Source organism: Rhizobium sp. NRK18 (genome assembly GCF_024385575.1).
Taxonomy (GTDB): domain Bacteria; phylum Pseudomonadota; class Alphaproteobacteria; order Rhizobiales; family Rhizobiaceae; genus JANFMV01.
Genome location: NZ_JANFMV010000001.1, coordinates 3,904,278 through 3,961,186, shown reverse-complemented (window position 1 = coordinate 3,961,186; position 56,909 = coordinate 3,904,278). Strand labels below are relative to the sequence as shown.

Here is a 56,909-nt window from a genome sequence, read left to right as displayed (position 1 = left end):
CCGCGGATGGATCCGTCGGTCTCACCTATGTGGTGTCGGCATGCGAAATGATCGGCGCCGCGATCGCGGCCAAGGGTGCATTCCATTCGGTCGTGATCCGGTCGACCATCGTTCCCGGCACCATGGACACCGTCTGCGTCCCCGCGCTCGAAGCGGCCTCGGGCCTGAAGGCGGGATCCGACTTCGGTGTCGGCTACTATCCGGAATTCCTGCGGGAAAGCACGGCGATTGCCGACAATTACGACCCTGGCCTGATCGTCTTCGGCACGCTCGACAAGAAGACGGACGAAATTCTCCACGAGATCAACGCCAAGCTGCCCTGCGAGTGCCATTCCGTCAGCCTCGCGACGGCGGAAATGATCAAGTACACCAGCAATTCCTGGCGTGCCGTGAAGGTCACCTTCGCAAACGAGATCGGTAACATCGCCAAGGCGTCCGGCGTCGACGGCCAGCTGGTCATGAAGATCCTCTGCTCGGACCTGAAGGTGAACATTTCGCCTTACTTCATGCGTCCCGGTTTCGCGTTCGGTGGCTCCTGCCTGCCGAAGGATGTTCGCGCCCTGCGCCATCTCGCGTCTGAAAAGCATGTCAGCTCGCACCTCCTCGATGCCGTGCTGGAGGCCAACCAGGCGCAGATCGCGCGTGCCGAAACGATGGTATCCGAGCTTGGTGGCCAGACGATCGGCATGGTCGGCATCAGCTTCAAGACCGGCACCGACGATCTGCGCGAAAGCCCGCTCGCCAAGCTTGCCGGACGGCTGATTGACAAGGGTTACGACCTGAAGATCTACGATCCCTTCGTGCAGACGGCCTTCAGCGAAGGCATGAGCGGCGCCGGCCGCGGCAATGACGCGGTTAACGACCTCTCGAGCCGCCTGGTTGCCGATGTCGGCGATCTCATCAAGGGCGCCGATATCATCCTCGTCGGCAATCACTACGAGGAGGCGATGCCGCTCCTCATGGAACACTCGCTGAACGTGCCGATGGTGGATCTTCTGCGCATCCGCCCCGAGATGCGCTCGCACGGCACCTATCAGGGCATCTGCTGGTAAGGGGCGCGACAATGACACTGCCCGGCCACATCCTCTATCTGCTGGCGATCGCAGCCCTTGCGCTTTGCGTCCCGAATTCGCCGTTCGACAATTATTCGGGCGCGCTGATCACCGTCGGAACGATCGGCCTGTGGCGATATGGCTGGGCAGCCACCAACATCGTTCGCGCGATGTACTACCAGAAGGTCGCCTATCCCCGCCGACGGGCGGCGGCAGAGGCGGAATATCAGCGGCGCGGCAAGCGCAACCACGCCTTCTTCCTCGTTACCACCTACAAGATTCCCGCCGAAATCTCCGCCCGCGTCTACCGCAGCGTCTTCGAGGCCGCGTATCGGGCGAAAGGCGGAGCATCAGTCATCGCCTCCATCGTCGATGAATCGGACCGCCGGCTGATCCGCCAGGTCATGACCTCGGTCATGGCAGAACAGGGTGCGGGCGCACCGGCCGTGCATCTGCAGATCGACAAGATCCCCGGCACCGGCAAGCGCGATGCGCTGGCCACGTCGCTGCGCTCCATCGCCGCCCTCAATCCCGGCCGCGACGACGTGATCCTCCTCGTCGATGGCGACAGTTGCGTTCCCGTCGACGTCGTCGATCGCTCCATCCCTTTCTTCACCGATCCGGCGGTCGGTGCCGTGACGACGGATGAAAGAAGCGAAACCCAGGGCAGCCGGCTTTTCCGTGACTGGTTCGAGCTTCGCTTCGCCCAGCGTCACGTCATGATGTCGTCAATGTCGCTCAGCGAGCGGGTGCTGACGCTGACCGGCCGCATGTCCGTCTTCCGCGCCAGCCTCGCCACCGAGACCGGCTTCATCGACATGGTCCGCAACGACTACATCGACCACTGGCGCCTCGGCAGGGTGCAGTTCCTGACCGGCGACGACAAGTCGACATGGTTCTGGCTTCTGAAGCGCGGCTACAAGATGCTCTACCTGCCTGACCTTCTGACGACGGCGATCGAAACCCAGCCGAAGCCGGGCTTCTTCCAGTCCGCCGGCGTGCTGATGATCCGCTGGTTCGGCAACATGCTACGCACCAACGGTCGCGCGCTGAGGCTCGGCCCGTCGCGCATCGGTTCCTTCACCTGGTGGTCGATCCTTGACCAGGCCGTGTCGATCTGGACGACGCTTGCCGGTCCCGCCAGCGTCCTGCTCGCCGCCGTTTTCGTCAGCGCCTGGATCCTCCCGGTCTATCTCTCGTGGGTCATGCTGACGCGATATGTCGCCTGCACCATCATCATGGGTGCCCGCGGCCGCAGCTTCCCGATCAGCTACCCCTTCCTTCTCTACTTCAGCCAGATCGGCGGCGCCTTCATCAAGAGCTTCGTTCTCTTCCGCCTCGATCGGCAGAAATGGACCCGTCAGACGACCGAAGGACGCGGCGCCGCGCAGGGCATCGCCCAGCGTTGGCGGGCGGCAGGCTCCACTCACATGCATGCGCTGGCCGTTGGCTGGCTGGTCCTCGGCATCGCCTATATCGGCGGCCTCATCTGACACGAAAGGATAGTCGACAATGGATATTGAAAATACTGCTCCCAAAGGTATTTCCGTGCAGTCCGACGTTGAACCGGGCTTCAGCCCGATGCCGCTCGACAATGGCAGCGAACACCCGTCCGTACGCATTCCTTTCCGCGCCATCATCGACGGGCGGCAATATACGGGCTCCAGCATTTCGCTGGTGAACGCGCATGTCGCCGGCCTGTCCGGACCTGAACTGGATGGCCAGAAGCGCCTCGCCGTCCTGCGTTTCGATTTCAGCGGCTACGCGATCACCTTGCCTGTCGAGGCCCGCATCGCCAGGGCCCAGAGCGAAACCGGCGAAATGCGCCTCGATTTCACCCACCCTACCGGCGATCATCTTCCGGCGCTACGTTACCTCCTGAACTCCTACATCGCCGGCGACATCATGTCGGTCGACCGGATTATCGGCCTGCGCGACAAGGCATCCGGTCAGGAAGCCAGGAAGGGTGCGGCGGCGTCTGGTATCGGTGGCGGCGCGCGCCGGTTCGCCCGCTTCCTCGCCACATCCGTCCTCACCCTGGCGCTGGCCGGGATTGTCGCCAATCTCGCCTACACCCGCATCTTCTCGCACGAGGTGCCGCAGCTCGGCATGGTCGCTGGCAACGGCGAAGTCCTGCGCGCCGTGGCGAGCGGCCAGATTTCCTACCTCAACACGGCGGCCGCCAAGGGCGACGTCGTCTACTCGCTGCGGTCGAATTCCGGCGACACGCTGAATGTCACCATGCCCTGCGACTGCAAGGTCCTGCCGGGCAAGATCGCGGAGGGCGCCACCGTTCTCGCCGGCGATCCGGTGGTTGAAGCCGTCAGCGGCAACGTCGAGCCGGTGGTGGAGGCGACCATGTCTCCGGATCTGGCCAAGATGCTGATCAACGGTTCGCTCGCCGAACTGCACTTCTCGGATGGTCGCGTGTTCTACGCCAAGCCGGCCGATGCCCCGGACGCCTTCCGCCCCACAGGTCGCGAGCATGAAGTTGACGTCCGCCTCGTGCCGGATGCACCGATTGCCGATGAAGCGCTCGGAACGCCCGTCTCGATCCGCGTCGTAAATGCCACCGCCATGAAACTGAAGAACAGGGTCACCCGGCTCATCAACCAGATCCCCGGCCAGGTCTGATTTCCCGGGCGGTGGATCTCCATCGCCGGATCGGACCCGAAGCCAAATGAACAGGAGAAGACGATGCAGACCATTCACCCATTGATCCTTTGCGGCGGTGTCGGCACACGGCTATGGCCGCTGTCACGGACCGAGCACCCCAAGCAGTTCCAGCGGATCGAGGGCACCACCGGCCGCACATTCTTCCACGCCACGATCGAACGCCAGCGTCAGCCCGGCTTCAGCGATCCGATCGTCGCCGTCAGCAGCGCCCATGTCGGCACGGTTCTCCAGCAGCTGCACGAGCTGAATTGCCCGGCGAAGATCATCGCCGAACCCCTGTCACGCAACACCGGTCCCGCGGTTCTGGCAACCGCCCTGACACTGGCCGAAACCCAGCCGGACGCGCTGATGTGCGTCCTGCCGTCCGACCACATTGTCCGCGGTGATCTGGCCGCATGCGTTCTGGCCATGCGGCCCGCTGCCCAGAGCGGCCGCATCGTTCTCTTCGGTGTGCAGCCGGAATATCCGGAAACCGGATACGGCTACATCGTCGATGGCGGCCTCCTTGAGGATGTGCCCGGCGCCCGCAGCGTTGCGAGCTTCGTCGAGAAGCCGCCCTTCGATGTGGCGAGCCGGCTGATTGCGTCGCGAAATGCGTTGTGGTCCTCGGGCATCAGCCTGTTTCGCGCCGATGTGCTGATCTCGGAGTTCCAGCGCCTCGATCCGGCGACTCTCGCCGCCGTTCGCGCCTCGCTGGCATTGGCCGAAGAGACGGACCACGCCATCTTCCTCGACGCGGACTCCTTCTCCGCGGCCACCAACCAGCCGACGGAATCGATCATCTTCGAGCAGTCGCCGCTGACCGTCGTTGCCCCGCTCGCCGTGCGCTGGAACGATGTCGGCGCCTGGAGCGCACTGCACCAGATTGCCGACAAGAACGAGGACGGCAATGTCATCAGCGGCGATGTGGTGTGCATCGATTCCCGCAATTCCTACATCCGCGCGTCTGACAAGCTGATCGCCGTCGTCGGCATGGACAATGTCGTCGTCGTCGATACCGACGACGCGTTGCTGGTCACGTCCCATGACAAGGCTCAGCAGGTCAAACAGGTGGTCAAGCAGCTGGAGGCGATCAAGCGGCGCGAACTCATGCAGCACGCCCGCAACCAGATGACTTGGGGCGAGGTGCGCCGCATTCAGGAAGGCCCCGGTTACGAGCTTCGCCTGATGACGCTGCGTCCCGGCACCGCCATCACCTTCTCCGAGGATCCGGAATCCCACCGCATGCTGACGATCGCCGAAGGCCGCGGCGTCTTCAAGGGCGATGCCGGCACCAAGCCGCTCTCGACAGGGGAGACGCTGGAAATTCCGATGGGCGCCAGCGGCGTCATCTATTGCAGCCCGGAAGAGCCGATGCAGATTGTCGAAGTCTGCTGCAGTGTCGCGGTCGAAGCGGTCGCGGCGCAGGCTGCTTCGCTGCAGATGGCCGGCGAGTAAGGGGAGCCCGGTATGATTGCCCGCCCCACTGTTCTCGCGCTGATCGGCGCCTTGCTCGCCACGGCCTCCCATGCCGCCGGTCCCGACGACCGCCGCCACATGGAGGATCTGTCGCGGCAGGTCGCCAATATCGCGGCAGTCGCGCAGCTCGGCGAGCTGCCGGCGGCCGAGGTGGGCAACATGGCCAAGGGACCCTACGCCATGACGCCGGCCATGCTCGGCGTCCTGCAGGGCAGGAAGGCCGCACCGATCCTCAAGCTCGGCGAAGCGGTCGGCGCTGGAGAGGTCGACAGCGTCAAGGTCGATTTCGTCCTCGCCCAGCTCCGCATGCAGATGGGTGCGAACTATCACCTGCAGCTGCGCCAGGCTCTTCCTTCCCGCGAGGCGCCGACGCTCTTCGTGCGGGGCGGACGCATGACCCTGAAGGAACTGGTGGCAGCCGGGGCAAAGGTCGATCCAAGCGCCCTGGTCGCGCAAGACGGCAAGGTTGTCGCCCACTGGCCGATCATCGTCTGGTCTGATGCCGAACTCGTGCTCGAGCCGGGCGACAATCTGCGATTGGACGATGCCAATGGCGTCTTCCTGTTCAATGCCGGCCTGCTGCGCGCCGACGGCGCAACCGTCGCCGGTCTTGGCAACGGCAATGCCCGGCAGGAAAAATTCCGCCCGTTCATCACAACGGCGCTTACCGGCGGCATGCAGGTCAGCGGCACGCATTTCTCCAACCTCGGCTTTGACGGCTACTCGGCCATGGAAGGCGTTTCGCTGATCGGCGGCGCAATCTTCCCGTCGAAGATCCGCTCCTATGTCGTCGGCAGCGTCTTCGACAATGCCGGAACGCTGACCTTCCGCAACGCCAGGGACCTTGTCTTGCAGGGCAACACCTTCCGGGCGATGACCGGACCGGCGGTCGAGCTCAATCACGTCGAACGCGCCAGGATCGCGAGCAATCTGATCTCCGGAACCCGCACGTCGCATGGTATCAGCCTCAAGGGCGGCACCTCGGAAGCGACAATTGGCAGCAATATCGTCATCGACAATGCCGGCAGCGGCATCTTTGCAGCAAACGGTACGCGATTACTTACCATTGAGGGCAATCTGCTCGCCGCAAACCGGGGCGGCGGTATCGGACTGGTGCGTTCCGTCTGCGCCGATCTTGAAGGCAACACCGTCTTTCGCAATGGCCAGTCCGGCGTCAAGCTGAGGCAGACCTCCTCCGTGACCATCTCCGGCAACGATCTCGTCGGCAATGACGGCATGGCGGTCTCTGTCGTCCAGCAACCGATGTCCGGCGACCTGTCGATCAGCAGCAATGTCTTCGACGGCAACAAGTCCGGCCTGTTCGGCGCCGCCGTGCGCTCCGTCGCGCTCACCGGCAACGACTTCAGCGCCCAGATGCCGATCCTCTTCGACGGTGAACTGGCGCGCTTCGTTCCCGCTCTCCTGAAGTCCGATGCCGGCTTGCAAGGCGCGGACATGACACTGACCGGCAATCCGCTGCCGAGCCAGATGGATGTGTCGGGCATTTCACCCTACGGCCTGGAAACCTGCGATCTGGGAGACAGAAGCTAATGGTCTTTTCATCCGAAACATTCCTGTTCCTGTTCCTGCCGCTGTTCCTGGTCGTCTATTACCTGACGCCGGACCGCTTCAAGTCCTGGACAATCCTCATCGGCTCTTATGCCTTCTACGCCTGGTGGCGGGCGGATTTCCTCGTCCTGTTCATCGCCGTCACCGCCTGGGCCTATGCCTGCGGCCTGATGATCGAGAAATGGGAAGGGCAGGTGCGGCAGAAGATCCCGTTGATCCTCGGTGTGGTCGGCTGCCTGTCTGTTCTCGGCATCTTCAAGTATCTCAACTTCTTCATCGACAGCTTCGCCGAACTGCTCGGCACGACGCCGGACGACCTTGGCGTTCACTGGCGGCTGATCCTGCCGATCGGCATTTCCTTCTACATCTTCCAGGCCGTCGGCTATGTCATCGACGTCTACCGCAAGGATACGCCCGCGACCCGCAATTTCGTCGACTTCGCGGCGTTCATTGCGCTGTTCCCGCAGCTGATCGCCGGCCCGATCCTGCGCTTCCGCGACCTTGCCGACCAGTTCGAGTCCCGCACGCATAGCCTGGCGATGTTCTGCTCCGGCATGTACGTCTTCACGATCGGCCTATCGAAGAAGGTGCTTCTCGCCGATGCGATCGCGCCGATCGCCGATCATGCCTTCGGCGTGCCGGGCGTCACCATGACGGAGGCCTGGCTGGGTGCGGCCGCCTACACGCTGCAGCTCTATTTCGACTTCTCCGGCTATTCGGACATGGCGATCGGCCTTGGCCTGATGATGGGCTTCAAGTTCATGAAGAACTTCGACACGCCCTATGTCAGCACCTCGATCACCGAGTTCTGGCAGCGCTGGCACATCAGCCTCTCCACCTGGCTGCGCGATTATCTCTACATTCCGCTCGGCGGCAACCGCAAAGGCAAGCTGCGCACCTATGTCAACCTGATCGTGGTCATGCTGCTTGGCGGTCTCTGGCACGGCGCCAACTGGACCTTCGTGATCTGGGGCGGATGGCACGGGTCATGGCTCGCGGCCGAGCGCGCCACCGGCTGGAGCAAGGTCGCCAGGAACTACGCCTTCGCCCTGCCGCTGACCCTGCTGATCGTGATGATCGGATGGGTGATGTTCCGGGCGACCGGCGTCGGCGATGCGATCACCATGTATCAGGGCATGCTCGGCCTTAACGGCTTCATGCCGCGGCTCGACTTCCTCGCCAATATCAGCGCCGAACACATCGTGTTCCTGGGGGTGGCCTTCATGGTGGCGGCGACCGAGCGACACTTCAAGGAGCCGGCCTTCGACAAGCTCACCGTCAGCGGTGACGGAACCGCCGTGCTCGACACGTCGCTCGCCTATTCGCTGACGATGACGGCGCTGATGGTGCTGTCGATCGCCAAGCTCTCCGAGCAGAGCTTCTCACCCTTCCTCTACTTCCAGTTCTGACGCGAGGCGACCATGGTCAAGATTTCCAAAACCTATGTGAACGCCCTGCTTCCGGCAGTCTTCTTCGGCTACGCGATCTATGCCAACGCCGATCTTCTGATGACGCCGCCGAAGGAGGAAGACTCCAAGCCGCTGTCGGTTTCCTATTTTGTCGACGGCGACGCCACCAAGGACATGGATCACCTCTACAAGACCTCGCTTCCCCATCGGGAGGTCGCGATCGGCGTCGTCGGCGCGGCCCGCTATGCGCTTCTCGGTGCCGGCCGCGACGGCGTCGTCGTCGGCAAGGACGGCTGGCTCTTCACAGAAGAGGAATTCCGGCCGATCTCGGAGGCCGACATCGAGGATGCGGTAGCCCGTATCGCCGAGGTCCGTGATGAGCTGCGGGCGGCGGGAAGTGAGCTGGTCGTCGTGCCGATCCCGGCAAAGGCGGACGTCTATGCCGAACATCTCGGCACGATCATGTCCGGCGATGCCATCCGCAACGCCTATGGGACATTCAACACATCCCTGAAGGCCGCGGGAATCACGACCGTCGACAGCCGGCAGGCACTGATCGCCGACAAGGAAAAGGCAGGCGTCTTCCTGCAGAGCGACACCCACTGGACGCCCGATGGGGCGCAGGTCGTGGCCGGAGCGATCGGGCAAGCCGTCAACGGTGCCGGCCTCGACTTCGCGAAGGAAGAGGTCAAGGGCAAGACCGAGAAACCGGTCGAGTTCTGGGGCGACCTCACCAAGTTCATCACCTCGCCGGACTATGCGGCGACGGCCGGCCTGAAGCAGGAAAAGGTGCCGCTCTTCCGCGCCGAGTTGCAGAAGGAAGATGCGGCGACGGACATCTTCGGCAGCGATGACGCGGGCGTTCCGGTCGTTCTGGTCGGCACCAGCTACAGCGCCAACGAAAACTGGAGCTTCCAGGACTTCCTCGAAATGTCGATGTCAACCGACGTCCTCAACCTGGCGAAGGAGGGCATGGGGCCGGGCGTGCCGATGCTCGACTTCCTGAAGAGCGACACGTTCAAGTCGACGCCGCCGCAGCTGGTCATCTGGGAGTTCCCGGTTCGCTATCTCAGCCAGGACATTCTCTGGAAGCGCGCGGATGAGCCGGCGTCGGCAAGCGTTGCCCCGGATCCCACCAAGGGAGGCAAGAATGCCTGAGCGCAAACCGACACGCTGCGGCGCTCTCGTGCTCGCAACGCTCTTCGCCGCCACGATGCTGGCGGACGGTCCGGCGCAGGCCCGCTCCGCAGGCGGGCCGAAGAAGCCGTGGGCGAAGTACACGCTGCAGGACATGATGGATCCGAACTTCGACAAGGACAGCGTCAACAAGCCGAAGTCCAAGACCCGCCCGAAGACGCACACGGTAAAGACCGGCCCCGGCCGGCCGGCCCTGTCTCCGCGGCTTGAGGCCGTGCGCAAGAGAGTGATCGCCCGCAAGTCGGTACCCTATTCCGATCTCCAGGCGCTTGCGGATGCCGGCGACAGCCTCGGCGCCTACAGCCTCGGCAAGTCGATCATGGCGAGGGGAAAGCCGGAACTCCTCAGCCATGCGCTGCACTATTTCGCCTTCGCCGCGATGTACGACCGAGACTATGCGGTCTCGCCCATGGTGCAGATTCTGGCCCAGAAGAACGCGACCATGGAGCCGGCGCATCTCCGGCAGGCCGAAAAGGCGCTGCTGCGCCAGGCAACGGATGGAAACGACAAGGCGCTGGAATCGCTCGTCCGCTTCTACCGGCTCGGCGAGCCTTTTGGCTCCAAGCCGAAAGAGGCGACCGAGCTTCTCGAGGCGAGGGCCGGCAAGTCCGATGCCGCCGCCGCTTACCAGCTTGCCGTCCTGCTTTTGTCCGGCGACGGCAGCCAGGACCCGGAATCACGGCAGGAGGCGGTCAGATATCTCAACATTGCCCAGGAGGGCGGCAATATCGGCATCCGCGCCGCCGCCTTCAATCTGATCCAGACCTTGTCCGACGAAAAGCCCAACGACGATCAAGACAACAAGGTGTAGCCATGACCAGTTTCAAGAGACAGTCCATCCTTGCAGCGGCGGCTTCGGCTTTCGCACTCCTTGCCGCGAGCCATGCGTTCGCCGGAGAAGGCAATGACCGCTCGGCCTTCGGCTGCAGCAATCTCGAAGACATTTCCGAGTTGCAGATGATCGAAGGCAAGGACGGCATGTTCTACCGCATCCTCGCCGACATGCGTCTGCAGCATGCCTTCACGCCGGAAGTGATCGACCGGATGGCGGAGATGGCCAAGGCGCTGGAGGCGAAGGGGACGACGCTGATCTACGTGCCGGTGCCGACCAAGTCGCAGGTGCTGCCGCAATATGCGCCGCAGCGGGCCGAGCTCTACGGCTTCGACCCGTCGATCGCCAGGGCCGTCTACGACGACGTCGTCGAGCGGTTGAATAAGAAGGGCGTGAGGACGATCGATATCGCCAGCCCGATGCGCGACAATCCGGAAAACCAGTTCGGCGAGCTCGCCTTCTTCAAATCCGACTTCCACTGGACGGCGCAGGGCGCAAATGCCGCCGCCGAGGCCGTCGGCGAGAAGATCAAGTCGCTGCCGGAATATGGCGATGTCACGCCGGTCAAGTTCAAGCGCGAGGATGGCCCGGTCTCCAGCGAATTCTCCAGCATGCGCAAGCTCCTGCAGCAGCATTGCATCAGCAGCGTGCCGCAAGTGAAAGCGCATACTTACGTTGTTTCCCGCGATGATGATGCGCCGGCCGACGGCGATGCCGGCAGTGGCCTCGACATTTTCGGCAATGAAGATACCGGCGGCATCGCGCTGATCGGTACCAGCTATTCGGACAAGACGATCAGCAATTTCGCCGGCCTGCTGCAGTACTGGAGCGGCCTTCCGGTCGAAAACTACTCGATCTCGGGCGGTAACCAGTTCGGTTCTATCCTGTCCTACATCACCTCGCGCGAGTTTCAGGAGCAGCGGCCGCGCTTCCTGATCTGGGAGAACCCGATCTACAACAATCTCGGCCAGTACGGCGACGGCCCCTGGTACGAAATCATCGCCGCCTCGCGCGGCGAATGCGACCAGGAAATCAAGCTGAGGCCCGGCGAGGCGAACAGCTTCCACGCCGATCTTTCGAACGTGTCCTTCGCCCCGGGCGATGTGCTGCTGGCCGACGCCGGCGACGGGGGCAACCGCAAGGCGACCTTCGCCTTCACCGGATCGGACGGCGAAGTCCGCACCCGTTCGATCAGCCGTGACGATCGCCTGCGCGCGACCGGACGCTATTTCGCCTCGACGGCCGGCATGCCGAAAGGCGCGCTGAACGGCCTCGATCTCACCTTTGACACCAATGCTGGGTCCGACACGACCCTTCATATCTGCAAGACCAACCTTGGAGAGCAATCATGAAGACCATTCTTGCACTCGGCGCTTCCGCCATTTTCTCGATCACCGCGCTCGTCGGCGCCGCATCCGCCCAGGATGCCGGCCTCTACGCCAAGCCGATCGATCCGAACTCCGCCTTTGTGCGGGTCATCTCGCCGGGATCGTCCATCGCGTCCGTCAAGGGCAGTTCGTTCTCCGGCTTGACCGACGGCGTATCGCCCTACGTAGCCGTCGATCCCGGTGACATCAATGTCTCCTCCAGCCTGACCAATGCCAAGGTCGAGGCAGGCGCCGGCAAGTTCTACACCGCCATCCTCACCCAGGACGGCACCAAGACGGTGGTGGACGACATGTCCAAGAACCCGGCCAAGGCCAGCCTGACGCTCTACAACCTGTCGGATGCTGCGGATGCATCCGTCTTCGTCCCGCAGGCCAAGTCCGAGGCGATCTCGAAGGTCGAAATGGGTGGATCCAAGTCCGTCGCACTGCGGGCTCCCCTCAAGCTCGATCTCGTCGTGAAGGCGTCCGGCAAGGATGTCGCCGACCTGAAGACGGTCGAATTCAAGCGCGGATCCGGCATCACCGTGATCGTCACCGGCTCCGGCGACAAGCTGTCCGCCGTGGCGGTCCCGAGCACCATTGCCCGCTGACATCAACAGGAGTTCCGGAGGTTACCATGATCAAAACGCACGTTCGAAAGCTTTCGCTGATTGCAGGCGTCATGTCGTTGGCCGCCGGAACCCCGGCGCTGTCGGACCCGATCACCGTTCGCTTCATGCCGCCGGAGGTCAAAGGCCTGCCGCACAATGTCTGCGCCCCGCGTCTGCGTGACGACCAGATCGTTGCGCAGTGGCAGGCCTGGGACCAGAAGTCCCTGCCGAAGAAGGATTCCTATGCGATCCAGCGTGACATGGGCAGGCTGCGCGATCTCGACGCGGCCAAATACCAGAAGATCGTCACCCGTATCATAGCCCTGCTGCCGACGGTCGATCCCGGCTACACGGATACGGACCAGAAGTTCGACACCGTGCGGCTGATGCTGGCGCTCGGCGAGGCCGACAAGGTCCGTAGCCAGCGGCTGATCGCCACCCTTCTCACCCGCTCCGACTTCTCGCCGGGTTCCCTCAACACGCTTGCCGACTTCGTCTTGGCAGGACGAGGCATCGAGGCCGACCGCGCTGCCGGACTGAAACTGAAGGTGGAAGCCGCCTATGGCGGCAATGCCGACGCCATGCTCGATCTCGCAACGCTTGCCCGCAATGGCGAGAAGGTCGAGGACTGGGACATCGAACCGGAAATCGCCGTCAACATGGCCTTCGGCTCGCTCGTCGGCGTCCTGAACGCCGGCATATGCGACCGCGTCGGCCGCATCGCCCGCGAGTTTTCCAAGGGTGAACTGGTCACGAAGGACATCGCCGCCAGCGCGGCGTGGTACAAGTTTGCCGCCGATCTCGGCGACAGCTATTCCGCCTGGAAAGTGGCGGAGTTCAATCTCGAAAGCGACGAGATCGACAAGGACAATTCCGTCCTCATCAAATACATGAAACAGGCTGCCGAAGGCGGCAACATGTCGGCCATGCTGGAAATGGGCCGCACCTATGCCGAAGGCTCGTTGATCGAGAAGGACAGGGCCCAGGCATTCAAGTTCTACGACATGGCCATTGCCGCCGGAAACCAGGCGGCGCTCGTTCGCGAAGCCCAGCTTCTCGAAGAGACAAAGGATCGCTCGCCGGCCGACCGGGAAGCCTATGAGAAGGCGCTTCGCAAACTGGTCAAGCGCGATCAGCCGCCGCCATGGGCCTTCACCCGGCTCGCCCGGCTGATCGTCGCCAGGACGGGTATCTGGGAAGAGCCGCCGGAGGTGCGTGAGCTTCTGGAAAAGGCCGTCAAGCTCGGCGACGCCGATGCCAAGCTCGACCTCGCCGATCTCATCCTGCGCCAGTCGCCGGATGCGGGCGGTGTTTCGCGGGCTTCAACGCTTCTGACCGACGCCGTCGAGGGCGACGGCAAGATCGACGCGATCGCCGACCTGCACCGGCTCTATCTCTGCGTCTCGCCGAAGGGACCGGACATCAAGACCGCCTCCTATTGGAGCGGGGTCGAGGATGCGGCCGGCAACAAAACGCTAGAGATCGATCCCGACAAGGTCGATGAGATCTCGAAGAAGAACGATCCGCTGCTGGTGGCGTCCATGCAGACGCAGGCGCTCTACCGGCGTCCGAATGCGCTGGCCGTCTACCAGCGCTATCTCCACGATACCGGCCGCACGCAGGAGGTTCTCGCCTTCTGGAAGAAGTACGGTTCCAATCAGGTTGGCGTCGATGCGGCGGTGGCGCTGCTCGACTTCAAGCAGCAGCTCCTGAAGGGCAATATCCCCGAGGCTCGAAAGACCATCGATGCCGCGTCGGGCGCCGGCAACAAGGATGCCGGTCTGAACTTCGCCCGCTTCCTGATCGAAAACTACATCACCGATCGCAAAAGCCTGGAGCAGGCGCAGGCAATCCTCCAGCCGCTCGCGCAGGCCGGTATCGGCCGCGCCGTCGAGCTTCTGGAGCAGGTGGAGCAGGCACTTGCCGGAGGGCAGACCGATACCGTATCAAAGTACCAGCAGGCCATGGCACGCTATGGCGACATGTCCGCCCAGCTCATTCTCGCTGGCGCGGCGGACGACGCGCAGACGCGCGACATGTACTACCGGCGTGCGGTCGGATCCCAGGGGTGCGACTACGACGACACGATGGCGCTCGCCGAATTCGCCGTCCGCAACAACAAGGCCGACGACGCCGGCCGTTGGCTGACGATTGCCCGCTACCTCGCCGGCGACGATTCCTGGCGCAAGGTCAAGATCGGCGATGCCTACCAGGCGATGAACACGCCGCAGGCCGTGCAGACCGCCCTCGAACTCTATCAGGAAGCCCGCAAGCAGAAGGAAACCTCGGCCTATTACCGGCTGGTCAAATATTACGGCAACGATCAGACCGCCGCCTATGCGCCGCAGACCGCCGGCAATCTCTTCGTCGAACTGTTGAAGGTCTCGCCGCTGAAGGAAATTCCGGGTGAACTGGCAACGCTCGACAAGCTGAAGCCCGCCATCCGCAATGCGGTGACCGCTCAGATCGACATCAAGGACCTCTACACCCGTTCGGCGGAGGCAGGCCAACCGGTCGCCATGCGCGAACTGGCCAAGCTCATTCAGAACGGCCCGGTGAAGTCTGCCGCGGCTGCGACCGAGGCGGTCGACTGGCTCGACCGATCGGCCAAGGGCGGAGATGCGGAGGCGATGTATTTGCTGTCGCAGTCCTACGCCTTCGGCACGGGCGTCGAGCCTTCCTTGGAAAAAGCACGTTTCTGGCTCAAGAAGGCCTCGGATGCGGGGTATGAGCAGGCCGGAAAGACCCTTTCCCTCATGACGATTCAACCGGAAGGATGACGTTTTGACCCACTATCTCACCCGTATGCTCTCAGTCGCCGGCTTTTGTGCCGCATCCGCCGTCCTCCTGGCGCAACCGGCAGCTGGCGCAAGCGGGTCGGGGGACTGTTTTGCCGTTCCCCGACCCGTAGTCTCCCTGAGTTTCGGCAGCCGCTACGAAGCGAATTCCAAGACCCGCTCCGATATCGACGAGTCCTCGAACGCCAAGGTCGATGCGGCGCTGAAGCCGGTGGATCAGTTCATTCAGGACCTGACCCGCTATGCCAACAAGGTGCGCCAGGATCCGCAGAAGAACCACGACCTTGCCGTATGCGTCGTCAAGGCCATCGATACATGGGCCAAGGCCGATGCCCTGAGCGACATGGAGACCGACAATGCCAAACTGGCGGTGCCGTCTCGTATCGGCGGGATCGCGATCGCCTATTCACAGGTCGTATCCGAAGCCACCCATTATCCTAACGAGCGACGCAGGATTGCACGTTGGCTGCGGGTGCGCGCCTACGAGACGATGGCCTTCTTCGATTATCGCGCACCGCCCAAGGCCAGCCGCAACAATCTCAGGGCATGGGCGGGCCTTGCGGTCGGCCAGATCGGCGTCATGCAGAAAAACACCAAGCTCGTCGGCTGGGCGCTCGAAACCAACCGCGCAATGCTGGCGGACGCCTCGACCAACGGCACGTTGCCGCTCGAGATGGGGCGCGGAAAATACGCGCTGCACTACCAGATTCATGCGCTTGGCCCGTTGACGACATCAATGGCGCTGATGTGTGAAGCCGGCTACGGCAATCGCGGCGCCGATATGGCGAAACTGGCGAAGATTGTAAAGTTCACGATGAAGGCGGTCGACAACCCTTCTATCGTCCAGCCGATCGCCGGCAAGGCGCAGAAGTTCTCCAAGGGGATCAAGGCCAACGACCATTCGCTGGCTTGGGTCGAGCCCTATATCGCCATGACCAATGACCGGTCGCTGTCGAAGGCGGTTGACGGCTACAGGCCGTTCTCCAACTCCAAGCTCGGCGGCAACATGACCGAGGCCTACGCCAACCGCTCGATCAGCTGCAGCACCGGTGGCGGCTGATCCGCCCGGGCTTGATGATCAGGACTGAAGATCGGAAATTTTCGACGACGGTGTGAGGAGGATCATGGGCTTGTCGGCCTGTGCATCCTTCTGCACTTCGTCGATCTGCCAGTCGAGGACTTCTGTCTTCACGAGCTCGCGGATGGCGTCCAGGTTGGGTGTACGGCCATGGCTGCCGGCAAGCGCCTCGCCCAGGCGATGGACGAGCGACGCCGTACGCTGGGTTGCGGAAAAACCAGAAATTTCGCGATCAGTGGCCATGGCAATCTTCCAACGAGAGGCAATTGCGACGATATTAGGGCAGGGGGCCTACCAAACGTTTAAGTCCCTCTGCAGCTTTCGGCTCAATTACCACTGATTGATCGGCCAATCGAGCGCCATACCGCCTCAGATGGCCCGAAAACCGGCAAATTCGCAAGATTTCGGGATATCTCAACGCGAAATTTTATTCCGAAATCCGCTGCAAGTCTCTTCCCGTCGGGCGGTGATCCGCCGATAGCGCTCCGCCCGACGTCATCTTCGGCCCTTCACACCGACGAGATCTTCAGGAGACGGGCGATTTCGCCGATGATTCCGCGGCGGAACAGGAGTACGGCGGCGATGAAGGTCACGCCGATCACCACCTGAACCCACGAGCCGATGCCAGCCAGTTCGTGCTGCAGCGTGACGATGGTGACGGCACCGATCACCGGCCCGAAGATGGTTCCCATGCCGCCGAGCAGTGTCATCAGGATCACTTCGCCCGACATCTGCCAGTGGGCGTCGGTCAGCGAGGCGAACTGGAAGACGACGGCCTTGGTGGCGCCGGCAAGGCCAGCCAGCGAGGCGGAAATGATGAAGGCGATCAGCTTGAAGCGGTCGACGTCGTAGCCGAGCGAGAGTGCTCGCGGCTCGTTCTCGCGGATCGCCTGCAGCACCTGCCCGAAGGGCGAATGAATGGTGCGGTAGATGATCAGGAATCCGACAATAAAGATCGCGGCGACGAAGTAGTACATCTGCAGCGGCTGGCCGAGATCGACGATGCCGAACAGCGTGCCGCGCGGAATGCCCTGAAGGCCGTTTTCACCACCGGTAAACGGCAGTTGCAGGGCGAAGAAATAGACGATCTGCGCCAGCGCCAGCGTGATCATGGCGAAATAGATGCCCTGCCGGCGGATCGCCAGCGCGCCGATCACATAGCCAAGGACAGCCGCGAAGAGGGCGCCCGTGAGGATGCCGAAGAGCGGCGGGAAGCCCCAGACCTTGATCACATGGCCGGCGATATAGGCCGCGCCGCCGAAGAAGGCGGCATGGCCGAAGGAGAGAAGCCCGGTAAAGCCGATCAGCAGGTTGAACGCGCAGGCAAACAGCGCAAAGCACAGGAGCTGCATGACGAAGACCGGGTAGAGGAAGAGCGGTGCGATCAGCACGGCGGCGATCAACAGCACCCAGAGGATCCCGCGTGCCAGCCGCGCCCGCGGTGAGTTTTCCTGCAGCCCCTGCTCGTCGAGCGTGGCGGTTTCGGCGACGGCCTGTTCCATGTTGCCTCCTCGAGCGCTTTCCATCAATTCTGCCGTCCGAACAGGCCGGCGGGCCTGACCAGCAGCACCACGACCATCAGGAAGAAGATCACCGTATTGGCTGCCGGCGCATAAAAGACCTTCGTCACACCCTCGACGAGGCCAAGGGCAAAGCCGGAGACGACCGCGCCCATGATCGAGCCCATGCCGCCGATCACGACGACTGCGAAAATGACGATGATGAGGTCGGCCCCCATCAGTGGGCTGACGGAGTAGATCGGCGCAGCCAGCACGCCGGCAAGGCCCGCAAGCCCGGTGCCGAAGCCGAAGGTCAGCGTCACCATCAGCGGCACATTGATGCCGAATGCCTTCACAAGATCCGGATTCTCCGTCCCGGCCCTGAGCATCGCGCCGATCCGCGTCCGCTCGATGACGAACCAGACTGCGAGGCAGACGACAATCGAAAAGACGATCGCGAACAGCCGGAACTTCGGGAACATCATGAAGCCGAGATTGACGACGCCGCGCAGCGATTCCGGCTGGCCGGGATAGGGCGTGCCGGAGGCCGAGAAGAAGTTGACAAACAGGCCCTGCAGCACCAGCGTCACGCCGAAGGTCAGGAGCAGGCTGTAGATCGGGTCGAACTTGTAGAGCCATTTGAGCATCGTGCGTTCGAGCAACATGCCGAAACAGCCCACCAGTATCGGCACCAGCACCAGCGCCATCCAGAAATTCACATGCAGTCCGTCGAGCCCGATCCAGGCGCCGAAATAGGAGTACAGGATCAGCGCCAGGAAGGCGCCGGTCATATAGAGCGCGCCATGGGCGAAGTTGACGACGTTCAAAAGCCCGAAAATGATGGCGAGGCCCAGACTGAGCATGGCGTAGAAGACGCCATTGTTGAGGCCCAGCATGCCTTGGGCAAGGATCAGCTTCAGCATGAATTCGGCCTCCTCAAACGCTTAAGTAATGGTTGAGCTTGTCCATGCTCGTTTTGACGTCGGCGTGCTCGATCGTATCGATCACCCGACCGTGCTCGATCACGTAGTGCCGGTCGGCGACTTCTGCGGCAAAGCGGAAGTTCTGCTCGACGAGCACGATCGTGTAGCCCTGGTTCTTCAGCCGGCGGATCGCCTCGCCGAGCGTCTTGACGATGACCGGCGCCAGGCCTTCGGTGATCTCGTCGAGCAGCAATAGCCGCGCGCCGGTCCGCAGGATCCGCGCGATCGCCAGCATCTGCTGCTCGCCGCCGGAAAGCCGTGTGCCCATGCGCCGGCGCACCTCGCGCAGGTTCGGGAACATGCCGTAGATGTCGGACAGGCTCATGCCGCCTTCGCCGACGACCGGCGGCAGCATCAGGTTTTCTTCCACCGTCAGGCTGGCGAATATGCCGCGCTCTTCGGGACAGTAGCCGATGCGCCCGAGCGGCGCGATCCGGTGGGCCGGCTTGTCGATGAACTCGTCTCCGTTGATGGCGATCGATCCCGTCCGGCGCGACACCATGCCCATGATGGCGCGCAACGTCGTCGTCCGCCCGGCGCCGTTGCGGCCGAGAAGCGTGATCAGCTGGCCTTCGCCAAGCTCGATGTCGATGCCATGCAGGACGTGGGATTCGCCATACCAGGCGTGCAGGTTCTCGATTTTCAGCATCGGCCTTGTCAGCGTCGCGGTGGTCATGCGCCGGCCTCCTCGGCCTTGATGCCCATATAGGCTTCCATCACGGCGGGGTTCTTCGAGACGGTCTCGTATGGCCCTTCGGCGAGAATTTCGCCGCGGTTGAGCACGGTGATCTTGTCGGCGAGGTCTGCGACGACGCCGAGATTGTGCTCGACCATGATGATCGTGCGTCCGGCGGAGACCTTCTTGATGAGTTCCGCCACCTGGCCGACGTCCTCGGTGCCCATGCCCTGGGTCGGCTCGTCGAGCAGCATCAGCTCCGGCTCGAGGCCGAGCGTCGTGGCGATTTCGAGCGCCCGCTTGCGGCCATAGGGCAGTTCGACGGCATGCACATGCGCGAACCGCTTCAGCCCGACCTGATCCAGCCGCTCCATGGCCTCGTCGTCGAGCGAAGACAGGAGGCTCTTCGACCGCCAGAAATGATAGCTGACGCCGAGCCGCTTCTGCAGCGACAGCCGGACGTTTTCCAGCGTCGTCAGGTGCGGGAAGACGGCGGAAATCTGGAACGAGCGAACGATGCCGTTATTGGCGATGTCGACGGGTTTCCAATGGGTGATGTCCTTGCCGTTGAAGAGAATCTGGCCCGATGTCGGCGTCAGGAACTTCGTCAGGAGATTGAAAACGGTGGTTTTGCCGGCCCCGTTCGGCCCGATCAGCGCGTGGATCGTCCCGCGCTCGATATTGAGATTGACGTTGCGGACGGCATGAAAGCCGCCGAAGCTCTTGTTGAGCTGCTTCGCTTCCAGAATGAAATCGCTCATGAAACCGTCCAATCCTGCCGGGTCTTGCCCTGATGCCCGGCTTTGCGGAGGAAGCGGCCGGCAAGCCGACCGCTTCTCACATGTTACGCCAGTCTCATCACTTCACAAGCGGGCAGCCGCCGTCGGCGAGCGACGCATAGGCCTCGTCGCCCGGAATGGTGCGGACCACCTTGGCGACGTTCCACGGATCCGATGCGCCTTCCTGCACCTGCAGCAGGTACATGTCATGCACCAGCAGGCCGTCCTTGCGGATCATGCCGCCCTTGGCGAAGAAGTCGTCGATCTTGCCCTTGCCGAGCTCCTCGCGCACCGCGTCGGCATTGTCCGTGCCGGCAGCCTGGATGGCCTTCAGATAGGCCATCGTCAGCGAATAGTCGGCGGCGTGGACGAAGGTCGGCGCCGCGTCGTTGGAGTACTTCATGTACTTCTCTTTCCAGGCGCGGGACTCGTCGTCGAGGTCCCAGTACCAGCCGGTCGTGAAGTTCAGGCCCTTGGCGACATTGGTGCCGAGGCTCTTCACGTCGGAGATCAGCACCAGCATGCCGGCGAGCTGCTGGCCGCCGTCGACGATGCCGAACTCATGGGCCTGCTGGATGGCGTTGACCGTGTCCTGGCCGGCATTGGCAAGGCCGATGACCTTGGCGCCGGAAGACTGGGCCTGCAGCAGGTAGGACGAGAAGTCGGTGGTCGCCAGCGGAACGTCCGACGAACCGACGACGCTGCCGCCGAGCTGCTTGACGACGGCCGAGGTGTTGTCCTGCAGGGCATGGCCGAAGGCGTAGTCGGCGGTGATGAAGTACCAGCTGTCGCCGCCGTTCTTGACGACGGCGGTTGCCGTGCCGACCGGCAGGGCATGGGTATCGTAGCCGTAGTGGATGCCGTATTTGGTGCAGGCCTTGCCGGTCAGGTCGGCGGAAGCGGCACCCGTCGCCATGGTGATGACGCCCTTTTCGGAGGCCACCTGCTGGACGGCGAGCGCCACGGCCGAGTTGGTCAGGTCGGTGATCATGTCGACGTGGTTTTCGTCGATCCACTGGCGGGCGGTCGCCGAGGCGATGTCCGCCTTGTTCTGGTGGTCGGCGGAAATGACCTCGATCTTCTTGCCGAGCACGGTGCCGCCGAAGTCTTCGACAGCCATCTTGACGGCGGCAACGGCGCCGTCGCCGCTGAAGCCGGTCGAATAGACGCCGGACATGTCGCCGAGCACGCCGATCCTCACGACGTCATCGGAAATGCCTTCGGCCATGGCGGAATTGGCAGCCATGAGCAGGGCTGCAGCACTTACGCTTCCATAAAAAAACGACTTCATAGTTCCTCCCTTTCGGTTCATGCGGGATTTTGAAGATCATCCGGTGTTCTTCGTGGTTCTGGCTCCGGAAGAGTTTGGCGGACACCCGCGACGCCCGCCTGTCTCCCGGAAATTGACCGGATCATGCAGTCGAAACTCTGGAGCCATTCTCTCCCTGGGCTCGCAGCGTTCCGTAGTTCTCCTCTGCGTTTCCTCCTCAGGCCTGATCGCGCTGGATGGATCTCAGATATTCGATCATGGCAGAAAAATCCCGGCCTGACCCGTTATTGTCCAGAAACTGCCGGTAGAGCGCCAGCGCGTGTGCGCCCATCGGCGTCGCCTGGTGGACTTCTTCGGCGGCCTGCTGGGAAAGACCGAGGTCCTTGGTCATCAGCTCGGCAGCGAAACCCGGCTTGTAGCCGTTGTCGGCCGGCGATTTGGGACCGACGCCCGGAACCGGGCAATAGGTGTTGACCGACCAGCAGGAGCCGGAGGACGTCGAGATCACGTCGAAGGCCGCCTGTGCCGAAAGCCCGAGCTTGTCGGCAAGCGCAAAGGCCTCGCAGGCGCCGATCATCGAGATGCCGAGCAGCATGTTGTTGCAGATCTTGGCCGCCTGTCCGGCGCCGCCGTCACCGCAATGGACGACCTTGCCGCCCATGACGTTCAGAAGGGGCAGGGCCTTGTCGAACGCGGCCTTCGAGCCGCCGACCATGAAGGTGAGCGTTCCGGCTGCAGCACCCGACGTTCCGCCGGAAACCGGTGCGTCGAGCGGCATCAGCCCGGCATCCCCCGCCATGCGATGCGCCTCCCGGGCACTGCCGACGTCGATCGTCGAGCAATCGATGATGACCGCGCCCTTGTCGGCGGCCGGCACGATTTCGCCGAACACCTTCAGCGCAATCGACCCGTTGGGCAGCATGGTGATGATGAATTCCGCGCCGGCGGCAGCCTCCGCCGCGCTTGCGGCAGGATGCATGCCTTCGGCCTTCGCATTGGCGAGTGCTTCGGAAACCGTGTCGTAGACGTGAAGTTCATGGCCGGCCTTGGCAAGATTGATCGCCATCGGCAAGCCCATGTTGCCGAGCCCGACAAACGCTACTCTGGCCATTGAAAAGCCTCGTGCGTCATGGGTTCCTCCTCCCGTTCGCATTTCGGTACGTGCCGGTTTGTGCCATCTCATGCCGCGGGGCTCCCATCCCGTCGGCCAAGTCGCACGCTCCATATGGCAATTCATATATGCGATTGCTTCTGCAAGGCTAGGGGCTTGATCGCCATACCATTGTGCGATTATGCTCATATCATGTTCTTTGATTGGGATGACTTACGCTATTTCCTCTCCGTCGCCCGTACGGGACGGCTGACGGCGGCCGCCGGGCGGATGGGCACCGATCATGCCACCGTAAGCCGCCGCGTACGGGCTCTCGAGGAAAAATTGGGAGCGGCGCTGTTCACCCGCTCGCCGCGAGGATACACGCTGACCGACATCGGCGAACGCCTGCTCAAACACGCAGAGGACATCGAAAGCACCGCGGCGCATATCCACAATGACATTGCCGGCGAGCGCTTTTCCTTGAGCGGCGCCGTGCGCATCGGCGCGCCAGACGGTTTCGGCAGCTTCTTTCTGGCACCGCGGATCGGCGAGCTGGCAGCGCGCAATCCCGAACTCGAACTGCAGATCGTGGCCATGCCGCGGGTCTTCAACCTGTCCAAGCGGGAGGCTGACATCGCCATAAGCCTGTCGCGGCCAGAGCGCGGCCGGCTGTTTTCCCGCAAGCTCGTCGATTACACCCTGCATCTCTATGCCTCAAAGGACTATCTGCGCCGTCATGGCCCGATCACCCGCAAGGAGGAGTTCGCCCGCCATCTGCTGATCGGCTACATCCCCGAACTCATCTACACACCGGAACTCGAATATCTCTATGCGGTCGGCGAAAATCTCTCGGCCCGGCTGTCCAGCACCAACCTCATTGCCCAGCTGAAGGCGACGGAGGCCGGGACGGGGCTCTGCATCCTCCCGGACTTCATCGCCGGCGACCTGTCGTCGCTGGTTCCCGTCCTGCCGGACATGGTCGAGCTGCGGCGAACCTTCTGGCTGATCGCCCACGAGGATTCGCGCGAATCCGCCCGGGTGCAGACGGTCATCCAGTTCATCGCCGAACAGGTGGAACAGTCTCATCGCGACTTTGTCCGGTCCTACAAACCAACCGCTACGACTGGCAATGTTGCAAGACGCTGATGCGAGTTGATTGCCGCGTCGGGATCGGCTTCAAATGTGGGAAGATTTGGATTTGTAAGGAGCGTTCGGCATGGTCTCGACGGTGGACTTGAACTCGGACATGGGCGAAAGCTTCGGCGCCTACCGGATGGGCGACGACAAGGCGATGCTCGACATCGTCACGACAGCGAATGTCGCCTGCGGCTTTCATGCCGGCGATCCCGTGGTGATGCGCGACACGATCCTTGCCGCCAAGGCGCGTGGTGTCGCCATCGGCGCGCATCCCTCCTTCATGGACCTCTATGGCTTCGGACGGCGGCGGATCGTCGGCGACAGCCCCGCCGATCTCGAAGCACAGCTCATCTACCAGATCGCCGCGATTCAGGGCATGGCCCGCGCGCTCGGCTGGCCGATCACCCATGTGAAGACCCATGGCGCGCTCAACAACATGGCGGCGGAGGACCCCGATCTGGCGGCCGTTTGTGTGCGCGCCGTCAAGGCGGTCGACCCGTCGCTCGTCTTCGTCTGCCCGCCCTATTCGGAAATGACGGCGGCGGCGGAAAAGGCCGGTCAGCCGGTCGTCTGCGAGGTCTTCGCCGATCGGACCTATACGCCGCAGGGGCGCCTGACCTCCCGCAAAATGGAAGGCTCAGTGATCCACGATCCGAAACAGAGCGCCGACCACGTTCTCTCCATGGTCCGAGACGGCCAGATTATGACGACGGCGGGAACGAAGCTGCCGGTCGAGGCGGCCACCGTCTGCCTGCATGGCGACACGCCGGGCGCGGTCGCGATGGCGAAGGCGCTCCGGGAGGCGCTGACGGCCGAAGGGATTGCCATCCAACCCTTCGCCATGCCGGTCGGACAAATCTGACATTTCGCCCTGTCGGCACCAAGCCCCTTGACGCCGGCCGGCTTTCGCTCCTACCCTTGGCGCATTCACCAGGGGGGTCCCGCAAGGGGCTGAGATTCTGCTGGGCTTTTTCGAAAGCAGCGCAGTGACCCGTTGAACCTGATCCAGTTCATACTGGCGTAGGGACGGTGCTAGCGCTGCTGACGCGACAAAACCCGAATTCCGGGACGTCGCTGGCGTCTTACCATCATTCCGGCTTCGAACTGGGTCTCCAACTTGAAACATTGGAGCCTCAAATGAACATTGCCGCCAAGAATATCACCCCCGACATCACCAAGGGGCCGCTGCCCGCGTCCACTAAGGTTTACAAACCGGGCGAAATCCATCCGCATATTCGCGTGCCGATGCGCGAGATCGCGGTTCACCCGACCGCGGGAGAGCCGCCGGTCACGGTCTATGATTCCTCCGGTCCCTACACGGACCCGGCGCAATCGATCGACATCGAGAAGGGCCTGCCGCGCCTGCGCGCCGACTGGGTTACCGCCCGCGGCGACACGGAGGAATACGAAGGCCGTATCGTCAAGCCGGAGGATAACGGCTTTGCCACCGGCGAACGCCTGACGCCGGAATTTCCCAACCTGCAGACTCCGCGCCGGGCAAGGGACGGCAAGGCCGTCACCCAGATCGCCTATGCCCGCGCCGGCATCATCACGCCGGAAATGGAATTCATCGCCATCCGCGAGAATCTCGGCCGTAAGGCGCTGAAGGAAAAGCTTGCCCGCGACGGAGAGAGCTTCGGCGCGGCCATCCCGGATTTCGTCACGGCGGAATTCGTCCGCGAGGAAGTCGCCCGCGGCCGGGCGGTCATCCCGTCCAACATCAACCATCCGGAAGCCGAGCCGATGATCATCGGCCGGAATTTCCTGGTGAAGATCAACGCCAATATCGGCAACTCCGCCGTCACCTCGTCGATGGCCGAAGAGGTCGAGAAGATGGTCTGGGCGACCCGCTGGGGCGCCGACACCGTCATGGATCTGTCGACTGGGCGCAACATCCACAACATCCGCGAATGGATCATCCGCAACTCGCCGGTTCCGATCGGCACGGTGCCGCTCTACCAGGCGCTCGAAAAGGTCGGCGGCATTGCCGAGGATCTCACATGGGAGGTCTTCCGCGATACGCTGATCGAACAGGCGGAGCAGGGCGTCGACTATTTCACCATCCATGCCGGCGTCCGGCTTTCCTATATCCCGCTCACCGTCAACCGCGTCACCGGCATCGTCTCGCGCGGCGGCTCGATCATGGCCAAGTGGTGTCTGCATCATCACAAGGAGAGCTTCCTCTACGAGCATTTCGAGGAAATCTGCGACATCTGCCGCGCCTATGACGTGTCGTTCTCGCTCGGCGACGGCCTGCGGCCCGGCTCGATTGCGGACGCCAACGATGCCGCGCAGTTCGCCGAACTGGAAACGCTCGGCGAACTGACGCAGATCGCCTGGGCGAAGGATTGCCAGGTCATGATCGAGGGCCCGGGCCATGTGCCGATGCACAAGATCAAGGAGAACATGGACAAGCAGCTCGCCGTCTGCGGCGAGGCGCCGTTCTACACGCTCGGACCGCTGACGACCGACATCGCTCCGGGCTACGACCACATCACGTCCGGCATCGGGGCGGCGATGATCGGCTGGTTCGGAACGGCGATGCTCTGCTACGTCACGCCGAAGGAGCATCTGGGCCTGCCCGACCGCAACGACGTGAAGACCGGCGTCATCACCTACAAGATCGCCGCCCACGCTGCCGACCTCGCCAAGGGCCATCCGGCGGCGAAGATCCGCGACGATGCCTTGTCGCGCGCCCGCTTCGAGTTCCGCTGGGAGGACCAGTTCAACCTCTCGCTCGACCCGGAAACGGCCCGCTCCATGCATGACGAGACGCTGCCGAAGGAGGCCCACAAGGTCGCCCATTTCTGCTCCATGTGCGGACCGAAATTCTGCTCCATGCGCATTTCCCACGATATCCGTGCCAAAGCGCAGAAGGAGGGCATGGAAGCCATGGCCGCAAAATACCGCGAGGGTGGCGATCTCTACATGCCGGTCGATGAGGTGGGGAAATGAGGATCTCGCGAGACTACCCCCTCTGGCCTGCCGGCCATCTCCCCCACAAGGGGGGAGAAAACCTGCGGCAAGGCGTCGCTATTTTGTGCACGCAAAGCGCCTTCGGCAAAGCCCCTCCCCCTTGTGGGGAGGGGTTGGGGAGGGGAAGAAAGGAGCGAAGACCATGCGCATCCTGATCAGGGGGGCCGGCATTGCCGGCCTCACGGCGGCGTTCGCGCTGGTCCGGCGCGGCCATGACGTCACGATCGCCGAGAGGGAAAATGCGATCGGCCTCGGCGCCTCGCATTTCGCCGGCGGCATGCTCGCCCCCTGGTGCGAGGGTGAGAGCGCGGATCGTGAGGTCGTGGAAGCGGGAAAGATGTCGCTTCAGTGGTGGGAAGACGCGGTCCCGGGGGCTGTGCGTCGCAACGGCACGCTGGTCGTCGCGCAACCCCGCGACGATGCCGAACTCGACCGCTTCGCCAGCCGGACCAGCCATTTCGAGCGGATTGGCGAAGAGGACATCGCCCGGCTGGAGCCGGCGCTTACCGGACGGTTCCGCCGCGCGCTTTTCTTTAAGGAAGAAGCACATCTCGACCCACGCATGGCGCTCGCCGGGCTTCATCGCGGACTTCTGGAAGCCGGTGCGATCTTCCGCTTCGAAAGCCCGAATTATCCCGACAGCGGCTTCGACCGTGTGATCGATTGCACCGGCTCTGCCCGGATCGGCGAAACCGGTCGGCTGCGCGGCGTGCGCGGCGAAATGCTCTATCTGCGGACGGAAGAGATCAGCTTGTCGCGGCCGGTCCGTCTCCTGCATCCGCGCATTCCGCTCTATGTCGCGCCGCAACCCGGCAACCGCTTCATGGTCGGCGCGACGATGATCGAGAGTGACCGCGAGGGGCCGGTGACCGCTCGTTCGGTGATGGAACTCCTGAACGCCGCCTATGCGCTTCATCCGGCGTTCGGCGAGGCCGACCTCATCGAGACGGGCAGCGGCATCCGCCCGGCCTATCACGACAACATTCCGCGCATCGGCGGAACAGGCCGGCATCTTTCCGTCAACGGCATGTACCGGCACGGCTTTCTGATGGCGCCATATCTCGCGGAAACTCTGGCCGCCAGCATCGAAGCCAGGCAACCGGCAATGGAGGTTTCGGCATGAAACTGACGATCAATGGTGAAGAGCAGGACGTCGCGGCGGAAACACTGGCGGCCCTTCTGTCAGCGCTCGATTACGAAGGTGACTGGCTGGCGACGGCGGTCAATGGCGAGCTTGTGCCGCGCAGCGAACGCGATGAACACATGCTTGCCGACGGCGACCGGATCGAGGTCCTCTCGCCTATGCAGGGAGGCTGAACATGCTGACGCTCTATGAAACGCGAGTTTCTTCGCGCCTCCTTCTCGGCACGGCCCGCTATCCGTCCCCGGCCATCATGGCCGATGCGGTCAAGGCTTCCCGCACGGAGATCGTGACGGTCTCTTTGCGCCGGGAAACGGCGGGCGGCGCGCGCGGCGGCCAGTTCTTCGACATCATTCGCGACCTCGGCGTGAAGGTGCTACCCAATACGGCCGGCTGCCATACGGTCAAGGAAGCGGTGCTGACGGCAAAGATGGCCCGCGACCTCTTTGCCACCGACTGGATCAAGCTGGAGGTGATCGGCAACCACGACACCCTGCAGCCCGACGTCTTCGGTCTGGTGGAGGCCGCGCGCATCCTGTCGGGCGAGGGGTTCCAGGTGTTTCCTTACACGACCGACGACCTCGTCGTCGCCGAACGGCTCCTGAACGCCGGCTGCCGCGTGCTGATGCCTTGGGCTTCGCCGATCGGTTCGGCGCAGGGGCCGGTCAATCCGGCCGCGTTGAAGTCGCTCCGCGCCTGGTTCCCCGATGTGCCGCTGATCGTTGATGCCGGCATCGGCAGGCCTTCGCACGCCGCTGCCGTCATGGAACTTGGCTATGATGCGGTGCTCCTGAACACGGCAGTCGCTGGTGCTACCGATCCGGTTGCCATGGCGAAGGCCTTTGCCGATGCCATCGACGCCGGCGCCATGGCCCATGGCGCCGGTCTCCTGGAGCCGCGCGCCATGGCGGTCCCCTCGACGCCGGTCATCGGCAGGGCGGTGTTCTCATGAGGCTCGATCCCTTCTACCTGATCGTCGACAGCGCCGACTGGATCGAACGCCTCGTGCCACTTGGCGTCAGGCTCGTGCAGTTGCGGATCAAGGACAAGGCGGAGGGTGAAATCCGCGCCCATATCCGCCGCGCGAAAGCGGTCTGCGAGAAGAACGGCTGCCGGCTGATCGTCAATGATTACTGGCAACTGGCGATCGAGGAAGGCTGCGACTTCATTCATCTGGGCCAGGAAGACTTGGCAGAAGCGGACCTTGATGCAATCCGCAGCGCAGGGCTGAAGCTCGGCGTCAGCACCCATGACGGCGAGGAACTGGACACGGCACTTGCGGCCAAGCCCGACTATGTCGCTCTGGGGCCGGTCTATCCGACCATCCTGAAGAAAATGAAATGGGCGCCGCAGGGGCTGGAGCGCATCCGTACCTGGAAGGACGCGGTGGCGCCCTTGCCGCTGGTCGCCATCGGTGGCCTCAATCCGGATCGGCTCGAGGGCGTCTTCCGGCACGGCGCCGACAGCGCGGCGGTCGTGACCGACATCACGCTGAACACCGATCCGGAGGCGCGCACGCGGGAATGGATCGAACGGACGGCACCATGGCGGTAGACACTGCGTCGCGACTGCTGGTGATTGCCGGCTCCGATTCCTCCGGCGGTGCGGGCGTCGTTCGCGATGTCGAGACCGCGACGGCTTTCGGCGTCAAATGCTCGATCGCCATCACCGCCGTCACGGCGCAGACGCATTGCGAGGTGCGTGCCGTCCAGCCGATGCCGGCACCCCTTGTCGAGAACCAGATCCGGGCGGCTTTCTCGGCCGGGGACATCGCCGCCGTCAAGATCGGCATGCTTGGCACGGCCGAAATCGTCGATGCCGTCGCAAACTCCTTAGCCGGAGTCGAAAATGTCCCGATTGTTCTCGATCCGGTGCTGTTCTCGACCTCCGGCAAGCCTCTCTTGGAGCCCGATGCGGCGCGGCTGCTGGTCGACCGGCTCTTGCCGTTAACGGCTCTGGTGACACCGAACCTGCCGGAACTGGAAGCGCTGGCAGACTTGCTTGGCCTTCCTGTTCAGCTTGGTGCCACCGCCATGGCAAGGGCGCTGCTGGCAAAGGGGGCGGCCGCGGTTCTCGTCAAGGGCGGCCACGCCGAAGGTCCGGATGCAGCCGACATGCTGGTGCGTCTGGAAGGAGAGCCGAAGATATATGCCTCGCCGCGCTTTCCGGTGGCAATGCGCGGGACCGGCTGCATGCTGTCCACCGCCATTGCCGCCGGTCTGGTGCATGGTCAGACTTTGGAAGCAGCAGTGGAGCGTGCGAAGGCCTTTCTGACGGATGCATTTCGAGCTCATGCCGGTGAGCTCTGACGACGGCGATCGACCCTGCGGCTCAGCCGAGTTCCAGCGTTGAAATGCCGAATACGCCGCTCATGTCGAGATCGGGCACGGGACCGCGGTACATCCGCCCCGTGGTGAAGCCCGCGGAAAAGCCCAATTGCCTCAAATGACGTGCGAATTCGACCTGCGGACCGGGGACGTCGATATGGATCGCATCGCCGCCGCAATCGTGCGAGAGGTCATTGAAAAGCGCCGTTGCGGCCTCGACATCTTGTGCGAAAAGCGGTCCCAGCTTGTATCCGTCCAGGCATTTTCGCAAAACTCCATAGCCGGCTAATTTTTCTTGCCTTAAAACCGCACGAGCGCGGTGAGGCCGTTCAAGCCACACGTTCAGGAACGATGTGCGGGGGCCAGGAAAATAGGATCGATCGAAGGCGACGATGTCGTTGCGAAGCTTCGCATTGGCAACGGTCTGCGTCTGCCCGCTGAGTGCTATGGATCCCGGTTTGCCGCTCCAGCGAACGGTCTCGTATGCCGGGACGAAGCCCATGGACGCATAATTCGCTTGCTGTTGCGGCACGCCGTCCAGGCCGATCGTGCGCCCGGCAAGCGCGGCCATGCCGGCATCCCACACCAGCCTGCCATAGCCCTTGCCGCGATGCTCGGGCCTGCAGATGTAAAGGCCTATGAAGCCGAAATCCGTGCCATAACGCACGGCGGATATGCCTGCGACGAAAGTGCCGTTGACGAAACAGCCTATGAAGCCGTCCGGATCGGCGGCGGCAAATGCCTTCGCATCCCCAGGGCCGGGGTTCCAGCCTTCATTGCCGGCCCAGCTCACCAGTTCGGTGATCTCATCCGGTGTGAGCGTCCTGACGGTCGGCGAGGGCATCATCAAGCCTAGTCCGTCTTGTGGCGGTCGGCAAAAAGGCGCGCCGCGATAGTCATCAACGACAGGTCGGACCCCCGCGGTCCGATCAGCGACAGGCCGAATGGCGCACCTTCTATGAGACCCGCGGGAAAGGTCACCTGCGGCAGACCGGCCATGCCGGCGACGGAGAGAAGCCGCATCGCATCGTGGCGATAGCTGTCGAACACGCTGGCAGGCGCATCCAGCCGGAAGGGAGCGTCATGAACCGCCGGCGCCAGAAGAACGCCGTCGCTGCCGAGCAGTGCGTCGATTGCGGTGCGGAAATCTTCGCGAAGCGAGATCGCCTCGTTCTCCTGTTCTTCGGTCACGGCCTGTGCGAAGGCCACCCGATCGTCGAGCCCGCGCGCCAGTGGCATGCCGCTTTCGAGAATGAAATCGAGTTGCGACCGCTTGATGTCGCAGGTCTGGACGATCCGGAAAGCCTGGTAGAGCGCATCCGCCCCGCCTTCCGGATATACGGAGACCATGGCCGTGGACAGGTCGGAAAAGACACTGTCGTAGAGCGCACGGCTCGCCGCCGGCAGCGGTTCGATCATGTCGATAGGTTGCAGGAAACGCGGGGCATCGGGCAACGGCGCCGCGTCGGGCCCCATGAGCACCGTCCCGACATTCGCCAGCGTCTCAGCATCGCGGGCAAAGAATCCGCAGGTGTCGAGGCTCGCGGCCAGTTCCATGCAGCCGGAGAGGGAAATCCGCCCGTGCGTCGGCCGCAATCCCCATATGCCGCAGAAGCTTGCCGGCGCACGGATCGAGCCGCCGGTATCCGTCCCGAGCGCGATATCAGCGAGGCCGCCGGCAACCGCCGAGGCCGAACCGGATGATGACCCGCCCGGAATGCGGCCGGGGGCGGCCGGATTGACCGGTGTGCCGAAATGCGGGTTCATCCCGTAAAGCGACCAGGCAAGTTCATCGGTATGCGTCTTGCCAACAAAGCGGGCTCCGGCGTCAAGCAGAGCCTGCACGGCGGGAGCATTCCGGTCCTTGATCGCGCTTGCTGCAAGCTTCAGCGGCGAGCCGCATCCGGTTCTGTATCCCGCGACGTCGAAGAGGTCCTTGACCGCAAGCGTGAGGCCGGCGAGCGGTCCGCCGGTTGCATTGGAAACCGGAACGGCGGGATATGGCAGAAAGGCATGGAGTGGGTCGTTTTCGATCAGCATGGTATAGTTGTGGCCCAAAATCAGCCGTCTGCCAACTGTCCGACGCTCCAATGAAACGCTTCGTCCAGGGCCGCGAATTTCTCCGCCTGCCAACCGAGGTAGTCATCGATGAAACCGCGGGAGAGCCAAAGCGTCTTTTTCCGGCTTTCATCCCCCCAGGTCAGATGGCCGGCATCCTCGGCCCGCTTGAACATGCGCTTCACGTTCGACGCGGACACCATATATGTGCGCGCGATCTGGGTGATGGAGATCTGGGCGACGCGGATCCTGTCGTCCGCAGTCCTGAAATCGGTGATATGCGACATGAGTTCATGCAGCACCATGCCGCCGAGGTCGGAATGCAGGAAGGCGCCGATGCTGTCGGCCGGATGGCGCCAGACCGGGTTGTTGACGAGCCTGTCGGCCGCACGCGGCTGTGACATGCGGAATATTCGCGGATCGTTCGCGCAGACCGCAAACCGGTTGCCGCCGTCGAGGCGGTCGAGGCCCTTCATGTGCCCGTTGAACCAGCTTTCCATCGCATCGTAGCTGATATCGGTGATCGTCAGGATCTGAAAGCGCTTGTCGCGGTCGTTCGGTATCCTTTCGAGAAACTTGTAGGTCAGCATTTCCTTGATGAAGGATTCCGCCGTGTTGCGGCTGACGGCGCCGATCGAGGTGGCAACATCGATGAAGCGGGAAATCGTCAGGCCCGACAGCGGGTCGTCCTCGTTGCGCTCCAGGCAGAGGGTGAACAGCGATTGCGTCATCAGCCATTTGCGATGCGATGCCTTCAGCCGGGCAAGTTTGGGCGTCTCGCGGTGAATGGCGATCAGATGGCGTGCCAGATCCTGGTCAATTGCCGGGAACAACGGATGGGCGGCAAGCTCGGCGGCTGAAAATTCTGTTGTTTTTCCGTATTCGGCGGGCTGTGCTGCTGTGGGGCGTGAGTTCATCGTATTCCTGAATGCCAAAACTGAATTTCAAACAAACGAATCGCGTCATGCGAGCAATTTGTCTCGACCCGTTTTCTCGCTCGGGTGGTCCCAAACGACTCGTCCGACGGCATGCGACAAATTGCACTATGCCATTTTCAGAGAGGCCGCGATTGTGGCGGAGAATTAGAAATTTCCAATATGCAATAAGCGCATACCAAAAATCATGACGTTACGGAAGGCAGATCATTAGGCCCAAAAATGGTAACTAAAGCGTGTAAATTAAGTGTGGCGTCAATGTGGTGAAATCGTGTATTGATTATATAACGGGTTAGAAATTGTTCAGGGGCATTGAATTGGTCGATAAAGCGGAGCGGCTTCAGAATTTGTGCTCAGCATTATTGGGCAATGCGATGGCCATTATTCCGCATGTGGCCACCCACCAGTCCGTCATGGTCTGGCAAGTCATTGAAGATATTACGCAATCTCTTCAGTATTCGTCTTTTGCCGCGTTGCAGAACAATTTGCGCGGACTGTGCGAAGACATCAAGGTCGAGATCAGCCACCTTCCCCTACGTAAACTTTCCGTCCGCACCGGATGGATGGAATGCCTCGACCTCGTAGCCGATACATTTGAGGCGAAACATTTCGGCGCGCGCGCCGAACCGCATTTCCAGCGTCACTTCTCGGCGACCAATCTGGCAATCCTGGAGGCGATCTCGCTTCGGTTGCAAAGCGAAGGGATTGTCGAAAGTGACGAGAGCGAGATCGAAGATGCTGTCGAAGCGGTGCAGGCTGCCGCAGAGGCCGTGATGGGCGCAGGCGTTCTCGAGGTGGAGGCGATGGCGCGCATCGACCATTACCTGAAGCGGATGATCGCAGTCCGTGAAGATTATCATTACTTCGGCGAGCAGAATTTCTGGACCTTCTTCAACGCCATGTTCTCGACATTCGTGCAGGCCCGCGATGCCATCCAGGCGTCACCGGATCACGATCTCATCCAGAAGAAGGTTTTGCGCGTTTATTCCATCCTGGTCGGTCGGGTCGGGGATGCCGGAGACCGCGAGGCGCAGCCGGCGCTTGCGCCGAAGCCTGCCGTCACGCCCTTGCCAAGCCGCGCAGCCCCGGTTGCACCGGCAGCAATACGGCCGCGCCCCGTGCAGCAGCAGGAGGCACCGGCGGCAGCACGGCCTCGACCTGTGCAGCAGCAGGAGGCGCCTGTACGCAGGCCCGTGCAGCAGAACACGCCCCTTCAGCAGCAAAAATCTGCGGAAGCCTTTTTCGCTGTGGATTCACCAGCAACCGAAGGCTGGTTCATGCGGGCCAGCAACAGCAATGTGCGGGAAGAGCGCGAACGGCCGCCGTCACAGAAATCGCGTTGGGAACAGTCTATTGCCGCTGCCGACAAGAAGCGTCAGCCCCTCACGCCGAGGGAACGGCTCACCAAGCACATCCAGCGTGTTCGCAAGCTGCGCGAAGAGTAAGATCCGCCATTCGGCAGGTTCGTGACCGGGCGATATGCCCGATCCGTCACTTCAAATTTTACGCCGTATCCCACACTCTGCTCGGCATCTCCAACTTCCGCGAGGACCGGTCGGCAGAAAGTGTCAGGCCACGACGCTTGGCGTATATCCCGCATCGCGAATAATCGATTCGGCCCGCGCCTTGTCGCCGCCGACGCGGACCTCTGCCTTGCCGAGGTCGATCGCCACCGTAGCGTCGGGCATCTGGTCTGCGAGCGCCGACTTGATTGTTCCGACACAGTGATTGCAGGTCATGTCCGGCACATGAAAGACTGTCGTGCCTGTGGACGTCTGCGTGCTGTCAGCATTCATGATGATACTCCTTTTTCGATCCGTTCGGCCTCAATACCGATTGCATGTGACTGAACTTAGGGCTTCCCACGGTGGGAAGGTCAAGCCCATTCGTTGTTTCCGCTAATCGTTCGTCGGCGCTATTGACCTTCCCATTGTGGGAAGGATTATTTTATGGGCCAATCGAAATTGTGCAGGGAAGGAACCGGCCATGTCCGCACCGGAAACACTGACGCTCAAGGTTGGCGGAATGTCTTGCGCGTCCTGCGTGAAGCGCGTCGAAAAAGCGCTCTCGGCGGTGCCGGGCGTCAGGGGCGCCTCGGTCAATCTGGCCTCCGAAACGGCACGCGTCGAATATGACGGCTCTGCAGGCAGCGCGCCACTCGTCGCAGCGCTCGAAAAGGCTGGCTATCAAGCAGCCGAAGAGACCGTCAGTCTCGAGATTGACTCGATGACCTGCGCCTCCTGCGTCAAGCGCGTGGAAAAGGCGCTCTCGGCAGTTCCCGGTGTGTTGGACGCTTCGGTCAACCTTGCCTCCGAAACGGCGACTGTCCGTTACGTCGATGGTGCCGTCTCGACGCGGCAACTGATCGAGGCGTCGGCAAAGGCCGGATACCCGGCGAAGCTGAAGTCGAGCACCGCTGCCGACGAGGGCAGGGACCGGAAGGCAGGCGAAGCGGCCGAGCTGAAGAAGAAGGCGATCATCGCCGGGCTTCTGACATTGCCGGTCTTCGTGATGGAAATGGGCGGCCACGCCGTTCCTGCCTTTCACGAGTGGCTGCATGCGACGATCGGCATGCAGGCGAGCTGGATCATCCAGTTCGTCCTGACCACGATCGTGCTCATATGGCCCGGCCGGCGCTTCTTCACGATCGGCATTCCTGCCTTGTTCAAGGCCGCCCCTGACATGAACTCGCTGGTCGCGCTCGGCGCCTCCGCCGCCTGGGGCTTCTCGGTCGTCGCCACGTTCTTCCCTAGTCTTCTGCCGCCAGGCACCCGCAACGTCTATTACGAAGCAGGCGCTATGATCGTCGTCCTGATTCTTGTCGGCCGATATCTCGAGGCCCGCGCCAAGGGGCAGACGGGCGAAGCCATCCGCAAGCTCATCGGCCTGCAGGCGAAGACGGCGCAGGTCGAGCGCGATGGGGCCTTCGTTGAGCTTTCCATTGATAACATTGTCGTGGGTGACGTCATCCGGGTTCTGCCCGGCCAGAAGATCGCCGTGGATGGCGAGGTCGTGCAGGGACACTCCTTCGTCGACGAAAGCATGATCAGCGGCGAACCGGCGCCGGTCGAAAAGCGCGAAGGGGCGGCGGTCACCGGCGGCACGGTCAACGGCACGGGCTCGTTCACCTTCCGGGCGACCAAGGTCGGGTCCGATACGATGCTGTCGCAGATCATCCGCATGGTCGAGCAGGCCCAGGGCGCCAAGCTGCCGATACAGGGCATGGTCGACCGTATCACCTCCTGGTTCGTTCCGGCCGTCATTGCCGCAGCGATCGCGACCATTGCGGTCTGGCTCCTCTTCGGTCCCGATCTCACCTATGCGCTGGTCGCCGGCGTCGCCGTTCTGATCATTGCTTGCCCCTGCGCCATGGGTCTCGCGACGCCGACCTCGATCATGGTCGGCAGCGGCCGGGCGGCAGAACTCGGCGTCCTCTTTCGCAAGGGTGACGCCCTCCAGTCGCTGCACGAAAGCCAGATCGTCGCCTTCGACAAGACCGGCACGCTGACCATCGGTCGGCCCGAGCTTACGGATATCACGGTCGCTGACGGCATGGAGGAGGCCGAGGTCCTGCGCCTCGTCGCATCCCTCGAAAGCCTGTCCGAACACCCGATCGCCGCAGCCATCACCCGGGCTGCCGACGCGCAGGGGCTGGCGAGGTCTGAGGTGCAGAATTTCACCTCCGTCACCGGCATGGGGTTGAAGGGCACCATCGACGGCCGTGAGGTTCTGGTCGGGGCCGACAGGCTTCTCGGCTCCGAGGGCATCGCGCTCGGTTCGCTCGCCGAGGCGGGCGCGACGTTTGGTACTGCCGGGCGCAGCCCGCTTTACGCGGCAATCGACGGTCGCGCGGCCGCTGCGATGGGTGTTGCCGATCCCGTCAAGCCGTCGGCGCGCGCGACGGTTGACGCGCTGCACCGCCTCGGATTGAAGATCGCGATGATTACCGGCGACAATCGGCGCACGGCGGAGGCGATCGCCGCCGAACTCGGGATCGACGATGTGGTCGCAGAGGTACTGCCGGACGGCAAGGTGCAGGCGCTCAAACGTTTGCAGACGGCGCACGGCAAGCTCGCCTTTGTCGGCGACGGGATCAACGACGCTCCGGCGCTCGCCAGCGCCGATGTCGGTCTCGCCATCGGCACGGGAACGGATGTGGCGATCGAAAGCGCCGATGTCGTGCTGATGTCGGGAGAGCTCGGCGGGGTCGTCAACGCCTTCGACATCAGTCGGCGGACCATGCGCAATATCAAGGAGAACCTTTTCTGGGCCTTCGGATATAACGTGCTTCTCATCCCCGTCGCGGCCGGCGTGCTCTATCCGGTCTATGGCATCCTGCTGTCGCCGGTGATTGCCGCCGGTGCCATGGCTCTTTCCTCGGTCTTCGTGCTGACCAATGCGCTGCGTCTGCGCTTCGTGCGGCCTGTCCTTGCCGAGGCGCCTCCGATGACGGTGAAACCTTGACCTGACCGGTCGGATATGATTGCTGGCGCGCAACAGGAAATCGCTTTCCGCCGGCAGCTTCCGCGTCACACGAATGTCGCGCGGGCTGGATAGACGACAGCGCCGCCGGGTGCGCGCGCTGGACCCGGCCCGAACGCGCGACATTTGGAGCAGGGCATGAAAATTACGGTTGCCGGTCTCGGCTATGTGGGCATTTCCAACGCCATCACGCTGGCGCAGCACAATGAGGTCGTCGGCGTCGATATTTCCGAAAGCCGCGTCGACATGATCAATCGCCGCGTCTCGCCGCTGGTGGACAGGGAGATCGAGGAATACCTGGCGACGAAGGAGCTCAACCTCCGCGCTACGACCGATATCAACGACGCCTATGCCGGTGCCGATTTTGTCATCATCGGGACGCCGACCAATTACGATCCGGTGACCAACCATTTCGACACCCGTGCCGTCGAGGCGGCGATCCGTGATGCGATCTCCGTCAATCCGTCAGCTACGATCGTCATCAAGTCGACCATCCCCGTCGGCTACACGGATTCGGTCCGCCGCATGTTCAAGTCGGACAACATCATCTTCTCGCCGGAATTCCTGCGTGAGGGCCGGGCGCTTTACGACAACCTGCACCCCTCGCGTATCGTTGTGGGTGAGCGGTCCGAGCGCGCCAGGGTGTTTGCCGACCTTCTCTGCCAGGGCGCCATCAAGCAGGATATTCCGGTTCTCTTCACCGGCTCGAGCGAGGCCGAGGCGGTCAAGCTGTTCGCCAACACGTACCTTGCCATGCGCGTTGCCTACTTCAACGAGCTCGACACCTATGCCGCCACGCACGGGCTGAATGCCTCGGAAGTCATCAGCGGGGTCAGCCTCGATCCGCGCATCGGCACGCATTACAACAATCCGTCCTTCGGCTATGGCGGCTACTGCCTGCCGAAGGATACCAAGCAGTTGCTGGCCAATTACAGCGACGTGCCGCAGAACCTGATCCGCGCCATCGTTGAGGCGAACTCGACCCGCAAGGATTTCGTTGCAGAAAGCGTCATCCGCCTGAACCCGCGCGTCGTCGGCATCTACCGTCTGACGATGAAGGCTGAGTCGGACAATTTCCGTGATTCCTCCATCCAGGGCGTGATGAAGCGCATCAAGGCCAAGGGCATCAATGTCGTGCTGTACGAGCCGGCGATGAAGGAAGAGGAATTCTTCCATTCCCGCGTCGTGCGCGATCTGGAAGAGTTCAAGGCGATGTCGGACGTGGTCCTGGCAAACCGGTTCCATCCGGAACTCGATGACGTCAAGGACAAGGTTTACACCCGCGACATCTTCGGCGGTGACCTCTAGGACGCGAAAAAGCCGCCGCCCGCCGGATAACCGGGAGCGGCGGCTTCATTTGGGCGTCGATTACGGGCCGATGACGCCCTTTTTCAGGATGATATTGCCGTAAAGCCGCTGTTCGCCGGTCTGGACGATCGCGAAGGCATTGCTGGCGCGTTCGTAAAAGGCGAAACGCTCCAGGGTGCCGATCTTTGCCGGGTTGTCGGCGGTCGAATTGATCAGTGACTGGAACTCCGCAACGACCTCGGGCACCGCGTCCGGTTCGCCCACCACCTGCATGGTCAGCGCCGGATCCGGCACATATGTGTCGAGCGGCATGACGGTCAGGATGGCCTTCATCGTGTCGGTTGCCGAAATGCCGTCGAGGCGCAGGCAATCCGGGCCGATGCTGGAGCCCGGGAAATTGGCGTCGGCAATGACGATCTCGTCTCCATGGCCCATGGCGCGCAGCGTGTAGAGCAGTTCCGGCGACAGGATTTGCGGTATGTTACGCAGCATGCGAGGTCTCCGTCGGTAGCGGCGCATCCGGGCGGACAAGGCCCTGTGACTTCAGGTCGGACCAGAAGCCGTCGGGAATGGTGGTTTCTAGCAGCGCGGCATTCGCCTTCACCTCGCCGGCGTTGACGGCTCCGGGGATGACCGTCTTGACGCAGGGGTGGCCGAAGACGAATTGCAGTGCGGCGGCGATCAACTTCGTGTCGTGCGCCTTGCAGACCTCTTCGATACGGCGCACGCGCTCCAGGATCGGTTCCGGCGCGGGGGCATAATTGTATTTCGCCCCCTCGATCGCCCCGGTCGCGAGAATGCCGGAATTGTAGGGGCCGCCGAGAATGATGCCGACGTCGCGGCGTTCGCAGAGCGGCAGGAAGCTGTCGAGCGCTTCCTGTTCCAGAAGCGTATAGCGGCCTGCGAGCAGGAAGCAGTCGAAGTCACCCAGCCCGAGCAGGCGTTCGCAAACCTGCCATTCGTTCACGCCTGCGCCGATCGCGGCGATCTCGCCCGCGTCACGCAGTTCGATCAGCGCCTTGTAGCCGCCTCCGTCGAAGAGTTCGCGGACCTTTTCGTCGCTTTTCTCCTGCGATCCCTGGGAAAAGACATCGACGTCATGAACGAGCAGAATGTCGGCATTGCGGATATCCATTCGCTGGCGGCTTGCCTCGTAGCTGCGCATCACCCCGTCATAGGTGTAGTCGAAAACGATGCGTTTCTGCGGCACATCGACGAAGGCCTCTGGGGTGACTTCATGCGGTTCGCAATCGAGAAGCAGCCGGCCGATCTTTGTCGATAGCTGGATGTTGTCGCGCCCGAAGACCTTCATCGCCTTGCCGAAGCGTTCTTCCGAGCGCCCGAGGCCGTATTGCGGTGCCGTATCGAAATAGCGCACGCCGGCTTCATAGGCTGCGAGCAACGCGGCCTGAGCGTCCTCTTCGCTGATCTTGCGGTACAAATTGCCGAGCGGCGCGCCGCCAAAACCCATGCGGGTCAGCGGCACGGGTGTCTTTGTTCTCCCGTTAAGGAGCCGGATGTCGGATGGTTTCATGATGTCCTCCCGTGGGGAATTCTGGTTGTTGCTGCCGCCCTATTTCGGGCGGAAGAATTCGGGGTGTTGCTTTTCCAGCGAGTCGAAACGTCGGACCAGCTGGCTGAGGTGGAAACGGAGAGAGGCCTGGGCCTTTTCAGCATCGCCGTCACGAATCGCCTCCAGAACCTCCCTGTGCTCGGCGACCACTTCCGCGGAGCGGCCCGGCGAAGGCAGAAGCAGGATGCGCGGACGCTTCAGCTTGAGCGAGATGGTTGCCACAGCGGCGGCGAGGCCGGGGAATCCGGTAAACTCCATCAGAAGGGCGTGAAAGGCTTCGTCTTCCTTGTAGAAGCCGGCCTGATCGTTGTCTTCGGCAAGAAGCTCCATCAGGCGCAGGTTGCGGGTCAGCTGGGCCAGTTGCTCGGGCGTTCTATCGGTCGCAACCTTGGCGACGGCAGCAAGCTCGAGCGCTTCCCGCATGAAGGCGCCTTCGCGGATTTCATCGATGGAAAAGCGCGACACGCGCGTCCCGGACTGTGGAATGACGTCAACCAGCCCTTCGGAAGACAGGCGGGCAATCGCTTCCGAAACGGGCGACCGAGAAACGCCGAGTTCCTCGCAAATCACGCTCTTCCGCAAGACGGCGCCCGGTGGCACGGCAAGGGACAGGATCGCGTCGCGCAGCGATTGGTAGACACGCTGCGCCAGTGAACCGGGCAGGTCTGAAATGGCCGTCAATGATGCGGCATCCAGCGTTTCCGTCATGTCCCTGATTATCCTCCTGCTGACTAACATGTTAGTTGACAGCTCCGCCAAGTCAAGCTACCTCTTGTGCCAATCCCGAACTTGAATACGGGACGAGTGTTGGAGGAGATATCCAGATGAACGCTGCCGCGAAGATCATTCGCCTGCAGGCCGACGACAACGTCGTGATTGCACTGGACGATTTGCCGGCAGGCAGCGTTGTAGAGAGCGTAACGCTTTCCCAGGCCGTCCCGCGTGGACACAAGATTGCCACGGCCGCCATTGCGGCCGGCGAAAACGTGCTGCGCTATGGTCAGATCATCGGTCAGGCCAAGCAGGACATCACGCCTGGCGAACACGTTCATGTCCACAATCTCGGCATGGGCGAGCATACCCAGGATTACGCCTTCGCGAGCCGCAATGCTCCGCTGCCGGAGATCGCCGAAAAGCGCACCTTCATGGGCTACCACCGTGCAGACGGGAAGGTCGGCACCCGCAACTACATCGGCATCCTGACGTCCGTGAACTGTTCCGGCTCGGTCGCCCGGTTCATTGCCGAGGCGGCCGAGAAATCCGGAATGCTCGACGCTTTCCCGAATGTCGACGGCATCGTGCCGATCGTGCACGGCACCGGTTGCGGCATGTCCGGCAAGGACGAAGGCTATGCGACCCTGTTCCGCACGCTGTCCGGCTATGCGCAGAACCCGAACTTCGGCGGCATACTGCTTGTCGGCCTCGGCTGCGAAGTTATGCAGATCCCCGATCTCGTCGGCGGCCGCCGCATCCGCAAGGACGGCATGCTGCGCTACATGACCATCCAGCATGAGGGTGGCACCCGCAAGACGATCGAAAAGGGTCTGGAAGAGCTGCGCGGAGTGGCCGAATTCGCCAACCGCGCCGTCCGCAGCCCGGCGCCGGTCTCCGAAATCGTCATCGGCATGCAGTGCGGCGGTTCCGACGGCTATTCCGGGATCACCGCCAATCCGGCTCTCGGCTATGCTTCCGATCTGCTCGTGCGCCACGGCGGCACGACGATCCTGTCGGAAACCTCGGAAATCTACGGCGCTGAACACCTGCTGACGAGCCGCGCCGAAACGGTAGAGGTCGGCGAAAAGCTGATCGAGCGCATCCGCTGGTGGGAGGATTATACCGCTCGCAACGGCGGCGAGATGGACAACAACCCGTCGCCAGGCAACAAGCGCGGCGGCCTGACCACCATTCTGGAAAAGTCGCTCGGCGCGGTCGCCAAGGGTGGCACCGCACCGCTGCGCGGCGTCTACAAGTTCGGCGAGAAGATCGACCAGAAGGGCTTTGTCTTCATGGACAGCCCCGGCTTCGATCCGTGCTCGGTCACCGGCCAGGTCGCGTCCGGCGCCAACCTGATCGTGTTTACGACCGGCCGCGGTTCGGTCTCCGGCTACAAGCCCACGCCCTGCATCAAGCTCGCCACCAATTCGGAAATGTACGAGCGGATGAAGGACGACATGGATTTGAATTGCGGTGACATCGTCACGAACGGTGTCAGCATCGAGGACAAGGGCCGTGAACTCTTCGAACTGATCATCCGCGTCGCATCCGGGGAAGAAACGAAGAGCGAGGAATTGGGCTTTGGTGGGGCGGAATTCGTGCCCTGGCAAATCGGCGCTGTCATGTAGGCCGCGGGTTCAGGGAGTATAGGCAATGAGACTGAAAGACAAAACGATCCTGATCACCGCCGCTGGCCAGGGCATTGGCAAGGCATCTGCGCTTGGCTGTGCGGCCGAAGGCGCAAAGGTGATCGCAACCGATATCAATGCCGAGACGCTGGCGACCTTGGCAAAGGAGAATCCCGCGATCGAGACCCGGCTTCTCGACGTGACCAAGCCGGATGAGATCAAGGCGCTTGCCGCCGACCTGCCGCCGCTCGACGGCCTGTTCAATTGCGCCGGCTTCGTCCATCACGGCTCCATACTGGATGTGAGTGACGAAGACTGGGCCTTTTCCATGGACCTGAACGTCACCGCCATGATGCGCATGTGCCGCGCGCTTCTGCCCGGCATGCTGGAACGGGCAGAGGCGACTGGCGCCGTGTCGATCGTCAACATGGCCTCCATGGCGTCTTCCATCAAAGGCTTCCCGCTGCGCGCCGTCTATGGCGCGAGCAAGGCTGCCGTCATAGGGCTGACGAAATCCATCGCCGCCGACTTCGTCAAGCAGGGCGTGCGCTGCAATGCGCTGTGCCCGGGAACCGTCGATACGCCGTCGCTGCGTGGCCGCATCGCATCCGCCGCCGATCCGGTGCAGGCAGAAAAGGACTTCATCGCCCGTCAGCCCATGGGCCGGCTGGCGACCGTAAACGACATCGCTCCGATGGTCATTTATCTTCTCTCCGACGAAAGTCGCTTCGTCAGTGGTCAGGCATTGCTTGTGGATGGCGGTGTGACAATCTGACGAAGACATTCAAGGCAAGGGAGGGTCAAGAATGGAAAACATGGTGGAAATGCGGGGGATCGAGAAGCGGTTCCCCGGCGTCCATGCCCTGAAAAGCGTGAATTTCGACCTGCGACCGGGCGAAGTGCATGCACTGATGGGCGAGAACGGCGCCGGCAAGTCGACGCTGATGAAGATCCTGTCGGGCATCTACCAGCCCGATGAAGGCGAGATCCTCGTAGGTGGTTCGTCCGTCACGCTCGATGGCCCGCGCGCCGCCCAGGCGGCCGGCATCGGCATCATCCATCAGGAGCTCAGCCTGATGAATGACCTGACCGCGGCGCAGAACATCTTTATCGGCCGCGAGCCCCGTCTGTCGTTCGGCCGTCTCGACGAGAAGAAGCTGAACCGCCAGGCCGCTGACATCTTTGCCGCAATGAATTTGAAGCTCAGCCCCGAAGTGGTTGTCGGCGGTCTGACGATCGCCAAGCAGCAGATGGTCGAGATTGCCAAGGCTCTCTCCTACCGCTCGCGCATCCTGATCATGGACGAGCCGACGGCAGCGCTGAACGATGCGGAAATCGCCGAACTGTTTGCCATGATCCGCAAGCTGAAGGCTGAAGGTGTCGGCGTCGTCTATATCAGCCACAAGATGGATGAACTCAAGCGCATAGCCGACCGCGTGACGGTCATGCGAGACGGCGAATGGGTTGGAACGGTCGAAGCCGCGGACACGCCGATCAACCGGATCATCGCCATGATGGTCGGCCGCGAGGTCAAGGACGAGGCGCTCACCGTTCCCGATACGTCCGCCAACGAGTTGGCGCTCGAGGTTCGTGGGCTCAACCGTGGCCGTGAAATTCGCGATGTTTCGTTTTCCGTCCGCAAGGGCGAGATTCTCGGCTTTGCCGGTCTGATGGGTGCGGGCCGCACCGAAGTTGCCCGGGCGATTTTCGGCGCCGACCCGCTTGAGTCCGGGGAAATCCATGTCCACGGCAAGCCCACCAGGATTTCAACACCCCACGACGCGGTAAAAGCCGGCATCGGCTATCTGTCCGAAGACCGCAAGCATTTCGGTCTTGCTCTCGGCATGGATGTCCGTGCCAACATCACGCTTGCCTCGCTCAAGCAATATACCAACGGCATGGGCCGGCTTGACGAGAAGGCGATGCAGGAGACCGCTGTCGGTTATATCCGCCAGCTTGGCATCCGCACGCCGTCGGATCGTCAGGAGGTCCGGCTTCTGTCGGGTGGCAACCAGCAGAAGGTAGTCATTGCCAAATGGCTGCTGCGCGACTGTGACATCCTCATCTTCGACGAGCCGACCCGCGGGATCGATGTCGGTGCGAAGTCGGAAATCTATGATCTGCTGATGGAACTTGCCGCAAGCGGCAAGGCGATCATTGTCATCAGTTCCGAACTGCCGGAGGTCCTGCGTCTGTCGCATCGTATCGCCGTGATGTGCGAAGGGCGTCTGACGGGCATTCTGCCAGGTGGAGCGGCAACCAAACAGGAAGACATCATGCATCTGGCGACGCTGCGCGAATCCATGGCGGCAGCCGGTGCGAACGAAGCAAATGCCAGGAGGGCAGGATGACCAATCAGGAAGCAACGGCAGCGCAGACGCCGGCCCCGGCCGCCCCGAAAGGCCCCGGCCGCTTTTCATCCGCGCAGCAGAAAATCTGGGCCTTCGCCTCACTGATCGTGCTTGTCGTCGGGTTCTCGATCGCCTCGCCGAATTTCATGCAGACGTCGAACATTCTGGCGATTCTGCAGGCGACCAGCGTCAACGGCATTCTCGCGGTCGCGGCAACACTCGTCATCATCACCGGTGGCATCGACCTGTCGGTCGGAACCCTGATGACCTTTACGGCCGTCATCGCCGGCGTCGTGCTGACGAACGCCGGCATGCCGCTGCCGCTCGGCATCATTGCCGCAATTGGAACCGGTGCCTGCGTCGGTCTCGTCTCCGGCACGGTGATCGCCAAGATGAAGGTTCCCCCCTTCATCGCCACGCTCGGCATGATGCTGATCCTCAAGGGTCTGTCGCTCGTCATTTCCGGTACCAAGCCGATTTATTTCAACGACACGCCGGGATTCTCGTTGATCTCGACGGGATCCATCGTCGGCGACATCTTCCCGGGCGTGCCCGTGCCCAACGGCGTCATCATCCTGTTCATCGTCGCCGGCGTGGCGTCCTACATTCTGGGGCGCACGGTGCTGGGCCGCTACTGCTTCGCCCTTGGTTCCAACGAAGAGGCCGCGCGCCTCTCGGGCGTCAATGTCGATGCCTGGAAGATGGCAATCTACGCTCTCGCCGGCGGCATTTGCGGCATTGCCGGCCTCGTCATCGCCTCGCGCCTCAATTCCGCGCAACCGGCCTTGGGTCAAGGTTACGAACTCGATGCCATCGCCGCCGTGGTGATCGGCGGAACGTCGCTCTCCGGCGGCCGCGGCACGATCCTTGGGACGGTAATCGGTGCACTGATCATGTCGGTCCTTCTGAACGGCCTGCGCATTCTCTCTATGCCGCAGGAATGGCAGACGGTCGTCACCGGCTCGATCATCATTGCGGCTGTCTATGCCGACATGGTCCGGCGCAAGCGCGTCTGACCGTGGAAGAGTTTGCTTCCGCCATTCCGAGGAGGACAGCGGAGGCAAGAAGGGGAGAACCGCCCCTGGAATGGAATACGACTACCGAGTGAACGTTAACTTTAGGAGGAACACATGTTCACAAGACGCACTATCCTGGGTCTCGTCAGCGCGACGGCCATGCTTGCAGCCGCCGGTGGCGCCAGCGCCGAAGACAAGATGTACATCCCGCTGATCTCGAAGGGCTTCCAGCATCAGTTCTGGCAGGCCGTGAAATCGGGTGCCGACAAGGCCGCCGCCGATTTCGGCGTCGACGTCACTTTCGAAGGTCCGGATACGGAAGCCCAGGTCGACAAGCAGATCGACATGCTGAGCGCAGCGCTTGCCAAGCATCCGCGTGCCATCGGCTTTGCAGCCCTCGACAGCCAGGCGGCGATCCCGCTCCTGAAGAAGGCACAGTCCGAAAACATCCCGGTCATCGCCTTTGACTCCGGCGTCGACAGCGACATTCCGGTCACCACCTGCTCGACGGACAACGTCGCCGCTGCGGCACTGGCCGCCGACAAGATGGCCGAGATGATCGGTGATTCCGGCAAGGTCGCGCTCGTCGTGCACGACCAGACCTCGCGCACCGGTATCGACCGCCGTGACGGCTTCGTCAACGAGATGAAGGAAAAGCATCCGAACATCGAGATCGTCGACATCCAGTACGGTGCTGGCGACCAGCTTCAGTCGACCGAAATCACCAAGTCGATCATTGCTGCCAACCCCGATATCAAGGGCATCTTCGGCGCCAATGAAGGCTCGGCTCTCGGCGTCGTCAACGGCGTCAAGGAAACCGGCAATGTCGGCAAGATCGTCATCATCGGCTACGATTCCGGCAAGGGCCAGAAGCAGGCGATCATGGACGGCGTGATGGCCGGCGCGATCACCCAGAACCCGGTCGGCATCGGTTACGAGACCGTCAAGGCTGCCGTTGCCGCCGTCAAGGGCGAGCCGGTCGAGAAGCACATCGACACCGGCTTCTACTGGTACGACAAGTCCAACATGGAAGACCCCAAGATCGCTGCCGTTCTCTACGATTGAGATCGATGGCGGACGATTGTCCCAAAAGGAAGGCCCGGCGCTATTCGCCGGGCCTTTCGCATTTCAGTTGCTACGCTTTCATTTTTCCCTACGATGAATGCAAAAAGCAAGTTCACGAGGGGGGACCATGCATTTTACCAGCCGCCAGACGGAGATCGTCGAGCTTGCCAAGGGGCAGGGTCGGGTTCTCGTCGAGGAACTCTCCACACGCTTCTCCGTCACCCCCCAGACGATCCGCAAGGATCTGAACGACCTCTGCGATGCAGGCGCCTTGACGCGCATCCATGGCGGCGCGCTATTCCCGACCGGAAACGAAAACGTCAAATACGAAGCGCGCCGGTCGATGGCGGCTGCGGAAAAGCAGGCGATCGGGCAGGCCGCGGCTGCAATCATCCCCGACAATTCCTCCCTGTTCATCAACATCGGCACCACGACGGAAGCGGTGGGGGAGGCACTCAGTGACCATAAGGAACTGATGGTCATCACCAATAATATCAATGTCGCCAATCGCTTGCGTGTCTTCCCCTCAATCGAGGTGGTCATTTCCGGCGGTGTGGTGCGCGGCTCCGATGGCGGTATCGTCGGTGAGGCTGCCGTCGACTTCATCCGTCAGTTCAAGGTCGATTTCGCCGTCATCGGCGTCTCCGCGATCGATGAGGATGGCGCGCTTCTCGATTTCGATTACCGGGAAGTGAAAGTCGCCCAGGCGATCATTGCCAATGCGCGCCACGTCATCCTCGTCTCCGATGCCAGCAAGTTCGAGCGCACGGCGCCGGTGCGCATCGGCCATATTTCCCAGGTTCATACCTTCATCACCGATCATTGCCCCTTGCCTGGTATTCGCGAAATCTGCAACGAAAGCGATGTGCGGTTGATCGAAACGTCGGCCGGCCCGTGAGAAATGCACGGCGTGAAAATTTCACAAATCTTCGTTTGACATTCGTTTTGTTTTCGATTTAGCATATTCCTGCTTTCGCAAATGCGAGAAATTGTGCATTGCGAAAACAAGGGTGGGAATCAATGTCAGCGGACTCGACTTTCGACATTTTCGTCATTGGTGGCGGCATTAATGGCTGCGGCATCGCACGTGATGCGTCGGGGCGCGGCTATTCGGTCGCGCTCGCCGAAATGAACGATTTCGCCTCCGGCACGTCGTCCGGCGCAACCAAGCTCATTCATGGCGGCCTGCGCTATCTCGAATATTATGAATTCCGCCTCGTGCGCGAAGCCCTGATGGAGCGTGAAGTTCTCTGGGCCATGGCGCCGCACATCATCTGGCCGATGCGCTTCGTGCTGCCGTTCCACAAGGGCGGCATTCGCCCGGCCTGGCTCATCCGACTCGGCCTTTTCCTTTACGATCACCTCGGCGGTCGCAAGCTTCTGCCGGCGACGAAGACGCTCAACATGCGCCAGGATCCGGCCGGCAAGCCATTGAAGCCGCTGTTCGACAAGGCGTTCGAATATTCCGACGGCTGGGTGGATGATGCCCGCATGGTGGTGCTGAATGCCCGAGACGCGATGGAACGCGGCGCGACGATCCTCAGCCGGACCAAGGTGACGTCCGCCCGCCGCGACGGCGACGTCTGGAAGGTGACCGTCAGGGATACCCAGACCGGCGCGATGACGGACTATCGCGCCCGCATGCTGGTCAATGCCGCCGGTCCCTGGGTCGACAATGTTTTGAGCGGCACATTCGGCAACAACAACGTCCATAACGTCCGCCTTGTTCAGGGCAGCCACATCGTCGTGAAGAAGAAGTTCGACGATCCGCGCGCCTATTTCTTCCAGAACCCGGACAACCGCATCATCTTCGCCATCCCTTACGAACAGGACTTTACCCTGATCGGCACGACGGACCGCGACTATGACGGCGACCCGAAGGACGTGAAGATCAGCGGCGAGGAGATTTCCTATCTCTGCAGTGCCGCCAGCGAGTATTTCAAGGAACCGGTGACGCCGGACGATGTCGTCTGGACCTATTCCGCCGTCCGCCCGCTTTACGACGACGGTGCCAGCAAGGCGCAGGAGGCGACCCGCGACTATGTGCTGCGCCTGGAAAATGGCGAAGGCAATGCGCCGCTTCTGAACGTCTTCGGCGGCAAGCTGACGACCTATCGTCGTCTCGCCGAGGCGGCTCTCGAAAAGATCGGTTCCGCGATCGGCGAGAAAGGCAAGTCGTGGACGGCGGGGACCTCCCTTCCGGGTGGCGACTTCCCGCCGACCGGCTACGAGGCCGAAGTGTCGCGTCTGAGGACGAATTATCCGTTCCTGTCCGCTCGCCACGCCCGGCGTCTCGTGCGGCTCTATGGAACGCGCGCCTGGAAACTGCTCGGCGATGCGAAGGAGCCGGCCGCGCTCGGCCATCTCTTCGGCGCCGATCTTTACGAGGCGGAAGTCAGATATCTCGTGAACGAGGAATGGGCCCGCTCTGCAGAGGATATCCTCTGGCGGCGGACCAAGATGGGGTTGCGTCTGTCCGCCGAGGAGCGGGCGGCGCTGGAGAAATACATGTCGGCGGCTGAGGCGGCATAGCGAAGGGGACTTCATATCCCCGTCGAAGCCACCAGGGTGGGAGGCCCGGTACTTTCGATGTTGGAACTGCGAAATACGGCCAAATTGGTGGGAGGCGAGCATCACATTCGCCCGACCAATCTTGTGCTTCAGCGGGGAGAGCTGAACGTCCTTCTGGGACCGACGCTGTCCGGCAAGACCTCGCTGATGCGATTGATGTGTGGCCTCGACAAGCCGACCAGCGGTTCGATCTTCTTTGATGGCGTCGATGTGACTGGCGTGCCCGTCCAGAATCGCAACGTCGCCATGGTCTACCAGCAGTTCATCAATTACCCGGCGATGACCGTTTACGAGAACATCGCCTCGCCGCTGCGCCTGCAGGGCAAGGACAAGGCGACGATCGACCGCGAGGTGCGCCGCGCCGCAGAGCTTCTCAGGATGACGCCTTATCTCGACCGCACCCCGCTCAATCTGTCCGGCGGCCAGCAGCAGCGCACGGCGCTTGCCCGCGCCATCGTCAAGAATGCCAGCCTCGTTCTGCTCGACGAGCCGCTCGCCAATCTCGACTACAAGCTGCGTGAGGAACTGCGCGAGGAACTGCCGAAGGTCTTTGCCCAGACCGGCGCCATCTTCGTCTACGCAACGACGGAGCCGTCGGAGGCACTGCTTCTCGGCGGCAACACCGCAACGCTGTCGGAAGGACGCATCACCCAGTTCGGCAAGACCATCGACGTCTATCGCAGGCCGGTCGATCTCGTTACCGCCCAGACCTTTGCCGACCCGCCGCTGAACATGCTGCCGGTTGTCAAGTCGGGTACCAGCTTCACGGTCGACGGAAAGCCGGTCATGGCGGTGCCCGCCCATCTGGCGGGCATTTCCGACGGACCGGTGATGGTCGCCTTCCAGCCCCATCACATTTCCTTCAAGCCACAATCCGATGGGGCGGCGAAGATGACGGTGCGCACCGAGATTTCGGAAATCGCCGGTTCGGAAAGCTTCGTCCACATGAGCTATGCCGGTCAGCGCTGGGTGATGATCGAACCGGGCGTCCATGACATCACGCCGGACCAGACCATGGACGTCTTCGTCGACACCCGGCATCTGCTTGCCTTCAGCGCCGATGGCCGGACGCTGGCGGCAGACGCGTAAGGGGCGGGGAGAATAAAATGGCACGTATCAAACTCGACCATATCCGCCACGCCTACATGCCGAACCCGCAGTCGGATGCGGACTACGCGCTGAAGGAAGTGCATCACGAATGGAACGACGGCGGCGCCTACGCTCTGCTCGGACCGTCCGGCTGCGGCAAGACCACGCTGTTGAACATCATTTCCGGATTGCTGCAGCCGTCGGAAGGCCGCATCCTGTTCGGCGACCGCGACGTTACCAACCTGTCGACGCAGGAGCGCAACATTGCGCAGGTATTCCAGTTCCCGGTCATCTACGACACCATGACCGTCTACGACAATCTCGCCTTCCCGTTGCGCAACCGCAACGTCCCGGAAAGCGATGTCGACAAGCGGGTCCGAGAGGTCCTCGAGATCATCGATCTGGCCGACTGGTCGAAGCGCAAGGCGCGTGGCCTGACCGCCGACCAGAAGCAGAAGATCTCGCTCGGCCGCGGCCTCGTGCGTTCCGACGTAAACGCCATCCTGTTCGACGAGCCGCTGACCGTCATCGACCCGCACATGAAGTGGGTCCTGCGGTCCCAGCTCAAGCAGCTTCACCGCCGTTTCGGCTTCACCATGGTCTATGTCACGCACGACCAGACGGAAGCGCTGACCTTTGCCGACAAGGTGGTCGTCATGTATGGCGGCGAGATCGTGCAGATCGGTACGCCGGAAGAGCTGTTCCAGCGGCCGCGCCACACCTTCGTCGGCTATTTCATCGGTTCGCCGGGCATGAACGTCCTGCCGGCAAAAATCGATGGCGCCAGCGCCGTGGTCGGCGGAGAAACGATCGCGCTCGGCTTCGCGCCGGAGTTCAAGTCCGGTGCCCGCACCGAGATCGGCATTCGTCCCGAATTCGCGACGCTTGGCCGCGAAGGCATGCCCGTCAACATCGCCAAGGTCGAGGACATCGGCCGGCAGAAGATCGTCCGTGCCGAATTTGCCGGTCAGCCCTTCTCGATCGTCGTGCCGGAGGACGGCGAAATCCCGGCCGATGCCCGGCTTTCCTTCGATCCCGCTGCAATCAATGTCTACGTCGATTCCTGGCGTGTCGGACCGGAGGCCTGAGAGATGGAAAAACCCTGGAACAACAAGGCCTGGTTTCTCGTCCTGCCCGTGCTCGTGCTGGTGGCGTTTTCGGCCGTCATCCCGCTGATGACCGTCGTCAACTATTCGGTTCAGGATACCTTCGGCAACAACGAGTTCTTCTGGAACGGAACGGACTGGTTCACCGAACTTCTGCATTCGCCGCGCTTCTGGGATGCCCTGATGCGCAACCTGATCTTCTCCGGCATCATTCTCGCAATCGAGATCCCGCTCGGCATCGTCATTGCCCTGAACATGCCGAAGAAGGGACTTGGCGTCTCCTTCTGCCTCGTGCTCATGGCGCTGCCGCTCCTCATTCCGTGGAACGTCGTCGGCACCATCTGGCAGATCTTCGGCCGCAGCGACATCGGTCTCCTGGGCTATGTTCTCGACCGGCTGGGCCTCGACTACAATTACGTCGCTGATCCGTTCGATGCCTGGATTACCGTCGTCGTCATGGACGTCTGGCACTGGACCAGTCTCGTCGTGCTGCTCTGCTATGCCGGCCTCGTCTCGATCCCGGACGCCTACTACCAGGCGGCCAAGATCGACGGTGCATCGCGCTGGGCCGTGTTCCGCTTCATCCAGCTGCCGAAGATGCAGCGCGTCCTGACGATCGCCATCCTGCTGCGCTTCATGGACAGCTTCATGATCTACACCGAGCCCTTCGTCGTCACCGGCGGTGGCCCTGGCAATTCGACGACGTTCCTGTCGATCGACCTCGTCAAGATGGCGCTCGGCCAGTTCGACCTCGGTCCTGCGGCCGCCATGTCGATCGTCTACTTCCTCATCATCCTGCTTCTGTCATGGGTCTTCTACACCGTCATGACCACAAGCGACGCAAAGAACTGAAAGGAGAGCCGTCAATGAGCACCGCAAAACGCAGAGACGGTTCCCGCTTCTCCTGGCTGGTTCCCACCCTCTACATCCTCTTCCTGCTGCTGCCGATCTACTGGCTGGCGAACATGAGCTTCAAGACCAACGAGGAGATCATCTCGACGATGACGATCTTCCCGCACAATCCGACGCTCGCCAATTACCGGACGATCTTCACCGACAGCTCCTGGTACATGGGATATGTCAACTCGATCATCTACGTGGTGCAGAACACCATCATTTCGATCGCCGTTGCGTTGCCCGCAGCTTACGCATTCTCGCGCTACCGCTTCCTCGGCGACAAGCATTTGTTCTTCTGGCTTTTGACCAACCGCATGGCGCCGCCGGCCGTCTTCGCACTACCGTTCTTCCAGCTCTATTCGGCCTTCGGCCTGATCGACACGCATATCGCGGTGGCGCTCGCCCACTGCCTGTTCAACGTGCCGCTGGCCGTCTGGATCCTGGAAGGCTTCATGTCGGGCGTGCCGAAGGAAATCGACGAAACCGCCTATATCGACGGTTACTCCTTCCCGCGCTTCTTCTTCAAGATCTTCATGCCGCTGATTGCGTCGGGCGTCGGAGTGGCCGCCTTCTTCTGCTTCATGTTCTCCTGGGTCGAGCTTCTGATCGCCCGCACCCTGACGACGACGGACGCCAAGCCGATCGCCGCCGTCATGACACGCACGGTGTCTGCCGCCGGCATGGACTGGGGACTGCTCGCAGCCGCCGGCGTGCTGACGCTCGTGCCGGGGGCGCTCGTCATCTACTTCGTCAGAAACTACATCGCCAAGGGCTTTGCGCTGGGGAGGGTATGACAATGAACTTCGATTTCTCCTGGATGGCGTGGACCTGGCCGACGGCGATCTTCTTTCTGACGATCCTCGCTCTGCTCGTCGGCATGGGCGTGTGGGAATACGTTTCGCCCGGCGGCAATCCGCGCGTCGGCATCCTGCGCTTCGAAACCACGCGCGGCGACCGCCTGTTCGTGTCGCTGCTCGGCAGCGCATTCATAAACCTCGCATGGCTGGGTCTGACAGACCTCAGCCTGTGGTGGGCTCTCGGACTGTCCGTGATCTACGCAATCGTCGTGTTCCGGACTGTCTGATGCCAAGGAAGACCGGATGGGGGGAGGGGTTCCGTCCATCTGACTGTGTAAGTGCAATCGCAATTGGGAGGTAACTATGCGAAAGCATCTATTGACGACTACGGCGGCCATGCTGCTTGCCCTGACCGGCACGGCATTTGCCGGCATGGACGAGGCGAAGCAGTTCCTGGATGAGGAGATCGGCGATCTTTCGACCCTGTCGCGCGCCGACCAGGAAAAGCAGATGCAGTGGTACATCGACGCGGCCAAGCCCTTTGAAGGCATGGAAATCCACGTCGTTTCCGAATCGCTGACGACGCATGCCTACGAATCCAAGGTGCTCGCACCCTGGTTCTCGAAGATCACCGGCATCAAGGTGATCCACGACATCATCCAGGAAGGTGACGTCGTCGAAAAGATCCAGACCCAGATGCAGACGGGTCAGAACCTTTACGACGGCTGGGTGAATGACTCCGACCTCATCGGTACCCATTGGCGCTACCAGCAGGTCCGCAACCTGACCGACTGGATGGCCGGCGACGGCAAGGACGTCACCGACCCGATGCTCGATCTCGCCGACTATGTTGGCACGTCGTTCACCACCGCGCCGGACAAGAAGCTCTACCAGCTTCCCGACCAGCAGTTCGCGAACCTCTACTGGTTCCGCTACGACTGGTTCAACGACGACAAGACCAAGGCCGACTTCAAGGCGAAATACGGCTACGACCTCGGCGTTCCGGTCAACTGGTCTGCCTATGAGGACATCGCCGAGTTCTTCACCGGCCGCGACATGTCCTACATGGGCGGTCCGAAGAGCGTCTACGGCAGCATGGACTACGGCAAGAAGGACCCGTCGCTCGGCTGGCGCTTCACCGACGCCTGGCTGTCGATGGCCGGCAATGGCGACAAGGGCCTTCCGAACGGTCTGCCGGTCGACGAATGGGGCATCAAGGTCGATGAAAACTCCCGTCCGGTCGGCTCGTGCACCGCACGCGGTGGTGACACCAACGGCCCCGCTTCGGTCTACGCCATCCAGAAGTACCTGGATTGGCTGAAGGCCTATGCTCCGCCGGAAGCCCAGGGCATGACCTTCTCCGAAGCCGGCCCGGTTCCGGCCCAGGGCAACATCGCCCAGCAGATCTTCTGGTACACCGCCTTCACCGCGGACATGGTCAAGGACGGCCTGCCGGTGGTGGGCGAGGGCGGTTCGCCGAAGTGGCGCATGGCTCCGAGCCCGCATGGCGTCTACTGGAAGGACGGCATGAAGCTCGGTTACCAGGACGTGGGTTCCTGGACGCTGATGAAGTCGACACCGACCGACCGCGCCAAGGCTGCATGGCTCTACGCGCAGTTCGTCACCTCCAAGACTGTCGATGTGAAGAAGAGCCACGTGGGTCTCACCTTCATTCGTGACTCGACCATCCACGACAAGTCGTTCACGGAGCGCGCTCCGAAGCTCGGCGGTTTGATCGAGTTCTATCGTTCGCCGGCCCGCGTCCAGTGGTCGCCGACCGGCACCAACGTTCCGGACTATCCGAAGCTTGCACAGCTGTGGTGGCAGGCAATCGGCGATGCGTCCTCGGGTGCGAAGACCGCCCAGGAAGCGATGGACTCGCTCTGCGAAGCGCAGGAAAAGGTCATGGCCCGTATCGAGAAGTCCGGCGTTCAGGGCGATATCGGCCCGAAGCTCGCCGAAGAGCATGACATCAACTACTGGCACGACGATGCCGTGGCCAAGGGCAACCTTGCTCCGCAGCTGAAGATCGAGAACGAGAAGGAAAAGCCGGTCACCGTCAACTACGACGAACTGGTCAAGAGCTGGCAGAAGTAAGCCGGTTCAACCTTTACGAATATAGGAGGCCGGGGAGCGATCCCCGGCCTTTTTCGTCCGCTATCGCTGATGGCGAATCTTCCGGTGACCGTGATCCTTCGCGGACCCGGAAATCTGCTTCCAGAGCCGCCAGCCGAGGAAGACGGTAATCGCACCCGCGGCCAGCATCCCGCTCACATTCGAGGCGAGGTCGGCGATCATAAGGATGTTGTCGCTGAACGCCATGCCAAGGCCGACATAGAGCGACACCCAGACGAGTTCGCCGAGCGCCGCGGGCAAAGAGAACCGCCACCACGACATCCCCGCCGCACCGGTGATCAGGTTGACATAGGGGCCAAGCGGGCTGAACAGCCAGCGGCTCAGGAAGACACCGATCGCACCGCGCTTCTCCAGCATGCCGTGGGCCCGCGCGAGCAGGTCGCGCCGGGCCGGCGACCGTTCGATGGATGGAATGATGAAGCGCCCGGCAAGGCGGCCAGCGAAAAAGCCCGTCTGGTCACCGGCGAGCGCCGCACCATAGGCCGCCATGAAGACGGGCGTGAAGGCGAGATCGCCGGAGGTGACCAGCGATCCGCTCATCAGCATGACGAACGAACACGGCACCGGCAGTGCCAGGCAGCTCAGAAAGACGATCAGTGCCAGAAAGGGAATGCCGTAATTCGTCGCGAGCGTGATCAGCTGCTCGCTCATTTGACGGGCCTTTCGGCATTCAGCTTCGTCAGCGTCGCATCGAGCCGCGCCTTCAGCTCGTCGAGCGTCATGCCGTTGTCCCCGGCGATCTGTTCGAGCGTGCGCCGGTCATGCGGCTTGATGAGGCGGAGATCGGCATCAATGTCGCGCGGGTCCAGATGATAGGAATGCGCGACATAGCCGATCGTCATCCAGCCTTCGAGCGGCTGGTTCCAGTGCGCCGGGTCGTTCCAGTAAAGCGCAAACAGGATGGAGCGGACGGCGAAGAACAGCGTGACCGCCGCCATCAGCACGAAGGCCAGCACAAGCAGCCTGTTCTTATGCCAGAGCGTGACGATGGCGTTCATGATCTCTTTCTTTCATCGACCCTCAGAGCAGCGCTTCCTTTGCAGCAGCCAGGCAGCGCTTGAAGGCATCCAGATCCGTGTACAGCCGATCGGCCGGCGCATTGCCGACGATGACCTTGCCGCCGCGGCGTTCGACGCCGCCCTGCAGCATCAGATTGTCGATCATGTCGAAATCCTCGATCGAAAGCCCGTCCGGGCCACGCACATGGCCGTCATCAGTCGGCGCAGCCATGCCCTTGTAGTATTCCATCACGCGC

At 62.3% G+C, this 56,909-nt stretch carries 53 protein-coding genes and 1 riboswitch (2 of these 54 cut by a window edge); of the genes, 36 read left to right on the top strand and 17 right to left on the bottom strand.

The features are described from left to right. From NN662_RS18815 to NN662_RS18760, 12 genes are all read left to right on the top strand, one after another. A protein-coding gene (locus NN662_RS18815) for a nucleotide sugar dehydrogenase (protein WP_261931738.1) crosses the window boundary here: on the top strand, window positions 1-1,052 show its 3' portion. Its footprint begins 268 nt before the window's first position; the window shows 1,052 of its 1,320 coding nt (coding positions 269-1,320); the start codon falls outside the window, past its left edge; its stop codon occupies window positions 1,050-1,052. Window positions 1,053-1,063: 11 nt separating this feature from the next. Then, a complete protein-coding gene (locus NN662_RS18810) occupies window positions 1,064-2,545 on the top strand; it encodes a glycosyltransferase family 2 protein (RefSeq protein ID WP_261931737.1) in 1,482 nt (493 codons plus the stop codon). A 19-nt stretch (window positions 2,546-2,564) separates the two neighbouring features. Continuing rightward, window positions 2,565-3,686 (top strand): pilus assembly protein PilZ, encoded by a 1,122-nt coding sequence (locus NN662_RS18805; RefSeq protein ID WP_261931736.1) that lies wholly within the window; start codon window positions 2,565-2,567, stop codon window positions 3,684-3,686. A 63-nt stretch (window positions 3,687-3,749) separates the two neighbouring features. Beyond that, entirely contained in the window at window positions 3,750-5,165 is a 1,416-nt protein-coding gene (locus NN662_RS18800) for a mannose-1-phosphate guanylyltransferase (RefSeq protein WP_261931735.1), read from the top strand. A 12-nt stretch (window positions 5,166-5,177) separates the two neighbouring features. Continuing rightward, window positions 5,178-6,737 (top strand): right-handed parallel beta-helix repeat-containing protein, encoded by a 1,560-nt coding sequence (locus NN662_RS18795; RefSeq protein WP_261931734.1) that lies wholly within the window; start codon window positions 5,178-5,180, stop codon window positions 6,735-6,737. Further along, complete coding sequence (locus tag NN662_RS18790; RefSeq protein WP_261931733.1) at window positions 6,737-8,164, top strand: MBOAT family O-acyltransferase; 1,428 nt, start codon at window positions 6,737-6,739, stop codon at window positions 8,162-8,164. The genes NN662_RS18795 and NN662_RS18790 overlap by 1 nt, the downstream gene beginning before the upstream one ends. A 12-nt stretch (window positions 8,165-8,176) precedes the next feature. Next, on the top strand, window positions 8,177-9,322 hold the full coding sequence (locus NN662_RS18785) for an alginate O-acetyltransferase (RefSeq protein WP_261931732.1): 1,146 nt from the start codon (window positions 8,177-8,179) through the stop codon (window positions 9,320-9,322). Next, window positions 9,315-10,172 (top strand): hypothetical protein, encoded by an 858-nt coding sequence (locus NN662_RS18780; RefSeq protein ID WP_261931731.1) that lies wholly within the window; start codon window positions 9,315-9,317, stop codon window positions 10,170-10,172. The genes NN662_RS18785 and NN662_RS18780 overlap by 8 nt, the downstream gene beginning before the upstream one ends. A 2-nt stretch (window positions 10,173-10,174) precedes the next feature. Beyond that, window positions 10,175-11,545 (top strand): alginate O-acetyltransferase AlgX-related protein, encoded by a 1,371-nt coding sequence (locus NN662_RS18775; protein ID WP_261931730.1) that lies wholly within the window; start codon window positions 10,175-10,177, stop codon window positions 11,543-11,545. After that, window positions 11,542-12,171: an alginate O-acetyltransferase AlgF gene (locus NN662_RS18770; RefSeq protein ID WP_261931729.1), complete on the top strand. Its 630-nt coding sequence runs from the start codon at window positions 11,542-11,544 to the stop codon at window positions 12,169-12,171. Before NN662_RS18775 ends, NN662_RS18770 begins: the two co-directional genes overlap by 4 nt. A 26-nt stretch (window positions 12,172-12,197) precedes the next feature. Beyond that, window positions 12,198-14,951, top strand: coding sequence for a sel1 repeat family protein (locus tag NN662_RS18765; RefSeq protein ID WP_261931728.1), 2,754 nt, complete (start codon window positions 12,198-12,200; stop codon window positions 14,949-14,951). A 4-nt stretch (window positions 14,952-14,955) separates the two neighbouring features. Continuing rightward, complete coding sequence (locus NN662_RS18760; protein WP_261931727.1) at window positions 14,956-16,029, top strand: alginate lyase family protein; 1,074 nt, start codon at window positions 14,956-14,958, stop codon at window positions 16,027-16,029. Window positions 16,030-16,047: 18 nt separating this feature from the next. Here the strand turns inward: NN662_RS18760 and NN662_RS18755 are convergent, their stop codons facing one another. From NN662_RS18755 to mmsB, 7 genes are all read right to left on the bottom strand, one after another. After that, a complete protein-coding gene (locus NN662_RS18755) occupies window positions 16,048-16,290 on the bottom strand; it encodes a hypothetical protein (RefSeq protein ID WP_261931726.1) in 243 nt (80 codons plus the stop codon). A 266-nt stretch (window positions 16,291-16,556) separates the two neighbouring features. Continuing rightward, on the bottom strand, window positions 16,557-17,549 hold the full coding sequence (locus NN662_RS18750; protein WP_261931725.1) for a branched-chain amino acid ABC transporter permease: 993 nt from the start codon (window positions 17,547-17,549) through the stop codon (window positions 16,557-16,559). A 23-nt stretch (window positions 17,550-17,572) separates the two neighbouring features. Further along, window positions 17,573-18,466 (bottom strand): branched-chain amino acid ABC transporter permease, encoded by an 894-nt coding sequence (locus tag NN662_RS18745; protein WP_261932031.1) that lies wholly within the window; start codon window positions 18,464-18,466, stop codon window positions 17,573-17,575. Window positions 18,467-18,482: 16 nt separating this feature from the next. After that, window positions 18,483-19,205, bottom strand: coding sequence for an ABC transporter ATP-binding protein (locus NN662_RS18740; RefSeq protein WP_261931724.1), 723 nt, complete (start codon window positions 19,203-19,205; stop codon window positions 18,483-18,485). Beyond that, complete coding sequence (locus tag NN662_RS18735; RefSeq protein WP_261931723.1) at window positions 19,202-19,966, bottom strand: ABC transporter ATP-binding protein; 765 nt, start codon at window positions 19,964-19,966, stop codon at window positions 19,202-19,204. The genes NN662_RS18740 and NN662_RS18735 overlap by 4 nt, the downstream gene beginning before the upstream one ends. A 97-nt stretch (window positions 19,967-20,063) precedes the next feature. Continuing rightward, window positions 20,064-21,275, bottom strand: coding sequence for an ABC transporter substrate-binding protein (locus NN662_RS18730; RefSeq protein ID WP_261931722.1), 1,212 nt, complete (start codon window positions 21,273-21,275; stop codon window positions 20,064-20,066). A gap of 196 nt (window positions 21,276-21,471) precedes the next feature. Beyond that, window positions 21,472-22,365: a 3-hydroxyisobutyrate dehydrogenase gene (mmsB, locus tag NN662_RS18725; protein ID WP_261931721.1), complete on the bottom strand. Its 894-nt coding sequence runs from the start codon at window positions 22,363-22,365 to the stop codon at window positions 21,472-21,474. Window positions 22,366-22,557: 192 nt separating this feature from the next. Here mmsB and NN662_RS18720 point away from each other — a divergent pair, with 192 nt between their 5' ends. From NN662_RS18720 to thiD, 8 genes are all read left to right on the top strand, one after another. Continuing rightward, complete coding sequence (locus NN662_RS18720; RefSeq protein WP_261931720.1) at window positions 22,558-23,493, top strand: LysR family transcriptional regulator; 936 nt, start codon at window positions 22,558-22,560, stop codon at window positions 23,491-23,493. 70 nt (window positions 23,494-23,563) lie between these two features. Next, entirely contained in the window at window positions 23,564-24,346 is a 783-nt protein-coding gene (locus NN662_RS18715) for a LamB/YcsF family protein (protein WP_261931719.1), read from the top strand. 60 nt (window positions 24,347-24,406) lie between these two features. Beyond that, a riboswitch (TPP riboswitch) is annotated at window positions 24,407-24,529 on the top strand. Between the two features lie 92 nt (window positions 24,530-24,621). Next, complete coding sequence (thiC, locus tag NN662_RS18710) at window positions 24,622-26,439, top strand: phosphomethylpyrimidine synthase ThiC (protein WP_261931718.1); 1,818 nt, start codon at window positions 24,622-24,624, stop codon at window positions 26,437-26,439. A 163-nt stretch (window positions 26,440-26,602) separates the two neighbouring features. After that, window positions 26,603-27,583: a glycine oxidase ThiO gene (gene thiO, locus NN662_RS18705; protein ID WP_261931717.1), complete on the top strand. Its 981-nt coding sequence runs from the start codon at window positions 26,603-26,605 to the stop codon at window positions 27,581-27,583. After that, window positions 27,580-27,777, top strand: coding sequence for a sulfur carrier protein ThiS (gene thiS, locus NN662_RS18700; RefSeq protein WP_261931716.1), 198 nt, complete (start codon window positions 27,580-27,582; stop codon window positions 27,775-27,777). The genes thiO and thiS overlap by 4 nt, the downstream gene beginning before the upstream one ends. 2 nt (window positions 27,778-27,779) lie before the next feature. Further along, entirely contained in the window at window positions 27,780-28,553 is a 774-nt protein-coding gene (locus NN662_RS18695) for a thiazole synthase (protein ID WP_261931715.1), read from the top strand. After that, complete coding sequence (locus tag NN662_RS18690) at window positions 28,550-29,155, top strand: thiamine phosphate synthase (protein WP_261931714.1); 606 nt, start codon at window positions 28,550-28,552, stop codon at window positions 29,153-29,155. Before NN662_RS18695 ends, NN662_RS18690 begins: the two co-directional genes overlap by 4 nt. Beyond that, entirely contained in the window at window positions 29,146-29,910 is a 765-nt protein-coding gene (gene thiD, locus NN662_RS18685) for a bifunctional hydroxymethylpyrimidine kinase/phosphomethylpyrimidine kinase (protein WP_261931713.1), read from the top strand. The genes NN662_RS18690 and thiD overlap by 10 nt, the downstream gene beginning before the upstream one ends. A gap of 22 nt (window positions 29,911-29,932) precedes the next feature. On the opposite strand, the gene NN662_RS18680 is transcribed toward thiD, so the two are convergent. From NN662_RS18680 to NN662_RS18670, 3 genes are read right to left on the bottom strand one after another with little or no spacing between them, the layout of a single operon-like run. Continuing rightward, window positions 29,933-30,775 carry a GNAT family N-acetyltransferase gene (locus tag NN662_RS18680; protein ID WP_315972603.1) on the bottom strand — a complete coding sequence of 281 codons (843 nt, stop codon included), beginning with the start codon at window positions 30,773-30,775 and terminating at the stop codon, window positions 29,933-29,935. 5 nt (window positions 30,776-30,780) lie between these two features. Next, entirely contained in the window at window positions 30,781-31,986 is a 1,206-nt protein-coding gene (locus NN662_RS18675) for an amidase (protein ID WP_315972602.1), read from the bottom strand. 2 nt (window positions 31,987-31,988) lie between these two features. Beyond that, entirely contained in the window at window positions 31,989-32,903 is a 915-nt protein-coding gene (locus NN662_RS18670) for a hypothetical protein (RefSeq protein ID WP_261931712.1), read from the bottom strand. A 335-nt stretch (window positions 32,904-33,238) separates the two neighbouring features. Here NN662_RS18670 and NN662_RS18665 point away from each other — a divergent pair, with 335 nt between their 5' ends. Further along, window positions 33,239-34,366, top strand: coding sequence for a hypothetical protein (locus tag NN662_RS18665; RefSeq protein ID WP_261931711.1), 1,128 nt, complete (start codon window positions 33,239-33,241; stop codon window positions 34,364-34,366). Between the two features lie 123 nt (window positions 34,367-34,489). Here the strand turns inward: NN662_RS18665 and NN662_RS18660 are convergent, their stop codons facing one another. Further along, window positions 34,490-34,717, bottom strand: a complete 228-nt coding sequence (locus NN662_RS18660; protein ID WP_261931710.1) for a heavy-metal-associated domain-containing protein — start codon at window positions 34,715-34,717, stop codon at window positions 34,490-34,492. A gap of 190 nt (window positions 34,718-34,907) precedes the next feature. Between NN662_RS18660 and NN662_RS18655 the strand changes: the two genes are divergently transcribed. After that, entirely contained in the window at window positions 34,908-37,385 is a 2,478-nt protein-coding gene (locus NN662_RS18655) for a heavy metal translocating P-type ATPase (RefSeq protein WP_261931709.1), read from the top strand. A gap of 156 nt (window positions 37,386-37,541) precedes the next feature. Next, entirely contained in the window at window positions 37,542-38,711 is a 1,170-nt protein-coding gene (locus NN662_RS18650) for a nucleotide sugar dehydrogenase (RefSeq protein ID WP_261931708.1), read from the top strand. Window positions 38,712-38,771: 60 nt separating this feature from the next. Here the strand turns inward: NN662_RS18650 and NN662_RS18645 are convergent, their stop codons facing one another. The 3 genes from NN662_RS18645 to NN662_RS18635 are packed head-to-tail and all read right to left on the bottom strand — an operon-like array spanning window position 38,772 to window position 40,992. Continuing rightward, window positions 38,772-39,203 carry an RbsD/FucU family protein gene (locus tag NN662_RS18645; protein ID WP_261931707.1) on the bottom strand — a complete coding sequence of 144 codons (432 nt, stop codon included), beginning with the start codon at window positions 39,201-39,203 and terminating at the stop codon, window positions 38,772-38,774. Further along, window positions 39,193-40,245: an aldo/keto reductase gene (locus NN662_RS18640; protein ID WP_261931706.1), complete on the bottom strand. Its 1,053-nt coding sequence runs from the start codon at window positions 40,243-40,245 to the stop codon at window positions 39,193-39,195. The genes NN662_RS18645 and NN662_RS18640 overlap by 11 nt, the downstream gene beginning before the upstream one ends. 39 nt (window positions 40,246-40,284) lie before the next feature. Continuing rightward, window positions 40,285-40,992, bottom strand: a complete 708-nt coding sequence (locus NN662_RS18635; RefSeq protein WP_261931705.1) for a GntR family transcriptional regulator — start codon at window positions 40,990-40,992, stop codon at window positions 40,285-40,287. Window positions 40,993-41,108: 116 nt separating this feature from the next. Between NN662_RS18635 and NN662_RS18630 the strand changes: the two genes are divergently transcribed. The 13 genes from NN662_RS18630 to NN662_RS18570 all read left to right on the top strand — a co-directional run bounded on the left by NN662_RS18630 (window position 41,109) and on the right by NN662_RS18570 (window position 55,615). Continuing rightward, window positions 41,109-42,626: a UxaA family hydrolase gene (locus NN662_RS18630; RefSeq protein ID WP_261931704.1), complete on the top strand. Its 1,518-nt coding sequence runs from the start codon at window positions 41,109-41,111 to the stop codon at window positions 42,624-42,626. 25 nt (window positions 42,627-42,651) lie between these two features. Continuing rightward, a complete protein-coding gene (locus tag NN662_RS18625; protein WP_261931703.1) occupies window positions 42,652-43,401 on the top strand; it encodes an SDR family oxidoreductase in 750 nt (249 codons plus the stop codon). Window positions 43,402-43,432: 31 nt separating this feature from the next. Next, window positions 43,433-44,977 (top strand): sugar ABC transporter ATP-binding protein, encoded by a 1,545-nt coding sequence (locus tag NN662_RS18620; protein ID WP_261931702.1) that lies wholly within the window; start codon window positions 43,433-43,435, stop codon window positions 44,975-44,977. Next, window positions 44,974-45,993 (top strand): ABC transporter permease, encoded by a 1,020-nt coding sequence (locus NN662_RS18615; protein ID WP_261931701.1) that lies wholly within the window; start codon window positions 44,974-44,976, stop codon window positions 45,991-45,993. The genes NN662_RS18620 and NN662_RS18615 overlap by 4 nt, the downstream gene beginning before the upstream one ends. Window positions 45,994-46,107: 114 nt before the next feature. After that, window positions 46,108-47,058 (top strand): ABC transporter substrate-binding protein, encoded by a 951-nt coding sequence (locus tag NN662_RS18610; RefSeq protein WP_261931700.1) that lies wholly within the window; start codon window positions 46,108-46,110, stop codon window positions 47,056-47,058. Between the two features lie 127 nt (window positions 47,059-47,185). Beyond that, window positions 47,186-47,956 carry a DeoR/GlpR family DNA-binding transcription regulator gene (locus tag NN662_RS18605; RefSeq protein ID WP_261931699.1) on the top strand — a complete coding sequence of 257 codons (771 nt, stop codon included), beginning with the start codon at window positions 47,186-47,188 and terminating at the stop codon, window positions 47,954-47,956. 122 nt (window positions 47,957-48,078) lie between these two features. Next, window positions 48,079-49,590 carry a glycerol-3-phosphate dehydrogenase gene (gene glpD, locus NN662_RS18600; RefSeq protein WP_261931698.1) on the top strand — a complete coding sequence of 504 codons (1,512 nt, stop codon included), beginning with the start codon at window positions 48,079-48,081 and terminating at the stop codon, window positions 49,588-49,590. A 57-nt stretch (window positions 49,591-49,647) separates the two neighbouring features. Beyond that, window positions 49,648-50,718, top strand: a complete 1,071-nt coding sequence (locus tag NN662_RS18595) for an ABC transporter ATP-binding protein (RefSeq protein WP_261931697.1) — start codon at window positions 49,648-49,650, stop codon at window positions 50,716-50,718. A gap of 17 nt (window positions 50,719-50,735) precedes the next feature. Next, window positions 50,736-51,806 (top strand): ABC transporter ATP-binding protein, encoded by a 1,071-nt coding sequence (locus NN662_RS18590; RefSeq protein ID WP_261931696.1) that lies wholly within the window; start codon window positions 50,736-50,738, stop codon window positions 51,804-51,806. Between the two features lie 3 nt (window positions 51,807-51,809). Beyond that, window positions 51,810-52,676, top strand: coding sequence for a carbohydrate ABC transporter permease (locus tag NN662_RS18585; RefSeq protein WP_261931695.1), 867 nt, complete (start codon window positions 51,810-51,812; stop codon window positions 52,674-52,676). 14 nt (window positions 52,677-52,690) lie between these two features. Continuing rightward, window positions 52,691-53,515, top strand: a complete 825-nt coding sequence (locus NN662_RS18580) for a carbohydrate ABC transporter permease (RefSeq protein WP_261931694.1) — start codon at window positions 52,691-52,693, stop codon at window positions 53,513-53,515. Further along, window positions 53,512-53,805: a DUF2160 domain-containing protein gene (locus tag NN662_RS18575; RefSeq protein ID WP_261931693.1), complete on the top strand. Its 294-nt coding sequence runs from the start codon at window positions 53,512-53,514 to the stop codon at window positions 53,803-53,805. The genes NN662_RS18580 and NN662_RS18575 overlap by 4 nt, the downstream gene beginning before the upstream one ends. Before the next feature lie 76 nt (window positions 53,806-53,881). Further along, window positions 53,882-55,615: an ABC transporter substrate-binding protein gene (locus NN662_RS18570; protein WP_261931692.1), complete on the top strand. Its 1,734-nt coding sequence runs from the start codon at window positions 53,882-53,884 to the stop codon at window positions 55,613-55,615. Window positions 55,616-55,675: 60 nt separating this feature from the next. Here NN662_RS18570 and NN662_RS18565 read toward each other — a convergent pair whose 3' ends face one another. The 3 genes in view from NN662_RS18565 to NN662_RS18555 are tightly spaced (at most 22 nt apart) and all read right to left on the bottom strand, a layout consistent with a single transcriptional unit that may run on beyond the window. Next, window positions 55,676-56,305, bottom strand: coding sequence for a DedA family protein (locus NN662_RS18565; RefSeq protein WP_261931691.1), 630 nt, complete (start codon window positions 56,303-56,305; stop codon window positions 55,676-55,678). Further along, a complete protein-coding gene (locus NN662_RS18560; protein WP_261931690.1) occupies window positions 56,302-56,652 on the bottom strand; it encodes a hypothetical protein in 351 nt (116 codons plus the stop codon). The genes NN662_RS18565 and NN662_RS18560 overlap by 4 nt, the downstream gene beginning before the upstream one ends. A gap of 22 nt (window positions 56,653-56,674) precedes the next feature. Next, window positions 56,675-56,909, bottom strand: partial view of a nucleoside 2-deoxyribosyltransferase gene (locus NN662_RS18555; protein WP_261931689.1) — the 3' end only. 335 nt of this gene lie beyond the right edge of the window; the window shows 235 of its 570 coding nt (coding positions 336-570); its start codon lies beyond the right edge, outside the window; its stop codon occupies window positions 56,675-56,677.

Bases quoted from the DNA above. Each gene is read 5' to 3' on its own strand.
- NN662_RS18810 (WP_261931737.1), top strand. From the start codon at position 1,064: ATGACACTGCCCGGCCACATCCTCTATCTGCTGGCGATCGCAGCCCTT.
- NN662_RS18805 (WP_261931736.1), top strand. From the start codon at position 2,565: ATGGATATTGAAAATACTGCTCCCAAAGGTATTTCCGTGCAGTCCGAC.
- NN662_RS18800 (WP_261931735.1), top strand. From the start codon at position 3,750: ATGCAGACCATTCACCCATTGATCCTTTGCGGCGGTGTCGGCACACGG.
- NN662_RS18795 (WP_261931734.1), top strand. From the start codon at position 5,178: ATGATTGCCCGCCCCACTGTTCTCGCGCTGATCGGCGCCTTGCTCGCC.
- NN662_RS18790 (WP_261931733.1), top strand. From the start codon at position 6,737: ATGGTCTTTTCATCCGAAACATTCCTGTTCCTGTTCCTGCCGCTGTTC.
- NN662_RS18785 (WP_261931732.1), top strand. From the start codon at position 8,177: ATGGTCAAGATTTCCAAAACCTATGTGAACGCCCTGCTTCCGGCAGTC.
- NN662_RS18780 (WP_261931731.1), top strand. From the start codon at position 9,315: ATGCCTGAGCGCAAACCGACACGCTGCGGCGCTCTCGTGCTCGCAACG.
- NN662_RS18775 (WP_261931730.1), top strand. From the start codon at position 10,175: ATGACCAGTTTCAAGAGACAGTCCATCCTTGCAGCGGCGGCTTCGGCT.
- NN662_RS18770 (WP_261931729.1), top strand. From the start codon at position 11,542: ATGAAGACCATTCTTGCACTCGGCGCTTCCGCCATTTTCTCGATCACC.
- NN662_RS18765 (WP_261931728.1), top strand. From the start codon at position 12,198: ATGATCAAAACGCACGTTCGAAAGCTTTCGCTGATTGCAGGCGTCATG.
- NN662_RS18755 (WP_261931726.1), bottom strand. From the start codon at position 16,290: ATGGCCACTGATCGCGAAATTTCTGGTTTTTCCGCAACCCAGCGTACG.
- NN662_RS18750 (WP_261931725.1), bottom strand. From the start codon at position 17,549: ATGGAACAGGCCGTCGCCGAAACCGCCACGCTCGACGAGCAGGGGCTG.
- NN662_RS18740 (WP_261931724.1), bottom strand. From the start codon at position 19,205: ATGACCACCGCGACGCTGACAAGGCCGATGCTGAAAATCGAGAACCTG.
- NN662_RS18735 (WP_261931723.1), bottom strand. From the start codon at position 19,966: ATGAGCGATTTCATTCTGGAAGCGAAGCAGCTCAACAAGAGCTTCGGC.
- NN662_RS18730 (WP_261931722.1), bottom strand. From the start codon at position 21,275: ATGAAGTCGTTTTTTTATGGAAGCGTAAGTGCTGCAGCCCTGCTCATG.
- mmsB (WP_261931721.1), bottom strand. From the start codon at position 22,365: ATGGCCAGAGTAGCGTTTGTCGGGCTCGGCAACATGGGCTTGCCGATG.
- NN662_RS18720 (WP_261931720.1), top strand. From the start codon at position 22,558: ATGTTCTTTGATTGGGATGACTTACGCTATTTCCTCTCCGTCGCCCGT.
- NN662_RS18715 (WP_261931719.1), top strand. From the start codon at position 23,564: ATGGTCTCGACGGTGGACTTGAACTCGGACATGGGCGAAAGCTTCGGC.
- thiC (WP_261931718.1), top strand. From the start codon at position 24,622: ATGAACATTGCCGCCAAGAATATCACCCCCGACATCACCAAGGGGCCG.
- thiO (WP_261931717.1), top strand. From the start codon at position 26,603: ATGCGCATCCTGATCAGGGGGGCCGGCATTGCCGGCCTCACGGCGGCG.
- thiS (WP_261931716.1), top strand. From the start codon at position 27,580: ATGAAACTGACGATCAATGGTGAAGAGCAGGACGTCGCGGCGGAAACA.
- NN662_RS18695 (WP_261931715.1), top strand. From the start codon at position 27,780: ATGCTGACGCTCTATGAAACGCGAGTTTCTTCGCGCCTCCTTCTCGGC.
- NN662_RS18690 (WP_261931714.1), top strand. From the start codon at position 28,550: ATGAGGCTCGATCCCTTCTACCTGATCGTCGACAGCGCCGACTGGATC.
- thiD (WP_261931713.1), top strand. From the start codon at position 29,146: ATGGCGGTAGACACTGCGTCGCGACTGCTGGTGATTGCCGGCTCCGAT.
- NN662_RS18680 (WP_315972603.1), bottom strand. From the start codon at position 30,775: ATGATGCCCTCGCCGACCGTCAGGACGCTCACACCGGATGAGATCACC.
- NN662_RS18670 (WP_261931712.1), bottom strand. From the start codon at position 32,903: ATGAACTCACGCCCCACAGCAGCACAGCCCGCCGAATACGGAAAAACA.
- NN662_RS18660 (WP_261931710.1), bottom strand. From the start codon at position 34,717: ATGAATGCTGACAGCACGCAGACGTCCACAGGCACGACAGTCTTTCAT.
- NN662_RS18655 (WP_261931709.1), top strand. From the start codon at position 34,908: ATGTCCGCACCGGAAACACTGACGCTCAAGGTTGGCGGAATGTCTTGC.
- NN662_RS18650 (WP_261931708.1), top strand. From the start codon at position 37,542: ATGAAAATTACGGTTGCCGGTCTCGGCTATGTGGGCATTTCCAACGCC.
- NN662_RS18645 (WP_261931707.1), bottom strand. From the start codon at position 39,203: ATGCTGCGTAACATACCGCAAATCCTGTCGCCGGAACTGCTCTACACG.
- NN662_RS18640 (WP_261931706.1), bottom strand. From the start codon at position 40,245: ATGAAACCATCCGACATCCGGCTCCTTAACGGGAGAACAAAGACACCC.
- NN662_RS18635 (WP_261931705.1), bottom strand. From the start codon at position 40,992: ATGACGGAAACGCTGGATGCCGCATCATTGACGGCCATTTCAGACCTG.
- NN662_RS18630 (WP_261931704.1), top strand. From the start codon at position 41,109: ATGAACGCTGCCGCGAAGATCATTCGCCTGCAGGCCGACGACAACGTC.
- NN662_RS18625 (WP_261931703.1), top strand. From the start codon at position 42,652: ATGAGACTGAAAGACAAAACGATCCTGATCACCGCCGCTGGCCAGGGC.
- NN662_RS18620 (WP_261931702.1), top strand. From the start codon at position 43,433: ATGGAAAACATGGTGGAAATGCGGGGGATCGAGAAGCGGTTCCCCGGC.
- NN662_RS18615 (WP_261931701.1), top strand. From the start codon at position 44,974: ATGACCAATCAGGAAGCAACGGCAGCGCAGACGCCGGCCCCGGCCGCC.
- NN662_RS18610 (WP_261931700.1), top strand. From the start codon at position 46,108: ATGTTCACAAGACGCACTATCCTGGGTCTCGTCAGCGCGACGGCCATG.
- NN662_RS18605 (WP_261931699.1), top strand. From the start codon at position 47,186: ATGCATTTTACCAGCCGCCAGACGGAGATCGTCGAGCTTGCCAAGGGG.
- glpD (WP_261931698.1), top strand. From the start codon at position 48,079: ATGTCAGCGGACTCGACTTTCGACATTTTCGTCATTGGTGGCGGCATT.
- NN662_RS18595 (WP_261931697.1), top strand. From the start codon at position 49,648: ATGTTGGAACTGCGAAATACGGCCAAATTGGTGGGAGGCGAGCATCAC.
- NN662_RS18590 (WP_261931696.1), top strand. From the start codon at position 50,736: ATGGCACGTATCAAACTCGACCATATCCGCCACGCCTACATGCCGAAC.
- NN662_RS18585 (WP_261931695.1), top strand. From the start codon at position 51,810: ATGGAAAAACCCTGGAACAACAAGGCCTGGTTTCTCGTCCTGCCCGTG.
- NN662_RS18580 (WP_261931694.1), top strand. From the start codon at position 52,691: ATGAGCACCGCAAAACGCAGAGACGGTTCCCGCTTCTCCTGGCTGGTT.
- NN662_RS18575 (WP_261931693.1), top strand. From the start codon at position 53,512: ATGACAATGAACTTCGATTTCTCCTGGATGGCGTGGACCTGGCCGACG.
- NN662_RS18570 (WP_261931692.1), top strand. From the start codon at position 53,882: ATGCGAAAGCATCTATTGACGACTACGGCGGCCATGCTGCTTGCCCTG.
- NN662_RS18565 (WP_261931691.1), bottom strand. From the start codon at position 56,305: ATGAGCGAGCAGCTGATCACGCTCGCGACGAATTACGGCATTCCCTTT.
- NN662_RS18560 (WP_261931690.1), bottom strand. From the start codon at position 56,652: ATGAACGCCATCGTCACGCTCTGGCATAAGAACAGGCTGCTTGTGCTG.